47 protein-coding genes, 1 tRNA gene and 2 pseudogenes (1 of these 50 running past the window's edge) are annotated in these 57,671 nt (G+C 38.1%); 22 read left to right on the top strand and 28 right to left on the bottom strand.

Going from position 1 to position 57,671, the window contains the following annotated elements; translation table 11 throughout:
- The 4 genes and pseudogenes from AC1M84_RS12165 to AC1M84_RS12180 form a co-directional block, all read right to left on the bottom strand.
- Window positions 1-2,242, bottom strand: a 2,242-nt coding sequence (locus AC1M84_RS12165; protein ID WP_481595075.1) for an Ig-like domain-containing protein, incomplete at its 3' end; no start/stop codon positions are given.
- Between the two features lie 576 nt (window positions 2,243-2,818).
- On the bottom strand, window positions 2,819-4,318 hold the full coding sequence (locus AC1M84_RS12170; RefSeq protein ID WP_481588075.1) for a cation:proton antiporter: 1,500 nt from the start codon (window positions 4,316-4,318) through the stop codon (window positions 2,819-2,821).
- Between the two features lie 204 nt (window positions 4,319-4,522).
- Window positions 4,523-5,421 (bottom strand): annotated as a pseudogene (gene ypfJ / locus AC1M84_RS12175) (KPN_02809 family neutral zinc metallopeptidase).
- A 55-nt stretch (window positions 5,422-5,476) separates the two neighbouring features.
- On the bottom strand, window positions 5,477-6,400 hold the full coding sequence (locus AC1M84_RS12180) for a DUF808 domain-containing protein (RefSeq protein ID WP_481595076.1): 924 nt from the start codon (window positions 6,398-6,400) through the stop codon (window positions 5,477-5,479).
- Between the two features lie 202 nt (window positions 6,401-6,602).
- Between AC1M84_RS12180 and trpS the strand changes: the two genes are divergently transcribed.
- The 4 genes from trpS (at window position 6,603) to AC1M84_RS12200 (ending at window position 11,277) form a co-directional block, all read left to right on the top strand.
- Window positions 6,603-7,616, top strand: a complete 1,014-nt coding sequence (gene trpS, locus AC1M84_RS12185) for a tryptophan--tRNA ligase (RefSeq protein ID WP_092767023.1) — start codon at window positions 6,603-6,605, stop codon at window positions 7,614-7,616.
- A 387-nt stretch (window positions 7,617-8,003) separates the two neighbouring features.
- Entirely contained in the window at window positions 8,004-8,642 is a 639-nt protein-coding gene (locus AC1M84_RS12190) for a YqiJ family protein (RefSeq protein ID WP_481593582.1), read from the top strand.
- Between the two features lie 18 nt (window positions 8,643-8,660).
- A complete protein-coding gene (locus AC1M84_RS12195; protein ID WP_481590511.1) occupies window positions 8,661-10,370 on the top strand; it encodes a flotillin family protein in 1,710 nt (569 codons plus the stop codon).
- Window positions 10,371-10,539: 169 nt separating this feature from the next.
- Window positions 10,540-11,277 (top strand): sulfite exporter TauE/SafE family protein, encoded by a 738-nt coding sequence (locus AC1M84_RS12200; protein WP_481595077.1) that lies wholly within the window; start codon window positions 10,540-10,542, stop codon window positions 11,275-11,277.
- 31 nt (window positions 11,278-11,308) lie between these two features.
- On the opposite strand, the gene AC1M84_RS12205 is transcribed toward AC1M84_RS12200, so the two are convergent.
- Together AC1M84_RS12205 and AC1M84_RS12210 are read right to left on the bottom strand one after the other, a co-directional pair.
- Entirely contained in the window at window positions 11,309-11,896 is a 588-nt protein-coding gene (locus AC1M84_RS12205; RefSeq protein WP_481593585.1) for a 1-acyl-sn-glycerol-3-phosphate acyltransferase, read from the bottom strand.
- A 195-nt stretch (window positions 11,897-12,091) separates the two neighbouring features.
- Window positions 12,092-13,693: an isocitrate lyase gene (locus AC1M84_RS12210; protein ID WP_035267987.1), complete on the bottom strand. Its 1,602-nt coding sequence runs from the start codon at window positions 13,691-13,693 to the stop codon at window positions 12,092-12,094.
- A gap of 681 nt (window positions 13,694-14,374) precedes the next feature.
- Here AC1M84_RS12210 and AC1M84_RS12215 point away from each other — a divergent pair.
- From AC1M84_RS12215 to AC1M84_RS12225, 3 genes are all read left to right on the top strand, one after another.
- Window positions 14,375-15,367, top strand: coding sequence for a LysR family transcriptional regulator (locus AC1M84_RS12215; protein WP_035268043.1), 993 nt, complete (start codon window positions 14,375-14,377; stop codon window positions 15,365-15,367).
- Between the two features lie 141 nt (window positions 15,368-15,508).
- Complete coding sequence (gene paeA, locus AC1M84_RS12220; RefSeq protein ID WP_035267989.1) at window positions 15,509-16,831, top strand: polyamine export protein PaeA; 1,323 nt, start codon at window positions 15,509-15,511, stop codon at window positions 16,829-16,831.
- A gap of 337 nt (window positions 16,832-17,168) precedes the next feature.
- Window positions 17,169-18,506 (top strand): CitMHS family transporter, encoded by a 1,338-nt coding sequence (locus AC1M84_RS12225; protein ID WP_481595078.1) that lies wholly within the window; start codon window positions 17,169-17,171, stop codon window positions 18,504-18,506.
- A gap of 58 nt (window positions 18,507-18,564) precedes the next feature.
- Here the strand turns inward: AC1M84_RS12225 and AC1M84_RS12230 are convergent, their stop codons facing one another.
- The 12 genes and pseudogenes from AC1M84_RS12230 to AC1M84_RS12285 form a co-directional block, all read right to left on the bottom strand.
- Window positions 18,565-20,103: a TolC family protein gene (locus tag AC1M84_RS12230; RefSeq protein WP_481595079.1), complete on the bottom strand. Its 1,539-nt coding sequence runs from the start codon at window positions 20,101-20,103 to the stop codon at window positions 18,565-18,567.
- Complete coding sequence (locus AC1M84_RS12235) at window positions 20,100-22,232, bottom strand: peptidase domain-containing ABC transporter (protein ID WP_481589119.1); 2,133 nt, start codon at window positions 22,230-22,232, stop codon at window positions 20,100-20,102. Before AC1M84_RS12235 ends, AC1M84_RS12230 begins: the two co-directional genes overlap by 4 nt.
- Before the next feature lie 11 nt (window positions 22,233-22,243).
- Complete coding sequence (locus tag AC1M84_RS12240; protein ID WP_481593588.1) at window positions 22,244-23,512, bottom strand: HlyD family secretion protein; 1,269 nt, start codon at window positions 23,510-23,512, stop codon at window positions 22,244-22,246.
- A gap of 235 nt (window positions 23,513-23,747) precedes the next feature.
- Complete coding sequence (locus AC1M84_RS12245) at window positions 23,748-25,535, bottom strand: cholesterol oxidase substrate-binding domain-containing protein (protein WP_481595080.1); 1,788 nt, start codon at window positions 25,533-25,535, stop codon at window positions 23,748-23,750.
- Window positions 25,536-25,629: 94 nt separating this feature from the next.
- Window positions 25,630-25,968: a hypothetical protein gene (locus tag AC1M84_RS12250; protein WP_035268003.1), complete on the bottom strand. Its 339-nt coding sequence runs from the start codon at window positions 25,966-25,968 to the stop codon at window positions 25,630-25,632.
- A gap of 137 nt (window positions 25,969-26,105) precedes the next feature.
- Entirely contained in the window at window positions 26,106-26,852 is a 747-nt protein-coding gene (gene tatC / locus AC1M84_RS12255; protein ID WP_481595081.1) for a twin-arginine translocase subunit TatC, read from the bottom strand.
- On the bottom strand, window positions 26,845-27,243 hold the full coding sequence (tatB, locus tag AC1M84_RS12260) for a Sec-independent protein translocase protein TatB (protein WP_051586589.1): 399 nt from the start codon (window positions 27,241-27,243) through the stop codon (window positions 26,845-26,847). The genes tatC and tatB overlap by 8 nt, the downstream gene beginning before the upstream one ends.
- A 54-nt stretch (window positions 27,244-27,297) precedes the next feature.
- Window positions 27,298-27,447, bottom strand: a pseudogene (gene tatA / locus AC1M84_RS12265) (twin-arginine translocase TatA/TatE family subunit); the annotation flags it as partial.
- 245 nt (window positions 27,448-27,692) lie between these two features.
- Window positions 27,693-28,205: a hypothetical protein gene (locus tag AC1M84_RS12270; RefSeq protein WP_481595082.1), complete on the bottom strand. Its 513-nt coding sequence runs from the start codon at window positions 28,203-28,205 to the stop codon at window positions 27,693-27,695.
- A gap of 125 nt (window positions 28,206-28,330) precedes the next feature.
- Complete coding sequence (locus AC1M84_RS12275; protein ID WP_481593590.1) at window positions 28,331-29,239, bottom strand: AEC family transporter; 909 nt, start codon at window positions 29,237-29,239, stop codon at window positions 28,331-28,333.
- Between the two features lie 131 nt (window positions 29,240-29,370).
- Window positions 29,371-30,099: an HAD family hydrolase gene (locus AC1M84_RS12280; protein ID WP_481595095.1), complete on the bottom strand. Its 729-nt coding sequence runs from the start codon at window positions 30,097-30,099 to the stop codon at window positions 29,371-29,373.
- Window positions 30,100-30,209: 110 nt separating this feature from the next.
- The gene (locus tag AC1M84_RS12285) at window positions 30,210-31,496 is read right to left on the bottom strand and encodes an MFS transporter (protein WP_481595083.1); all 1,287 of its coding nucleotides are present in this window, start codon (window positions 31,494-31,496) and stop codon (window positions 30,210-30,212) included.
- A gap of 137 nt (window positions 31,497-31,633) precedes the next feature.
- On the opposite strand from AC1M84_RS12285, the gene AC1M84_RS12290 reads away from it, so the two are divergent.
- The 5 genes from AC1M84_RS12290 to putP all read left to right on the top strand — a co-directional run bounded on the left by AC1M84_RS12290 (window position 31,634) and on the right by putP (window position 36,352).
- Entirely contained in the window at window positions 31,634-32,251 is a 618-nt protein-coding gene (locus AC1M84_RS12290; protein WP_481595084.1) for a lysophospholipid acyltransferase family protein, read from the top strand.
- Window positions 32,252-32,325: 74 nt separating this feature from the next.
- Window positions 32,326-33,255: a patatin-like phospholipase family protein gene (locus tag AC1M84_RS12295; protein WP_481595096.1), complete on the top strand. Its 930-nt coding sequence runs from the start codon at window positions 32,326-32,328 to the stop codon at window positions 33,253-33,255.
- A gap of 86 nt (window positions 33,256-33,341) precedes the next feature.
- The gene (locus tag AC1M84_RS12300) at window positions 33,342-33,815 is read left to right on the top strand and encodes an NfeD family protein (RefSeq protein WP_481595085.1); all 474 of its coding nucleotides are present in this window, start codon (window positions 33,342-33,344) and stop codon (window positions 33,813-33,815) included.
- Between the two features lie 24 nt (window positions 33,816-33,839).
- Window positions 33,840-34,694 (top strand): SPFH domain-containing protein, encoded by an 855-nt coding sequence (locus AC1M84_RS12305; protein ID WP_035268029.1) that lies wholly within the window; start codon window positions 33,840-33,842, stop codon window positions 34,692-34,694.
- A 167-nt stretch (window positions 34,695-34,861) separates the two neighbouring features.
- Window positions 34,862-36,352: a sodium/proline symporter PutP gene (putP, locus tag AC1M84_RS12310; RefSeq protein WP_481595086.1), complete on the top strand. Its 1,491-nt coding sequence runs from the start codon at window positions 34,862-34,864 to the stop codon at window positions 36,350-36,352.
- A 34-nt stretch (window positions 36,353-36,386) separates the two neighbouring features.
- On the opposite strand, the gene AC1M84_RS12315 is transcribed toward putP, so the two are convergent.
- The 3 genes from AC1M84_RS12315 to prpF form a co-directional block, all read right to left on the bottom strand.
- The gene (locus AC1M84_RS12315) at window positions 36,387-37,298 is read right to left on the bottom strand and encodes a polyprenyl synthetase family protein (RefSeq protein ID WP_481595087.1); all 912 of its coding nucleotides are present in this window, start codon (window positions 37,296-37,298) and stop codon (window positions 36,387-36,389) included.
- Between the two features lie 136 nt (window positions 37,299-37,434).
- Window positions 37,435-38,397: a GGDEF domain-containing protein gene (locus AC1M84_RS12320; protein ID WP_481595088.1), complete on the bottom strand. Its 963-nt coding sequence runs from the start codon at window positions 38,395-38,397 to the stop codon at window positions 37,435-37,437.
- 235 nt (window positions 38,398-38,632) lie between these two features.
- On the bottom strand, window positions 38,633-39,820 hold the full coding sequence (gene prpF / locus AC1M84_RS12325) for a 2-methylaconitate cis-trans isomerase PrpF (protein WP_481595089.1): 1,188 nt from the start codon (window positions 39,818-39,820) through the stop codon (window positions 38,633-38,635).
- A 322-nt stretch (window positions 39,821-40,142) separates the two neighbouring features.
- On the opposite strand from prpF, the gene AC1M84_RS12330 reads away from it, so the two are divergent.
- The 5 genes from AC1M84_RS12330 to AC1M84_RS12350 all read left to right on the top strand — a co-directional run bounded on the left by AC1M84_RS12330 (window position 40,143) and on the right by AC1M84_RS12350 (window position 46,329).
- Complete coding sequence (locus tag AC1M84_RS12330; RefSeq protein ID WP_180028093.1) at window positions 40,143-41,492, top strand: amino acid permease; 1,350 nt, start codon at window positions 40,143-40,145, stop codon at window positions 41,490-41,492.
- 70 nt (window positions 41,493-41,562) lie between these two features.
- Window positions 41,563-41,638, top strand: a tRNA-Arg gene (locus AC1M84_RS12335).
- A 219-nt stretch (window positions 41,639-41,857) separates the two neighbouring features.
- The gene (locus AC1M84_RS12340; protein ID WP_481593596.1) at window positions 41,858-43,144 is read left to right on the top strand and encodes an OmpP1/FadL family transporter; all 1,287 of its coding nucleotides are present in this window, start codon (window positions 41,858-41,860) and stop codon (window positions 43,142-43,144) included.
- Between the two features lie 336 nt (window positions 43,145-43,480).
- Window positions 43,481-44,845, top strand: coding sequence for an OmpP1/FadL family transporter (locus tag AC1M84_RS12345; RefSeq protein WP_092767002.1), 1,365 nt, complete (start codon window positions 43,481-43,483; stop codon window positions 44,843-44,845).
- Between the two features lie 296 nt (window positions 44,846-45,141).
- On the top strand, window positions 45,142-46,329 hold the full coding sequence (locus tag AC1M84_RS12350; protein ID WP_481595090.1) for an OmpP1/FadL family transporter: 1,188 nt from the start codon (window positions 45,142-45,144) through the stop codon (window positions 46,327-46,329).
- Window positions 46,330-46,380: 51 nt separating this feature from the next.
- Here the strand turns inward: AC1M84_RS12350 and thrH are convergent, their stop codons facing one another.
- Window positions 46,381-46,998: a bifunctional phosphoserine phosphatase/homoserine phosphotransferase ThrH gene (gene thrH / locus AC1M84_RS12355; RefSeq protein ID WP_035269809.1), complete on the bottom strand. Its 618-nt coding sequence runs from the start codon at window positions 46,996-46,998 to the stop codon at window positions 46,381-46,383.
- Between the two features lie 198 nt (window positions 46,999-47,196).
- Here thrH and AC1M84_RS12360 point away from each other — a divergent pair, with 198 nt between their 5' ends.
- Window positions 47,197-47,931, top strand: a complete 735-nt coding sequence (locus AC1M84_RS12360; protein WP_035269807.1) for a phosphoadenylyl-sulfate reductase — start codon at window positions 47,197-47,199, stop codon at window positions 47,929-47,931.
- Window positions 47,932-48,097: 166 nt separating this feature from the next.
- On the top strand, window positions 48,098-49,552 hold the full coding sequence (locus AC1M84_RS12365) for a WS/DGAT/MGAT family O-acyltransferase (protein WP_481593598.1): 1,455 nt from the start codon (window positions 48,098-48,100) through the stop codon (window positions 49,550-49,552).
- Between the two features lie 52 nt (window positions 49,553-49,604).
- Here the strand turns inward: AC1M84_RS12365 and AC1M84_RS12370 are convergent, their stop codons facing one another.
- The 6 genes from AC1M84_RS12370 to AC1M84_RS12395 form a co-directional block, all read right to left on the bottom strand.
- Complete coding sequence (locus AC1M84_RS12370) at window positions 49,605-49,772, bottom strand: PA1571 family protein (RefSeq protein ID WP_171076802.1); 168 nt, start codon at window positions 49,770-49,772, stop codon at window positions 49,605-49,607.
- Window positions 49,773-49,908: 136 nt separating this feature from the next.
- Window positions 49,909-51,363 carry a ribonuclease G gene (rng, locus tag AC1M84_RS12375; RefSeq protein ID WP_035269804.1) on the bottom strand — a complete coding sequence of 485 codons (1,455 nt, stop codon included), beginning with the start codon at window positions 51,361-51,363 and terminating at the stop codon, window positions 49,909-49,911.
- A gap of 51 nt (window positions 51,364-51,414) precedes the next feature.
- A complete protein-coding gene (locus AC1M84_RS12380; protein ID WP_180028090.1) occupies window positions 51,415-51,981 on the bottom strand; it encodes a Maf family nucleotide pyrophosphatase in 567 nt (188 codons plus the stop codon).
- Window positions 51,969-52,463: a rod shape-determining protein MreD gene (gene mreD, locus AC1M84_RS12385; RefSeq protein ID WP_092766998.1), complete on the bottom strand. Its 495-nt coding sequence runs from the start codon at window positions 52,461-52,463 to the stop codon at window positions 51,969-51,971. Before mreD ends, AC1M84_RS12380 begins: the two co-directional genes overlap by 13 nt.
- Window positions 52,450-53,307: a rod shape-determining protein MreC gene (gene mreC / locus AC1M84_RS12390; RefSeq protein ID WP_481595091.1), complete on the bottom strand. Its 858-nt coding sequence runs from the start codon at window positions 53,305-53,307 to the stop codon at window positions 52,450-52,452. Before mreC ends, mreD begins: the two co-directional genes overlap by 14 nt.
- Before the next feature lie 30 nt (window positions 53,308-53,337).
- On the bottom strand, window positions 53,338-54,384 hold the full coding sequence (locus tag AC1M84_RS12395) for a rod shape-determining protein (RefSeq protein WP_035269793.1): 1,047 nt from the start codon (window positions 54,382-54,384) through the stop codon (window positions 53,338-53,340).
- A 133-nt stretch (window positions 54,385-54,517) separates the two neighbouring features.
- Here AC1M84_RS12395 and gatC point away from each other — a divergent pair, with 133 nt between their 5' ends.
- The 3 genes in view from gatC to gatB are tightly spaced (at most 45 nt apart) and all read left to right on the top strand, a layout consistent with a single transcriptional unit that may run on beyond the window.
- Window positions 54,518-54,832, top strand: a complete 315-nt coding sequence (gene gatC, locus AC1M84_RS12400) for an Asp-tRNA(Asn)/Glu-tRNA(Gln) amidotransferase subunit GatC (RefSeq protein ID WP_035269791.1) — start codon at window positions 54,518-54,520, stop codon at window positions 54,830-54,832.
- A gap of 45 nt (window positions 54,833-54,877) precedes the next feature.
- Complete coding sequence (gatA, locus tag AC1M84_RS12405) at window positions 54,878-56,356, top strand: Asp-tRNA(Asn)/Glu-tRNA(Gln) amidotransferase subunit GatA (protein ID WP_481595092.1); 1,479 nt, start codon at window positions 54,878-54,880, stop codon at window positions 56,354-56,356.
- Window positions 56,356-57,671 carry the 5' portion of an Asp-tRNA(Asn)/Glu-tRNA(Gln) amidotransferase subunit GatB gene (gene gatB / locus AC1M84_RS12410; protein WP_481595093.1) on the top strand. The gene runs 160 nt beyond the window's last position, so 1,316 of the gene's 1,476 nt are visible here — the first part of the coding sequence; the start codon lies at window positions 56,356-56,358; its stop codon lies beyond the right edge, outside the window. Before gatA ends, gatB begins: the two co-directional genes overlap by 1 nt.

The raw sequence follows: 57,671 nt of genomic DNA on the forward strand, positions 1-57,671 counted from the left end.
CTGCTTGATCTGTTGCTTTTGCAACTACGTCATATTCGCCATCTGCCAATTCAACTGATGGTGTATATGTCCACGTGTCACCTGTAACTGTCGCTGGACCTTCTGCAACAACTTTACCGTCTTTGTCTTTAACAACGACATTTACTGTTGTTCCTGGTTCAGTTGTACCTGTGATTTCTGGTGTTGTATCGTTTGTATCCGCAATTGGATCAATCGTTACATCGGTATCAGATGGTGCAGTTGTATCAACTTTAAATGAGCCATTAGATGTCGCTTCACCAACGTTACCAGCTTTATCTTTCGCTTCAGCTTTAACTGTATATTCACCTTCTGGTAGTGCTTCAGTCGGTGTGAACGTCCAGTTACCTTCAGGATCTACAGTCGCATCACCTGTTGCTACAGGGTTGCCATCTTTGTCTAAGATTTCAACTTTTACTGTTGCGCCTGGTTCAGTCTTACCATTAATTTCAGGAGTTGTATCACTAGTATCTTCTAGAGGATCGATTGTAATTTCCGGATCGATTGTATCAACTTCAACCGTAGTTTTAGCAGGTTGACTTACATTTCCTACCGCATCACGAGCTGAAGCCTCGACACTATATGTACCATCTGGTAACGCTTTAGATGGCTTATATGTCCAGCTACCATCAGCTGCAACATTCACAACTGCAGATTGAACAACCTTGCCAGCCGCATCCTTGATTTCAACACGTACTTGTGTTGCACCATCTTCAGTTTTACCTTTAAAGGTAGGCGCATCAATGTTCGTAAGTGGTAACTCTTCAATCGTTACTTTAGGTGGAGTAATATCCACAGTAAAGCTTGAAGTAGCGACTTTACTATTACCAGCCGCGTCATATGCTGTTGCTTCTAGTTTATAGTCACCTTCAGCTAATGTTACAGGTGATTTAAACTGCCATTTACCGTTGGTCACTGTAGCAGGACCTTCTGCGATAATCTTACCTGAACTATCGCGAATCACTACTTTTACGCTCTCACTATCTTTAGTGGTTCCCGTAAATGTAGGAGTTTGATTTTTAGTTGTATTCACTGGATTATTCTCCGATTCCGAAAGAGTATTTGCGATTGCAGCAATTGCAAAAGTTGATTGATTCGTTGCTGTATCCCAACCCTCAGGTTCAGGATCAGTAGGGATTGGATCGATGTCTATGTCTGGAGGAGTTAAGTCAACATTGAATTCTTGTTTTTCTTCTTCACCTTTATTTCCTGATTTATCAATAGGCGTTACGATAACTTCGTATTTACCTTCATCCAGGTTTTTCTCAGGTGTATATTCCCATTTACCATCTTTATCAACAGGAACAGTATCTTTATCAACCACGTTTCCATCTTTATCTTTAATTTCTATTTCGACATTAGATTCTGGCTCACCTTCACCTGATAATTTAGGTGTTTCTGAGTTTGTTTCACCCTTATTTCCAATTTCATCAATAGTGATGTCTGATGGTGGGACAGTATCAAGCGTGATTGTCTTAATCGGTGATTTATCACTTTCTTGACCACTTACAGTTTGTGTGACAGAAAGCTCATAGATACCATCTTTTAAATCTTGATCAGGTGTAAAACTCCAATCACCATTAGACAATGCAACAGTCTCACCAATTAGTTCATCGCCATTATAGATTTTGATGATTGCACCAGGTTGAGCTCCAGAACCTTTGATTTCTGGACGAGCATCATTTGTTACACCACCATCAGCAACTTCACCAATATGCTCTGGCACATCATCAATGACGATTGGTGCATTTAATAATGCATTTGGCTTTGGCTGAGGGTTAGGTGTAGGATTAGAGTCAGAACCATTATCTGCGACTGCTGCAATTGCACCAGCTGCACCAGCACCAATTAACCAAGGGAGAATACCACCGATAAAATCATCGGAATAAAGAAGAGGTTCGATTTCTTCGATTGGGTAATACAGAATTGTTTCTGCAATTGAGCCATCTTCATTGGTAAATTTAACCCAATAAAGTTGACCACTTTCATCTTGGAATACGAGGCTGTTATCAGCAAATGAAGGATTGAAATAGTTTTCAATCACAATCACTTCACCATTACGCAAATTGATTAGAGCATTATTATTATCACGAGTGATTGAAGCTACATCATCTTTAGATACTTGAACGACAACTACAGAGTTTTCGTTAAGCCCCACTTGACTAGAGTTGACATTCTCTAATACCTGATGACTCTCTTTAGATATTACGGAGATATTAGCCATGGTAAATTCTCACTTATAAATTTTATTTTTATCGATCTTTCTACATCTAAGATACAAAAAAGATAGACACTATTATCTATAAGTGAGATTTATATCACATTTTTAAGATTTAATGCGAATAGATTTTGCGTCTTTTATCAGCTTTTTGTAACCGCTCATCCACAATAAAAATATATACTTTATTTACAAACACTTATGACAAAAGAATTAATATTTTTCTTACTTTTAGGATATTTCAGGTCACCAAATTTCAAAGGCTTACTTATCATAATTTCTGCTATATTTAGTTTAACTACATACGGTAACTTGTCCACCTAACATTTTAATGTTAGTAAACTAGTATACTTTTCATTTTATATTGAAAATTAATACTTACTTTTTAGTAAGTTAAGAAATAAATTTTGCTTTAAATATGATGTAATTTTCACATTTTAATTTTATATTTCATCGATAAAATTCTGCGTAACTGAATAAAATATTTAAACAATATCACTGTTATCTTCTGCATTGATCATGCTTAATTCATAAAAAAAAAGAGCAAGCACTATCATGCTTGCTTCAATTAAATATAATTTTTTAGAAATTTTCTGGATTTTCTAATTTTTTCACCTCTTCAGCTTTAGCTGGATGATGGACGATTGCCACACCATCATCAGAAGTCCGATCTAATATTACTTCAGGATTATAAATCGTAATAATCTCATTACCTTTACTATCTTCACCAACAATATATTTAAATCCTTTACGATTAAGCTTATTACATAATCGCTGATATAGTCCCTTTAAGCCCTCTTTTTCCTCATTAGGATTGTAATAGAAAGCATTCATAACTGCTGGCAAACCTAAACCACATACTACGCCCGATAATAAAACAACAATAAAGGTATAACCAATCAAGATACTACTGTATTGCCTTAACTCTGGGACATTAGCAACCGCGAGAATTAGAGCCAATGAAATTCCTCCTCTTACTCCACCCCATGATAAAATTGCTAGGCTACCGTTATAGCTTTTCTTGCGAAACGATGGGAAGAATGCAAAAGCAAGAAAGTTCGCAGCAAAACGAGAAATATGTAATATTACAAATGCGATAATACCGCCAAGTATCATGCTGGCATTAAGATCAAGAATAAACAGCTCTAAACCAATTAAAGTAAATAAAAAAGAATTAATGATACCTTCAACTGTATGCCAAAAGTGATTTACTTCTTGGATTTCACGATTTTGTAAAATTTCTTTCCATTTATTACCAACAATAAGTCCACCAATCACACATGCGATTGGTGCTGATGCATGAGCAAATAAAGCAACCAAATATGAACCACAAGCCAGTAAAGCTGTCGTTAGGATTAATGATTCCATTTCATGCTTCCCGCGAAGCAATCGTAAAATCCCCCAACCAAATACCAAACCAATAATTACAGCTACCACAATTTCATAAAGGAGTGTTTGTAGTGTCAGTAACAGACTAAAATGCTCGCCTTCAAGTACATTCAACAACGTCATAAATACAGCAATACACATTGCATCATTGAAAAGTGATTCACCCTCCAATTTCACCATTAGATGATGTGGTGCACGTACAGAACTGAGTACCCCTTTGATTCCGATTGGATCTGTAGCCCCTAAAGCAGAACCGAGTAATAAAAGTACGAGTATTGGTACAGGGTTACCAATCAAATATTGAAATCCAAATAATAATCCACCAAACAATGCTGCACACAAAACCAAAGCAATAGTGGCAAGAATACTAATTGGCTTCCAATATACTTTTAAATCAGACACTTTAAATTTCAATGCCGACGATGTAAGAATGAAGCAAATAACACCATTTACGAGAAAATCATAAAAATCAATATGACGTACTGCTTCTTCAATATTCGCCAAATTAATGGTGATAAAACGATTATCCCCTAATAAATTGGCGGCCCATTGTAGAATAAAGACAAAAATTGCTGAAACAATTGGCACCCCTATCGCTTGGGGAAAACCTAGAATTCGTTTATTGAATATGGTGGTGGCAATTGAGAGGGCAAAAACCACTGTAAATACTTGGAGAAAAAAAAAGTTGCCCATTTTGCACTCTATGATATGTTTTATTTAAATGAGATCATTTAAATTTTAAATGAAAAAACTATAGCCATTTATTTATTTTATATAAAGAATGATTACTCGCAATCCCTTTTTTTTAAAGATGTGTAGCCTTCCTAATAAATTATTCCATTAGCAGGCTACATGTTTTAACTTTGCAAAAAAATCAATCGATTCTGCTTGGTAGATTTAGATTGAGGCATTGAATGTATCACATTGATTCACATCACCTGTTTTCATGCCACGCTCGAACCAATACATTCTTTGTTGGCTTGTCCCGTGGGTAAAGCTATCAGGAACCACATGTCCTCTAGCCTTTTTCTGAAGATAATCATCACCAATCTTATGCGCCGCATCCATTGCCTCTTCAACATCACCTTGTTCCAAGAATTGGGTTCGTTGATGTGTATCTTTTGCCCACACACCAGCTAGACAATCAGCTTGCAATTCCAAACGGACTGATAATTGGTTCCCTTGAGCTTCAGTAGCTCGTTGTCTAGCTTGTTGGACTTGAGTTGAAATACCTAAAAGATTTTGAATATGATGTCCGACTTCATGCGCAATCACATAAGCTTGTGCAAAGTCACCAGCAGCATTTTGTGTAGATAATTCTGATTGATTTCGTTCACCCGATATACCCATTTGCTGACGCATATCTTTAAAAAAATCAGTATCAATATAGATTTTTTGGTCTGCAGGACAATAAAATGGCCCCATCGCTGATTGGGCTGTACCACAGCCTGAATTGACTACACCACTAAACATCACTAGTTTCGGTGCTTGGTATTGCATTCCCTGTTTTTGAAAAACGGTGGTCCATGTATCTTCAGTATCAGCGAGTACCGTACCAACAAATGCCGCTGTTTCTTGTTGCTCGGGTGTTGGGTTTTCAATCCCTATCGCTTGTTGCTGATTGTTAGAAGTCACTTGTTTAGTTGCCTGATAGGCTTGTTGTGGATCAACCCCAAAAAATTTCCAAGCAACAAATGCAACAACTAAACCGAGAATACTAATTCCACCAGCTTTAGCCCCACCGCCTCCACGGCGATCTTCTAATTACTACTTACTCTCCGGCCTTTCCAACGCATAATCTCAGCCCTTTTTAATCATATAACTTCATATAATACGTTATTTCATCAAACTCTAAACTTTTCTAGCGTTCCATAGTTTTTGTATTCCTGAAACAACGACCAAAACAATAAGTCCTGCAATAAAGCCTATGACAAAGTTTAAGAGCGTCGGGGTTAAAGCACCGATGATACTGCCTACATTTGGAATATGTTCAATATAATCGACAGAATCTTCAGTAAAGTGATGAAATAATGGAATGGTATGATTAATAATACCGCCACCAACCAAGAACATCGCGATTGTTCCGACAATGGTTAGTGTCTTCATAAGTTTAGGCGCAAAAGCAAGTAAGCCCTGACCAATTCTTTGTTTCAATGCAGACGTTTGTTTGACGAGATAAAATCCCAAATCATCAATTTTAACAATCATAGCAACCAAACCATAAACACCAATCGTCATTAAAATTGCGATGACTGACAAGACTGCAACCTTAATTCCAAAAGTAGCTGCTGCAACTGTACCCAATGAAATCACGATAATTTCAGCAGATAAAATAAAGTCTGTTCGTATCGCGCCTTTGATTTTATCTTTCTCAAAAGTTGCTAGATCTACATTTAAGTTTTCAAGTTCTTTTTCGGCCTGTTCAGATGTTTTAGCTTTTTTATGGTGTAATGAGTGAATTACTTTTTCTACACCTTCATAACATAAAAATAATCCACCTAACATCAATAAAGGATTTATAAGCCAAGGTGCAATCACACTAATTAATAATGCTAATGGAACCAAAATTAATTTATTAACAAATGAGCCTTTTGCAACAGACCAAACGACAGGCAATTCACGGTCGGCTTTCACACCACTAACTTGTTGAGCATTGAGTGCCAAGTCATCACCCAATACACCGGCCGTTTTTTTTGCAGCCATTTTACTCATCAGAGCAACATCATCAAGAATGGTGGCTATATCATCTAATAGCACCAATAAACTATTTGCCATTATTGTTATCCTTCTTTGTTTTTTGGAATTTTATTCTTCTATTTCAATTTATTCTGTATCAACATTATTAATACGATCTCAAATAAGGTGTTTTTAATTCGATTCTTTCGATGCTTTATGCTGACATAAAAAAAAATAATGCCGTACAATATTACGAAATTTTAAAAATTCAGCCCTAGTGTTGATGACTTTGGTATAGAAAATGAGTAATCAAGATAATCGCCCTGTTATTTTGACAGGTGACCGTCCAACTGGACAACTTCATTTAGGCCACTTTGTCGGTTCTTTACGTTCACGAGTAGGTTTGCAAGATTCCCATCACCAACATCTATTATTGGCTGATGCACAAGCTTTTACAGACAATGCTGATAACTTCGAAAAAGTTAGACGTAATATTATTGAAGTTGCAACTGACTATCTCGCTGTTGGGATCGACCCGACAAAAACAACAATTTGCGTTCAATCAAGCTTGCCAGCTTTGAATGAGCTGACCATGCTTTATTTAAACTTTGTCACAGTTTCAAGACTAGAACGAAATCCTACGATTAAGTCTGAAATACAAATGCGTGGGTTCGAGCGTGACATCCCAGCTGGATTCTTATGCTATCCAGTTGCCCAAGCAGCTGATATCACTGCTTTTAAAGCATCGATTGTGCCCGTGGGTGAAGACCAAATTCCAATGATTGAACAAACAAATGAAATTGTTCGTCGTTTAAATCGTCAGATTGGTCAAGAGCTTTTGCCTGAATGTAAAGCTCTGCTATCGAATGTTGGTCGACTACCAGGATTTGATGGTAAAGCTAAAATGTCTAAATCATTGGGCAATACAATTGTCTTAGATGCTTCTGATAAAGACATTAAAAAAGCTGTAAATGCAATGTATACAGATCCTAATCATCTTCGTATTGAAGATCCAGGTCAGGTGGAAGGTAATGTTGTATTTACTTATTTAGATGCTTTCGATCCAAATCCAGAAGAAGTAGCAGAGCTTAAAGATCACTATCGTCGTGGTGGTTTAGGTGATGGTACAGTCAAAAAACGCCTTGAAGGTGTTCTAAAAGAGTTGATCACGCCTATTCGTGAACGTCGTATGGAGCTTGCTAAGGATCCTGATTATATTATGGATATCTTAAAAACAGGTACTGACAAATGTCGTGATATTACGCAAGCAACATTAGATGAAGTTAAAGCTGGATTAGGTGTTTTTAAATTTTAATCCCTAAAAAATAAGCACACTTAAAGCCGCATCACATTGCGGCTTTTTTTATGGCTATTTATTAGCCTATTTAAAATTAACCTTCAATCAAACTTATTAACGTAATCTTACACGTTTTAACCCGACTACCAATGAGTTGCTAAATGAAATTGAATATCATTTAATTACTGTTATGAATACCCCCAAAATTCATAACATTTCTCCTTAACCGAAACTGTGTAAGCAGATTCGTTGTTCTGCGCAGTGATCACCCCAATCACTGCGTATTTTTTTATGTTGAATCCATTAAAAATGAAATCAATATTATATAATTGATAATTACATCACTTTATTTTATTATTTTGATTAAAATTTGATAAAAATTCTAATATCTATAAGAGACTACCCATGTGGGACATGTTTATAAATCCGTCGAACCTATTCTTCAGTATTAGTATCTGCTTAATGTTTTTTATAGGCATTCTTGAAGTCTTTCTATTAATAACAGGTCTCAGTAGTCAAGGATTTTTAGAGCAATTTCTACCTAGTTCATTAGATTCTTCTCCTGAAATGATCGTTGACCATCAATCTAGTATTTGGATTCAATTTTTAGATTGGCTTTATCTTGGACGTATTCCTGTATTAATTTGGCTGATCATCTTTCTCACGACCTTTTCAATTGTTGGCTTCTTAGCCCAATCTATCATCCATCATGTATTTGGATCATTTTTAACAGTCTGGCTCATTACTCCACTGGTACTTGTGGTCTGTATGCCATTCGTACGGCTATTCTCAAGATGGATAGTAAAGATCATCCCTAAAGATGAAACCACAGCAATTCATAGCGACGATTTAATTGGACTTCGAGCAGAAATCATTTTAGGCACTGCTCGACTGCACTATCCTGCGCAAGCAAAACTCAAAGATCGCTTTGGTAAAACACATTACATTTTAGTCGAACCTGAAGCTGACGAAATATTCGTACAAGGTCAGCAAGTCTTACTTACACAACGTAGTCTCAAAGGCTTTCAAGCCATTTCACAATAAATCAACTTAGAGAAAAAAATGTTTAGTTCAAGTTTTTATCAAATTATTATAATTGCAGGACTTATTCTCATTGCACTGGTTGTCATCGGAACCATTATTGCACGACTATATAAACGCTCTAGCAAGGAAGTTTCATTTGTCAGAACTGGATTTGGTGGGGAAAAAGTTATACTAGGAGGTGGTGCAATTGTACTTCCTGTTTTACATGAAGTCATTCCTGTCAATATGAATACCCTTCGCTTAGAAGTTAAACGTGCAGCTGATCAAGCCTTGATTACGCGTGATCGAATGCGTGTAGATGTGATGGCTGAGTTCTATGTTCGTGTTAAGCCAACAGCTGAATCGATTGCTACCGCAGCACAAACTTTGGGTCAAAAAACCATGTCACCAAATGAATTAAAAGATTTGGTTGAAGGTAAATTTGTAGATTCCCTGCGTGCAGTAGCAGCAGAAATGGCTATGGAAGAGTTACATGAAAAACGTGTCGACTTCGTTCAGAAAGTTCAACAAGTAGTTTCAGAAGATCTGTTCAAAAATGGTTTAGAACTCGAAACTGTATCTTTAACAGGACTTGATCAGACCAGCTTTAAATTTTTTAACCCACAAAATGCATTTGATGCAGAAGGTTTAACAAAATTAACAGAAACTATTGAAGATCGACGAAAAAAACGTAACGATATTGAACAAGATGCTGACTTAGCCATTAAAGCGAAAAATTTAGAGGCTGAACAAGCACGCCTTCAAATCCTGCGTGAAGAAGAATACGCAAAGATGCAACAAGAGCGTGAAATTTCGATTCGAAAAGCTGAACAACTTGCTGAAATTGCAACACAAGAAGCAGCCAAAAAGCGTGAGGCAGAAGAAGCCCAAATCGCTGCAGAACGTGAAATTGAATTAAAACGTATTTCAGCTGCACGTGATGTCGAAAATCAAAATATTCAAAAAGCACAAATTATTGAACAAGCGCAAGTAGAACAAAAGAAAACCATTGAACTTGCGGAACAAGATCGCGCAATCGCGATTGCCGAGAAATCTCGTGCTGAATCTGAAGCCAAAGCACTTGCTGACCAAGCTCGTGCGCAAGCAGTGAAAGCTGAGGAAGAAGTTGTGACTGTTCGTGAAACACAGCGAGCTGAGCGTATTAAAGCGGTTGAACTTGTTGCTGCAAAACAGGCTGCAGAAACTGATGCTATTTCAATTACTGTGGCTGCCGAGGCATCAAAACAAGCTGCTGTAGATGAGGCTGAAGCTGTTCGTACTGCGGCTGAAGCAGAAGCTGAAAAAGTCCGCTTGAAAGCTAAAGGTGAAGCTGATGCTAAAATTCTTTTGGCTCAAGCTTTAGAAAAACAATACCAAGTCGATGCTGAAGGGACACGCGCAGTCAATGAAGCAAATAATATTTTGTCAAGTGAACAAGTTGAGATGCAAATTCGTTTGGCACTTTTGAAGTATTTGCCTGAAATCATCCGTGAAAGTGTTAAACCAATGGAAAATATTGATGATATCAAGATATTACAAGTGAATGGTCTTGGTGGCATTACTGGCGCCACAACTTCAGCTGATCAAGCAGATCAATCACAATCCGTTGCACTTTCAGATCAAGTGGTGAATAGCGCACTTAGATATCGTTCGCAAGCACCTCTTATTGACAGCTTAATGAGTGAACTTGGTATTCAGGGTGGGGACATCAACGGTCTAACACAAAACCTAAAACCTAACTCCAATTAATAATAAAAGCCCTGATTTTCAGGGCTTTTATTCGCTTTACTGCTAGCTATTGCTGTTCTTATTATTTTTAAGATAACAAATATTATTTTAGGATTGATCAGTTTTCCTTATCCGACGATCTCATGCATTTTTCTTTTACTCCTGCTTTAGCAATTGATGCAGTCACCTTATGACGTTATGTATCTTTATTCTAGGCGCAATTTTTGCTGGATTTATTCAAGGACTCACAGGTTTTGCCTTCGCTCTTATTGCGATGTCTTTTTGGGTATGGATTCTACCGCCTCAGATCACCGCCCCCTTGGTCGTTTGTGCATCACTATGGTGTCATATCATTTCAATGTATAAAGAACCAAGAACCTTTATAAAGCCTTCTATCGTTTGGGTCTATATTATCGCTGGCTTAATTGGAGTACCTTTGGGTACTTTTTTGCTTCATTATATCAATGCAGACACGTTCAAATTACTACTTGGGATATTTTTATTAATTTGGTGCCCACTCATGTTCTTTAATCCGCAACTACATTGTTTAAAAGATACCAGACTCAGGATGGACGGCTTGATTGGTTTTTTGGGTGGAATTTTAGGTGGGCTCGGTGGATTCTGTGGTGCAATTCCCTCGGCTTGGGTGATGCTAAAACAACTTCCTAAACATGAGCAACGCAGCATTCTTCGACATTTTAATTTTGCCATTCAACTGTTTACTTTGCTCATCTATTTATTTAACCAGACCATTAACGTAAATCACTTGTCCTATTTGTGGATTCTGATCTTCACGGTCAGCCTACCAGCGATCATTGGAGCAAAAATTTTTTATCAAATATCTGAGCAAAAATTTAAGTCGATTGTCTTAACTTTATTGTTTTTTTCAGGTTTTATTTTGACCTTAAGCGCAATTTTCTTATATTAAAAAAGGCAGATTATTCTGCCTTCTCCATATATCAATTGTTGTGCGAATATCGTTGGTCAACACTAAATTTTTCGGGGAATTTAGCTGAAATCTTTGAATAAAATTCCATAATTTCTGCCATATCCACTTCTATATCTCCAGTAGGATAAATAATTTTACCTACACCGCATTTTTTTTGACTGTAATCCATATATGCTAAAGCGATTGGGACATTCGCTGTAATTGCTACATGGTAAAAACCCGTTTTCCATTTTTCTTGTTTTGACCTTGTTCCCTCTGGCGTCACCAACATGACCAATTTTGGATGATCATTAAAAAGATCTGCCATTAATTGCACCATGCTTGGTCTTTCCTCTCCCTCTTTCTTTGGTCGGCGATTAATTCCGATCCCTCCCATAGCCCGGACAAAAGGACCAAATGGAAACTTCATATAGCTGTCTTTAATTGTAATTCTGACATTTACACCTAAAGCTTTGAGCGCTAATCGCGCGTATAAAGCATCCCAGTTACTGGTGTGTGGTGCAGCAATCATGACACATTGGTCTAAATCTAAGGGCCAATGGTTATCAATTTCCCAACCTAATGCATTTAAACTCTGTTCAGCAAATTTTTCAAACATATAAATATACAAATGTAAATTTTCGGGATTGTAACAGCTTTGGCATTACTTTTATTCAAAATATCTATTAGGTTTTACTATTACTGTTTTTCTATCTGTACATCAATTAAATTGGCTCATGTATTTAGTTAAATAATTTCATTAACAATAAAAAAAACCCTGCTTACGCAGGGTTTTTTTGAATCAGTTCAGTGCTTATGCAGAGAATTGGTTCATTGTGTTTTTCGCATCGTCACCCGCTTTAAGCGCGTTGTCACCAGCGAAGATTTCTTTGTGGTCATCACCGATGTCTGAACCAGCCATTGCTTGGTGTTTAACACAAGCGATACCGCCACGGATTTCTTTACGTTGTACGCCAGCAACATAAGCCAACATACCTTCAGAACCGAAGTAACCTTCTGCAAGTTCATGTGTAGAAAGCGCAGCAGTGTGGTAAGTCGGAAGTGTAATCAAGTGATGGAATACACCTGCTTCACGAGAAGCATCAGCTTGGAACGTACGGATCTTCGCATCAGCATCAGCAGCTAATTCAGTATTGTCATACTCAGCGCTCATTAACTTAGCACGGTCGTAAGCAGATACGTCTTTACCTTCAGCAACCCAACGGTCGTAAGCTTGTTGACGGAAGTTTAACGTCCAGTTGAATGATGGTGAGTTGTTATAAACAAGTTTTGCATTTGGCACAACTTCACGTACACGGTTCACCATGTGAGCGATTTCTTCAACGTTTGGCGTTGCAGTTTCGATCCAAAGAAGGTCAGCACCGTTCTGTAAGCTTGTTACACAGTCAAGTACAACACGGTCAATTTGAGTACCTTCACGGAATTGATATAGACCAGAAGCTAAACGCTTAGGACGGTGTAATTTACCATCACGTTTGATTAGGATTTCGTCTTCTTGCGCTTCTGAAATATCAATTTCAGTGGTGTCTAAGTAGCTGATGTATTGAGAAGCGATATCGCCTGGCTCTTTAACCACTGGGATTTTTTGAGTCAAGTCAGCGCCTTCAGAGTCAGTACGTGCAACGATGATACCGTCGTCAAGACCCATTTCTAAGAATGCATAGCGAAGTGCATGGATTTTCGCAATGAAGTCTTCGTGTGGAACAGTTACTTTACCTGCTTGGTGACCACATTGTTTCGCGTCAGAAACTTGGTTTTCGATTTGAAGTGCACATGCACCCGCTTCGATCATTTTCTTCGCAAGTAAGTAAGTTGCTTCTTCGTTACCGAAACCAGCGTCGATGTCGGCAATAATTGGCACAACGTGAGTTTGGAAGTTGTCGATTTGTGAAGTAATTTCAGCAGCTTTAGCAGTGTCACCCGCTTCTTGCGCTTTTTTAAGTGCACGGAATAAGTCGTTTAATTCTTTTGCGTCTGCTTGACGTAAGAATGTGTAGATTTCTTCGATCAATGCAGGAACTGAAGTTTTTTCGTGCATAGATTGGTCAGGAAGTGGACCAAACTCAGAACGAAGTGCAGCAACCATCCAACCAGAAAGGTAGATGTAACGGCGTTCAGTAGTACCGAAGTATTTTTTGTTCGCAATCATTTTTTGTTGTGCGATGAAACCATGCCAGCAACCCAAAGATTGAGTATATTTGCTAGAATCAGCATCATAAGCAGCCATATCACGACGCATAATCGCAGCTGTGTATTTCGCAATATCTAAACCCGTTTTGAAACGGTTTTGAAGTTGCATACGTGCAGCATCTTCAGGACTGATGTCTGCCCAAGTGTTGCCGAATTTTGCTTTTAATTCGCGGATTGCATCAATCGCTGTTTGGTATGTAGTCATGATATTTTACCCTGTATATAATTTTAGGATTTATCAATCGAAGGACTAAATCTACTCGGTATTAATTGTTCAGATTTAGAGCGCTTCGTTGCTATGGACTTAGCTTAGATTGACTCTAGAAATTAATCCAATATTTTCGTTTAATTCTCAGTATTTATTTAAAAAATATGTAGATTAAAGTCGTAATATAAATGAAATACCATTCAATAAATTATTGATTTTAATAAAATTTATAAAATAAGTATTTGTACACTTTTAACACAATTTGAGTAATTCTTATTCATTAGACTTAAGTATCAAGCTCACCATTACGTTTATTTTTTCTTCAAACATCTTTAGATTTTACCGTTCAATTGACTTTTCTGACAGAGCATTATTAATAAACTGTTAGTTTTAAATGAATATTTTTTAAACTGTGAACCATATTGATGGACTCAACAATAAAGCATTTAAATTGAGATAAACCTAAAAACAATTTAGAACATAGCATGGTAATTTCAAAAACAACTAAAGCCCTATTTTTTAAATAAATGTATAGGGTCTGTCTTATGACAAAAAAAACTTAAATTTGATGAATATATGTTAAATTATGCTGAAAAAATCAGCATAAAAACACACAAACCTAAGCGCTTATGGCATAATTCCCCACGATTTCAAAAATTTATTTTCGGTATTTTTTTTATGAATCTTGAGCGGGTTGATCTCAATCTCTTAATTTACTTAGATGTTCTTTTGCGAGAGAAGAATGTTACACGTGCAGCAGAACAATTGGGTGTTACTCAGCCTGCAATGAGTAATATTTTACGTCGTCTTCGTAACTTATTTAATGATCCGCTTTTAATTCGCTCTTCTGAAGGAATGACTCCTACAGAAAGGGCTTTAGAACTACAGCCTCGTATTCGTGATGCTCTTTCTGATCTATCTATGATCTTAGAACCACGAACAGAATTTAGACCTTATACGTCAAACCGTGTTTTCCGCATCATGACTTCAGATTATGCTGAAGCTACACTTGTGCCTCGCTTAGTTAAGGCTCTGCGTTCAGAAGCACCAAATGTTGTTTTAGATTTTCTAACACCGAGTGATGTATCCTATCGTGATATGGAACAAGGTAAAGTTGATCTTGCCATCAACCGTTTCAACGAAATACCACAAAGTTTTCATCAGGTTCTGGTGTGGCGTGACAGCTTTTCATGCTTACTGAATAATAAGCATCCTGCCGTAAATAATTTGAATCTAAAAAGTTATCTAGATGCGCAACATATCTGGGTTTCTAAAACTGGGATGGGGGTAGGATTTGGTGTTAACCCAGAAAAACAAGCTGGTTTAGGTTGGATTGATCAAGCTTTAGAACGTATTGGTCAAAAACGCAAAATTTCGGTATTTACACGTCATTATCAAATGCCAGGTTTATTAGCGTCTAATGTCGATCTCATTGCGACATTACCGACGAAAATCGCTCGCCTACAAGCTAAAAGTCAAAACTTGATGCTCAAAGACCCTCCATTTTACATTCCTGAATTTGAACTCAAAATGGCGTGGTGCCCTCTATTACATCATCATCCTGCTCATCGTTGGTTACGTCAGTTGATTTTATATGTTGCTCGTCAAATGACTGAGGAAGAAAATCGTGAATTTCTTTCAAATAACAATACCCACTTCTCACAATTTTGATTGAGTAGAGCTGATTTAAATCAATACTTTAAAAATTTTTATTCAATAACTATGATATTGAGGTAGTGTAAAAATTCACTACCTCTATGTTTTTTGTGATAAAACTTTCCTCATAAATAATTTAAAAACAAAGGTGTTCGTGTGAGCCTCTTTCAGAATTTCGTGATCATTATGATTTTGATTGCTGGAGCTGGATTCTTATCATTAAGTGAAATCGCACTTGCAGGATCACGTAAAGTGAAACTGAAAATTTTGGCTGAGTCTGGTGATGATCGTGCACAAAAAGTGCTTACGCTCCAAGAGAATTCAGCTGATTTCTTTGCTGCCTCGCAAATCGGCTTAAATGCTATTGCAATTTTGGGAGGGATTTTAGGTGAAGCTGCATTTAGACCTTATTTTGTGATTTTGGTCGATCGTTTCTATGATGGTCCTTGGTCACAATCAATTGGTTTTGCATTGTCATTTACTTTAGTGACATCACTGTTTATTTTATTTGCTGATCTTATGCCTAAACGATTGGCAATGATTGCACCTGAAAAAATCGCTGTCTCTTTAATTAATCCTATTCAGGTATTCATTACTGTTTGTCGTCCATTAGCTTGGTTTATCAATGCAATTGCCAACCTCTTATTCCGTTTATTCAAAGTAAATACTACTCGTGATGATAATATTACTTTTGATGATATTTCCGCGGTAATGGATGCAGGGGCACAAGCAGGTGTCTTACAAAAACAAGAACATCACTTTATTGAAAATGTATTTGAACTTGAAGAACGAAATGTTCCTTCGAGCATGACTACACGTGAAAACGTAGTTTTCTTTACCATCAATGAATCAGAAGAAAGTATTCGTCAAAAACTGGCTGAATTTCCCTATTCAAAATATTTAGTCTGCAATGAAAATATTGATCAAGTGATTGGCTATGTTGATGCTAAAGATATCTTGATTCGTATTTTAAATAATCAAAAATTTAATCAGTTGAATGAATCCACTATCCGTAATGTATTAACGATTCCAGATACACTTACACTGTCAGAATTACTTGATCGCTTCAGATCTAGTAAAGAAAAGTTTGCCGTTGTGATCAATGAATATGCCTTGGTGGTTGGTGTTATTACCCTATCTGATATTATGATTACCGTGATGGGTGACTGGGTTACGCCAACGGATGAAGATCTTCAAATTATCAAGCGGGATGATCATTCTTGGCTGATTGAAGGCAGTACACCTATTGAAGATGTCAAGCATGCATTAGAAATTGATGAAATGCCTGATGATGAAAACTATGAAACTTTAGCTGGGTTTATGATGTTTAAACTTCGTAAGATTCCACGTCCTGCTGATAGTGTGGTATTTAATGGTTATAAATTCGAGGTGGTCGATGTTGACCATTTTAAAATTGACCAACTACTCGTGACCAGATTACTTGATGAAAAAGCAGAATTAGAATCAACTGTTGAATAAGACACTATCCACCACTCAGGTGGATTTTTTTATTCAGTTTATCTAATTAAACTTGAGATTTTTCGCCTTCAAAAATTATTGAAATTAGAATTTATACTCAATTTTTATTACAACTATCACACTTAAAAATCATGTTTAATGTCTCCAATCACAAAATATAAATTTTAAACTTATGAATTTTAACTACTATTTTTTATAAAAATTATGGTTATTTTAATATTTTCTAAACAATATTTAGTTTAATCATAAATTTCTCTAAGATGGTCGGCGTTTTCAAAGATAACAAATACTGTAATAGAAACAATATTGATTAAAACGCTAATCTAAGGATAGATCCATGTTGACCTTGCTTGGTTTGGGCATGATTTTGTGCTTTATGTACCTCATTATGTCTAGACGTATGACTCCCCTCGTCGCACTCACGCTTATTCCCGTTCTTTTTGCGCTAATTGCATATGGATTAGGTTTTTTTGTAGATAGTTTGAACCATATTCAACTTAATGAACTTGGTGAAATGATGTTAGATGGTGTTAAAAAGTTAGCACCTAGCGGCGTCATGTTGCTATTTGCTATCTTGTATTTTGCCATCATGATTGATACAGGTTTATTCGATCCATCAGTGAAATTTATTCTCAGATTGGTAAAAGGTGATCCCCTCAAAATAGTATTAGGTACGATTACCTTAACATTGATCGTGTCTTTAGATGGTGATGGCTCTACCACTTATATGATCTGTGTTGCTGCCATGTTACCGCTTTACAAGCGATTAGGCATGAGCCCTTTAATTATGGCCTGTCTCATGATGTTAGCCAGTGGAATCATGAATTTAACGCCATGGGGTGGACCTACTGCACGTGCGGCAAGTGCACTCCATGTAGATCCTAGCGATGTGTTTGTTTCTATGATTTTACCGATGCTGTTCGCCATTGGTTGGTTGTACTTTTTAGGAACCATGTATGGCCGAATGGAGCGAAAAAGATTAGGCATCATGGAATTGGATATTAGCCATGGCGACAATATTCAAATTTCATCAAACCCAGAGGCAAATCGAGCGCATTTGAGATGGTTTAATGGATTATTAACTCTTGCACTGATGGCCAGCCTAGTCATGGGTATTTTGCCTATGCCTATTTTATTTATGATTGCATTGTGTATTGCTTTAGTCGTGAACTATCGTGATATTGATATGCAAAAAAGCTTAGTCGCTCATCATGCTGGTAGTGCTTTAAATGTCGTTGGTATTATTTTTGCCGCTGGTATTTTTACAGGTTTACTCACTGGCACGGGTATGGTCGATGCCATGTCAAAAGAGTTAGTAGCGATTATTCCAGATAGTATGGGTCCATATTTGGCACCAATCACAGCCGTTTTAAGCATGCCTTTAACGTTCTTTATGTCAAATGATGCTTTTTACTATGGTGTTCTGCCCATCTTATCTGAAGCTGCAGCACATTATGGCATCTCTCCTGTGGAAATGGCTCGTGCATCGATTGTTGGTCAACCCGTTCATCTGCTCTCACCCTTAGTTCCATCTACCTTTTTACTCTGCGGGCTTGCTGGGATTGAGTTTGGTCAACACCAAAAATTTACCATTAAATGGGCGATTATTACGTGCTTAGTGATGCTTGCAAGTGGATTAATATTTGGGATGTTCCCATTCTATTCTGCTATTTAATCGTATCTCTAGTTTCGGAGTGATTTTTTGATCACTCCAATCTCTTATTTATAAAGGCTTATTGAGCTTGAGTCTCATTCCAAATATTCAAGTTCCCCATGTTAGATAGAAGTTGATACCTCACCACTAAAAACTCTGTCAACAAGGTGGAATAATTCATTTTTGCTTCATTCAACACATTCTGAGCATTAAGCACTTCGAGTAAATTTCCTACACCCGCTTTATAACGTCCTTGGGCGACTTCATAGGCTTCTGAAGCACTTTGATTCAATATCGTTAGCGCCTTAATATTGTCATGGATTGCATTTAGCTCATTATAGCTTTTCCAGATTTCAGCATTAATTTCAAGCTTCAATCTTTCTTGCTCTAATTGCTTTAATTTTAAGTTTTCTTGAGCAACGACAATTTGATTTTTTCGATTATAACCATCAAACAATGGGAAATTGACTTGCACACCTGCTTGTAGAGATTGGCGATCACTGCCATAACTGTCACTCGTTTGTTTTTGCTGATCATAAATGCCGTTAAAACTAACAGATGGATATCTAGACCGCTGTATTGCCTTAATTTTATTTTCAGCTGCGAGTGAATCATATTGTGCAGCTTTAAACTTTGGATGCATTTTTTCAGCATCCTGAATGAGGATTTCAATCGGTTTAAGACCTAGCTCTTTTGGAATTTTTAATTGATTATTAATTTGGAAATTTTGGTATGCAGGCTCACCCATTAATGATGCTAAAAGTCCTTTTGCTATTTTTAAATCACCTGAAAATTTAGTTTGATCTGACTTTACTTTCGCCAAATTTGCGGACATTTGTAATGCATCTGATTTGATACCAACACCCGCACGATATCGAGCATTTGCAATTTCATAGTTTTTTTCTGCAAGTACAACCAACTCATTAATATTATTTAACTTTAACTCAGCCTGAATAATTTGATAATAAGTCGAAATCGTTTTGATGATCATATTTTGCAAAGCAACATCATGCTGTGCCAAAGACATCGCTAATAATTTTTCGGCTTCTTCTGCTTGATAAAATCGACTACCAAAATCATAAAGTAGCCAATTGGCTCTTATTCCAAGTCCGTAACGGCGTAAGTCAGTGTCATAACTCAAAACAGGACGATCTTTTACTTGATTATCATCACGTGACCAATCGTAATTCAAGGTGCTATTCACTTGAGGATAATAATTTGCTTTAGAGATTTTAAGCTGAGCAGCTTGAATACGCGTTTGTACCCAAGTACTTTTTGTCTCAGGATTACGACAAACTGCACGTTCAATGGCATCAATCAGTTCTATTGGCTGTTCATTCTTGAGATTATTTTGAGATAAACAATATTGAGGTTGACTTAACATTTTCTGATTTTGAAGATCAAGTGACACATTTTGATTGAGTTGTTGTTCTATTTCCTTACGTTTTGTCTCATTCTCACGGGCTTTATGCTGAACCGTGAGCTCATCAAACCATAATATCTCGCGCTGTTTTTTTAGATTTGGAGTCAGTTTTGACAACCAACTCTCTGCATAAGCCAACGAACTATGTCCGAATAGTGACCCAACAACAATGAAAGCGATGTATGTAATTTTCATTTAGATTGCAAATCCTTGGTCAACATATCACGGACAATCACGCCATCTTGTAAAGCGATAATCCGCTCAGCAGATGAAATCGTTTCTGGACGGTGTGCAATAATCAATTTGGTAATATTTAAATGCTTGAGATTTGCATTGACCTCTTGTTCTTTTAATACGTCTAAACTACTGGTCGCCTCATCCATAAATAAAATCTTTGGTTTTTTATAGATAGCACGAGCCAATAAAATTCGTTGTTTTTGTCCTCCTGACAACATATTACCAATATCACCTACTAAGGTTTGATATCCCATTGGCATACGGCTAATGTCATCATGAATTGCGGCATAGGCTGCACATTCTTGTACCCATTGCATGTCTGGATTTGAATCAAAAAAGCAAATGTTTTCTGCGATTGAACCAGCAAATAGAATGTCATCTTGTAACACTGTCGCGACTTGATCTCGCACAGCGTTTAATCCTAATTGTTCAAAGTCACGCCCCATGATTTTGACTTCACCTTCATTCTGCTTAAATACGCCTAACAGAACATGTAGCAATGTGGTCTTACCGCAACCTGTTTCCCCGACAATGGCGACAGATTGATTTTGGGGAATCTTAAAACTAATCCCCTTGAGTACATAAGGGTCATTTTCTGAATATTTAAAGTGCAGATTTTCGACTTCAATTGCATTATCAACCTGATCTACATTTGTGATTTCAGCATCACCGTATAATTTTTCTTGTTCTGTTAACACAATATCGGATAAACGCTCTACATCAATTTGAAGCATTTTAACTTCGATAAACTTATCGATTAGTCCTGCAACCCGACTATCAAATTGGCCTTTATACGCCATAAATGCCATCAGCACACCAACTGTAAAATTACCCTCCAATACCAATGTGGCACCTAACCAAATAATTAGAATGTTCTGAATCCCAAATAGCACTCCATTTGCCAATGAGAATCCCAACCCCAGCTTTTGGGTCGTTAATCCAGCATTGACTTGATTGACCATAAGATTTAACCAAGTCGAACGGCGAACATCTTGTCGTTGGAACAGTTTTATGGTTTTAGCTCCACGCACAGTTTCCATAAAATGGCTGCTTTGCTTCGCTGCATGAATAATCTGCGCTTCAGTCGCTCGTTTCAAAGGTGCATACCAAATCCATCGGATTAAGGCGTATAAGCCCATAGTAAAAATTGCAATCCAAGCTAACTTCGGACTGTATACAAACATTAAAATCAACGTAAATACAGTCATTAATCCATCAAGAATCGCAGCTAAGAACGTTGTGGTGAGCGTTGTTTGAATGTTTCCAATTGATCCAAATCGTGAAACAATGTCACCGAGTGATCGTCTTTCAAAATAAGAGACAGGAACATTAATCATGTGATTAAAGACGTTGGCTTGCCACTGCACACTTAAATGTGTGCTCATATACATCATGATCCAAGAACGAAGTAGCCCGATAAACTGCTGAAGTAACATTAACATGCCAAAGCCAATAGCCAGTATCGTTAAGAGATCCCGATCTGCAGATACGATCACATGGTCGATCACCCATTGCATAAAGAATGGGCTAATTAATGAAAAAACTTCTAAGGCTAAAGCCAAGATCAAAATTTGCCCGAGAGATTTCCATAAACCACGAACATGACCAATTAGACCTTTAAGCTGAATCTGATTTTTATCTTCTTTTTTTTCAAATTCAGTATCTGGCCAAAGCTCTAATGCAACACCCGTAAAATGTTCAGATACCTCATTGAGTGTCAGTACACGTTTACCAAATGCTGGATCTAAAATCGTGACTTTATTGGCACTGACTTCTTGCAACACCACAAAGTGGTTGAAATCCCAATGTAAAATACATGGGGTTTTAAGCTGATCTAAATCTTCTAAATCCAGCTTTAATGGGCGTGTTACCATTTTCAACTGATTACTAATTTTGATCAGCTGATTGAGATTTGAACCCTTTTGAGAAACTGAAAAACGACGTCTTAACGTTAATAAATCAGACTCATAGCCATAATAATGCGCAATCATCGCAATACAGGCTAATCCACATTCTGTCGCTTCCGTCTGTAAAATGGTTGGAATTTTCCGTCCAAATCCAAGAGAAATTTTGTCTAATATCTGCATGTTATTTCTTCTTATATCTTGCCCGTGATGCTATATAACGGTTCGAGTACCCATTCATATAGTTTTCTTTTTTCTTGCATGATATCTGCATCAAAGGCCATGCCCACTTTAAGAGGCTTACTTTCACCATAGGCTTTTACAAACTGTTGTTCTAATTTGACTTTGACTAAATACACAGGTTCACTTTGGTTAAATGTTACACCCTGACTTAACTCGCCTAAATTGGTCAGTTCTTGTGGGTTCATCGTCGTCGCTGAAATTGAATGAATCACACCTTCACCTTGACCAAATTTTTGGTAAGGATAGGCTTGAAAACGAAGTTTTACGGTTTGACCAGTCCTTATAAATCCAATTGCTGAACTGGGTACAAAAAGATGTGCTTCTAAATAAGAAGGCGTCGGAACAATATTCATAACAGGAATATTAGGAGAAATAAACTGACCAACCTCTGCATTAATCGATGCTATTTTTCCTGTCGCATTGGCTTGTAATAGCAAACTATCCCGCGCTTTATTTTCTAAAAATTCTTGCTGATTCGAAGCTAATTGACGATCGACCAAAGTCAGCTCACTTTCCAACTTCGATGCTAGTCCTTGCTGAGCCAATATTTTATTTTCTAATTCAGCTTGTTTAGTATTTTTTTCACGCTCATAACTCTGTAATGCAACTTTTAGGCTGATATAGTTATCTTGCTTCAGTTGATATTCTTCAATCGAAATATATTCTTTATCTTTTAAATCTCGATAACGATGTGCATTTTCTTGTGCAAGTGCTAGACGTTGGCGTTGCTCGGCAATTAAGCCATCTAATTTTATTAAATCTAAACGTATAGATTGAATTTCTGCATTTAATTGTTGAACATTATTTAAATGTAAGTCTTTTAGTTTATTTTTTTCAGTATCTAAACTTTGTTTTTTTAACTCAATTTGTTTTTGTACAGACTCATTATAGTTACCTGTACTATTATAACGCGTCATTTTTAATGTAATTAATGGTGTCCCTTTCTCCACTAATTGACCTTCTTTGACGAATTTTTCACTGACTGTACCCCCTTCAGCACTATAAACTCGGATTAAACCTGTATTAGGAATCAATAATCCTTTAACACTCGTCCTCTTCGTATAGCTTCCAAAAAAAATAAAACTCACTAATAAAACAGTAAAAATGGCGACAACAATCGTGAGTACCGTAAATGAAAATGGTCGAATCAAAATGACTTCACCAATCCACTTTGACTTTTGTGCATCAATCGCTTTGTCTCTAAACAGCTTATTTGTCATATATATTTGTAATTAATTTTTCAAGTACGGGTTTTTATATTGAATTTTCATCAAGTTGACTACATTTCAACAGCGTGCTTAAAAGAGACAAACACAAACCAAAAGTTTTCAATAAAATAGTCATGATCTGTGTTGTCTCCTGTTCTATCCCACACTTCGCTCAGCTAAATCTGCTTTGAATAAACTCAGTTGGATACTGATTTCAATAGATTAAAAACGAAGCGTTCATCTTGTTTTATTTCAAAACTCGATTGACTAAAGGTGCTGTGAACAAAGCATGAGGATCATATTGCTTTAAAATATGACTACTCGACTGAATGGTTAAATGATTAGATTGACCCTGAGCATGGACGCGTGGAATTTCGTAATCGATATAAGTTGAACTATCCCAAGCTTTTTGATTGGTATAGCCCCACCCTTTAGACCATTCTGGTCGCATCAAAGAATCACCTTGATAACGCTGTGACATCCACTCCTCAACTTCTGTGTAAAATTGCGCTGAGAATGGCGTACCTGGCAAGGTTAAAATATCAAACCAAACGGCACAGTCCCATTCAGGATGATCAGGACAAGGTTTAATGGCTGATAATGCTGCTGTTTGAGCGCCGTGAACAATTGAATCTTCTGGATGATCCAAGCCCGTAACTCGAATTTCAACAGGTCCATTCATTGGGAAACGACCCATTTTTTGATATTGCTTCATCTTAATGCCGTAATAATCACAAAAATCAGCAATAACCCGTTGAACGTTTGCACGACTGGTAATGACAGCATAGCCATTTGCCGTAACACGCAAAGTTGTTGGTTTGACATACAGTAAAACGTTTTTTGACGTTCCCCATAAATCATAAGTTTGAGTGGAAGCCAAACCACCAGTCAAAATCGTCGTGATTCCAGATAATGGCGTACCATTTAAACCTAGTTTAGAGATTTCATACTGAGTAAAACCGAAGGTTGGCGTGAGATAAGTACTTTTATTGACGATGATTTTATGAATCAAATCAGTAATAGGTTTGATCAAATTATCTGAGAACCAATAATTGAATGGTTTGACTGTCTGTCGAGCAGTCAAAGGACGATACGGAGTAACAGTCCAAACTTTTAACCAAGGATAATCGGTGAATGGAAACCAAATTGCTTCTGCACGACCAGATTTATCCAGAAAATGAGAGAAGGTACGTCCAGCATGCTTATCTTGAGCGAATAGCTCATTGATATGAATGTCGGTATAGCTTTCACAACGAATATATTGATTTTTTGACGTTTGTAATTGTGCAGATAAAATAAATGCACGACCTATATGAACTAAAAATGCACGAATTTCAGGATCATTTCGCAGGAACGTTTTTGCAACGTATCGACCTTCTCGTTGGTCGAAAACAGCAGCAGTGATCGATACCACTAAATTACTGATCGAACCATAAGTTTGACCTTCTTGTTTTTTTTCCCCTACGGCAGGTACACCTGTGCCATGACCATCAATGGCCAACACACCACCCAAAGTTAAATCTCCAGGTGCTGGCACTGCTACAAATCCACGATTACGGTATTCCATTGCGGTTAACAATGCTTCCATTTGAATGCCTGCCTCGGCAGTCACAATACCGTTTGCATCAATACTGACTTTGTTGATATGCGTTGGCATATCAATCAATAAAATTTTAGTAATCTTGTCTTGATCATCCAACAATAAAGGTGACCAATTATGTGACATCCCTTTGGCTCTGACTTTATAGCCATTTTGATATGCCCAGTTAATGGCTTTTAAAACTTGTTCTTGATTTCTCGGTGATGCTGTCCATGCATTTTCATAACGAGATTCCCCAGACCAATTTTCATATTTCTGTTTAAAAATTGAGATTTCAGTTGGGAAATTTACTAATCTTTCTTGTAAAGGAAAAAACCAAGCTTCTGCCTTTTGTGTTGGAAGCCATGCTGAAACAGCACCAACAGCAGCTAAGCTACCCATTGTTTTTAGAAAGTTTCTTTTATCGTGATCTATTTGTTCTGATGAATTCTGCATTGTTATAGCCACCAAAAGTTTAGCTTTATTATTTCTGTTACTGAAAGCAGACCAGTACTCATGACCAGTCTGCCTTTAACACTTTATTTAAAACTTATGAAAGCCAAGCACGAACGCCATTTAAAGTCGGAAGAAGTTTATATTGACCTTCTGCCTTTTCTTTTTCGTAATGGTTTGGAGTTTCAGCTACATCGCCACCAAGTGCACGACCAAGACCAATTAATGTTTTTGATGCCACTAAACCAGTAGTATCAGCAGCTTGGTGTACTAGCCCTAAACCTACTGCACTAAATACAACACCAACTGATGAAATCAGTTTTGAATTAAGTGTTTGATTGAATAAGTTCACACCGTGGATGATTGAGTCACCAATCAATGTTCCAGCACCAGATACTTCATTGATTTCTTCTTGCTTTAATTCTACTAAGCTCATGATTAAAACCTCGTTATAAAGAATTTATGTTAGATACACCTAACTTTTGTTAAGCACTTTTTAATATACAGAATGAATTGTGTATCAATAATGACAACTGTAGGACACTATTTAATTATTTTGTGATTTAGTTAACATTAATTGTGATAATTCGATTGACTCAATATTCTTGAAAATAACAGCCCAATTTCAAATAATAGATAGACCATTGTGCCCCCAATCGCCATTGATAATATGTCTGGCGGCGTTACAAACATGGCAATAAAAAAACAAAAGATAAAAATGTAAGGTCTATTTTTTTGGATGGTCTCAATGTCTACTAATCCAAAATACACCGTGATCATAATGACCAATGGCACTTGAAAAATCAGCCCTAAGACGAAGAAAAACTTAATACAAAACAATAAGTATTGTTGTATATCTGTCATAGGGGTCACACTATCTGGAGAAACTCCAATAAAGAATCCCAATACAGCGGGCAGAATAAAAAAGTATCCCAGTGCAATGCCCGAGTAAAACAACACAATACTTGATGGAAAAAAGAAAAAGAAAATTTTACGTTCTTTCAGATAAAGCGCATGTTTTAAAAAAACATATAATTTATAAAAAATAAAAGGAAAAAGGATGATCAACGTGACAAAAAATACCAACTTAATGGGTGCTACAAATGTACTGGTAATATCTGTCGCAATCATATGCGCATTTGCAGGTAATTTAGCTTGTAGAGGCAGTGCGATTGCGTTATAAATTTTGTTCGCGAATGGCACTAATCCAACAAAAATAACTAAAAAGCCGATAACGACATGAATTAAATTTCGCCTAAATTCTTCAAAATAATCAGAAAAATGACTCAGTGTTTTTTTGAGGTCGGAAGTTTCAGACATATCTCACTCCCATTACATGTATATCAACACACGACCAATGCGCTAAATGAGTCATTAGAAAATCTGTTTTATAAGGTGCTGGCACATAAAACTTTTGGATTGGGAAATATTGTTTTTGTTTCTGATCAATTTGATCATCTAGATGCGCGAAATATTCCTGCATTTGAGTTTCAAGCTGTTTAACATTCTGAATTTCATCTTTTAATTCTTCACGAAGTTGATGAAGCTCTAATTCAAGATCTACTTTCTGTTTAATATCGGATTTTATTTCACTTATTTTTTTCAAGCTTCGAAGCGCAAAACGAATCGCATCGGGTAAACGATCAGGACCCAAGACCACAATTACAATCAGTCCAAGAAAGAGCAGTTCTCCAAACCCAACATCAAACATAGGTTAAAACACCACAATATTGCTTTGAATATTGTTTAAAAAAGATTATTGATGAGTGTCTTTTTTATCTTCACGAACAGCATCTTTAAAATCTTTTACAGCGCCGCCGACATCTTTGCCAAAATTCTTTAATTTAGCTGTACCGAAAATGACCAAAATAATTATGGCAAATAGTGCGATATGACCAATTGAAAGACCCATCATTATAGTTATCCTTATTTTTTAATATTGCTTAATACTAACAGACCAACAATGCATAGAACTTTGGAAATGTCTAACAATCTCAGCATATATATTTGAGTCTGTTTAGATTTTTTATTCTGCTTTCAAAATATAAGCTACTGATAAAAATAATAAAACCGATTTAAGCCTTTGCTTAAATCGGTTTTCAATCACTTGGTTCGCTGAACTACGTTTTCAATTCTTTGTTTAACTTGAATAATAAAGGATTAACGGCCATAGATTTCTAAAAGTTTATCTAAGGTTGCTTGATAATGAATATCGATATCTTCAGCTAAAATAGCATACGCATTATCTAACTGAACCATTGGCCAGCCTTCTTTCCAAAATGGAAAAATATTGTGTAGATCATGCGTCACGATCGCTTCTTCACGTGTAATCGCCTGTGCAACCTGCGATAAAACCTGTGCCGTTTCAGCACCATCAATCTCAAGATAATCAATACCACGCGCTTTAAGAATACGAATTCTGTCTTTTTTATATTTAATTTTTTTTGCTTGTGCTTCATTTAAGCCTAGCGCAAGTGTCACTGCTTCAACAAACTTTTCTTCGAAAGATTGATGTAATGCAACCAAGGCTTTTTTATGTGCTTCCAGACGCCCCTCTTTACCACCACTACGAATCAGTTTATTCGCCTCAACATTAAGTTCGTCAGATTTCATTGACTGCAAAATATCTAAAATTTCGATATCACTTAAAGATTCAGCATTGTGGTGTGTCATGGGAGTACTTCAATTCAACTTAATCTTGCATTTTCTCATAATTCAACACAAATACATAATCTAATTCAAATTGAATCGATAAGCTTTCAAATGATTCTAAATATTTGGAATTATACTTCTGAGTTTTAGTGCAATATGAAAGTCAAAACGATGGGTAGTGTGATTGCAGCACCGATAATTTGCAGACTAATTACGCCAGCCATTAATTGACTGTCACCACCCAATACTTTTGTCAGAATATAAGCAGCTGAAGCCGTTGGTAATGCAAAATATAAAATAAAGATTTGCGTCTCTAAAGTATTGAAGCCCAGCATTTTACAGACCAACCAAGCCAAAATCGGCATTAAACATAAACGCGATAGCGTGTTGATCATTAGAGGAAATGATTCTTTTTTAAGAGCCACAAATTGCAATGCAGCACCGACACACATTAGTCCCATAGGTAAGCTACATATCGCAAGTTGGTAAATTAATGACTCTGCACCTTTCCATAATGGTAGCCCGGATACATTGTAGAGCACCCCAACCAGACAACCCAAAATTAAAGGATTTTTGAGTAACGATATAATCACTGCTCGAAAATTCATATTTTCATGATCGGTCAGTGCCAATACCGAGATGATATTCACAACAGGAATACTGATCGCCAACAGTAATGCAAAAATTGTCATGCCTTCTGCTGGAAAAAGCGAAGCAACAACTGCTAAACCAATATAGGTATTAAAACGTACATTACTTTGAACATAGACTCCAAATCTTCGTGTTGGGGTCTGAAAAATTCTTTTTAAAATATATAAAACTGCACAAGCAATTGGAAAGACCACGAGTAAAATGACTAAAATTTTACTTACCATCTCCATATGAATATCAGCTTGAGCCAAATTGCCAAAGAGCATGGCAGGGAAAAAAACAAAATAGTTAAGTTTTTCTGCACCCGCCCAAAACTCGTCAGTTAAATATGATTTCTGTTTAAGAAAATATCCAATTAAAATGAGCCCTATCAGCGGCACTAAGGATAAAACAATGCTGTACATAAATGATGAGCCTAATCGAGTGCAGATCGCTCAGTCCTAATACGCTCAATCAACCACAGTGGTTTATTGCATGCATTTTGAACTGATCATTTTATATTACACTGCATCAAGCTGATCGTCTCAAAAATTCATCATTTACATCGAGCATTGACTTGTTTTATATACGCTAAAATTTCAGGCAAAGTCTGGATTGTTTTATTTAACGGCGGTTGATGTTCAGCTAAGGATTGGTGAAACCCCGCCAAATATAGTCCATCTAGTCCAGCCTGAGTAGCACCCCAATAATCATTCACTGGATGATCACCAACATAAAGACAATGATCAGGCGCAATTCCTAATTGTTGACAAGTCATATGAAATATTTCTGCTTGAGGCTTTGACACACCTGCCTTCTCAGAACTCATGATTACATCAAAATAATGCGCGATTCCTAAACCTTCGATAATTTTGTGTCGAGTGAAATGTCCTCCATTCGAAATGATTGCCAACTTAAACCCTTTATTTTTAAGGCGATCAAGCATCTGAATAGCATTTGGCATCATGACTGCGTTTAGTCCAAATTGATTAAACCAATAATTACTTAATTCATCTAATTCTGGTGCTTTTTTCCATTTCAACTGCTTGAGTAATGCATGAGCGACTGAACCACCAATGGTAGGTTCAGTCATTCTTTCTCGGATGGGATAGCCACCATGATCAATATATCGAATCGTTTCGAGAATCTCAGCTTGCGCAGACGAGGCAGATTGATCGATTTGCTGTTTATAAGTATTAAATAATGCCCGACTAAAAGTTTGAACACTTAAATCTCGGTGTGTCAGTGTATTGTCCAAATCAAAAATAACAGCTTGAATTTTCATAGTGCTTAGAGGAGTGTATTCATTTACCCATGCTATCAACTCTCCGCAATCTCGATTATTCATTTTTATTTCATCCTAAGCATGAAAATGAATAAAAGATAGATTACAGACTAATTCCATTGATGTTTGTTTTGAGCTGTATACCGACTCCATACTAAAATCGGTATGAACAAAAATAATCCTAATATACAGATCAAAATGAGATATGAGGTATAACCGAGCCAATCGCCTAATATGCCACTCAAGGTATACAGTGCTCCCGCAATGGAAGCCATCAATGCGACTTGGAAAGTAAAATCTGTTCCTGCAAATTCTTTCCGACTGTATTGCATCACCAAGGTTAGAATAATCACCAATAACATCGCAGCGAACATATCTTCTAAAGCATTGATGATATAGATCCACACGACGTTCAATTCAGAAGGTCGCGCCTCATAATGCGATAACCATGCAAATCCAATGAGACTCAATAATTTAAGCAGTGAAAAAGTAATTAAAGCACTTTGACGCGAATAAAACCTAAGTAGCCAACCTGCAATACCTGCTCCGATCAAAGCAGCAAATGCTCCAAGCATGGTCACATTGACACCAATTTGCGTCTTAGATAGTCCTAAATCGACCAACAATGGTTTAAGAATAGGTCCAGACAAACCATCCGTCACTTTAATGCTACACAATACAAAAAACCAAAGTCTGAGTTCTCGATTTTGAAAAAAATAATTTAAGTAATGACTTAAAGCTTTCACGAAACTTTGAGTTTTAGATGATGAATCATCATCTCGATGATTATTGATGCTTTGTGAAGCATGTTGAGGCTCACGATACAATAATACGGGTAGCGTATTAAATGCCACCAAAACAGCCAAGCATAAAAAAGTGGTTTGCCATGTCAATGCATCTAATACCCACAATATCGCACCGCCTCCCACAATAAAGCCCAATCTTGAACCAATCACTTGGAACATATTGCCTAGATGCTGTTGTTCACCTTTTAAAATATTCACAGCTAAGCCATCAGTTGCTATATCTTGAGTCGCTCCGATACTGTTCATTATCAACAGTGCCACGAAAAATCCAAAGAGATATTGAGGTTGATTCAGTGATTGAATGGGGATAAATGATAAGATAACCAGCGTAATCATTGTGAGTAACTGAGTGGGTATAATCCAACTGCGGTAATGCCCTTGATTGAACAAATGATGGCGATCAACCAATGGAGCCCATAAAACTTTGAGTGCCCACGGAGCCATCAGCAATCCAAATCCACCAATATGCGTTAAGGAAACACCTTCAGCACGCAGAATCACGGGCAAAGCATGTGTCATAAATCCTACTGGCAATCCTTGCGTCCAATAGAGTGAAAATAAAAGCACATACATTTTGGTATTTGGTGACATGAAAGAGGTGTCCTGCAACTGATGTTTTCTTAATCAATCCGTATTGAGATGTCCTTGTCACTTGATTCTTATTCTGCCAATGTATCTCATACACAAGGTCTTTATAATAAGTTTAAAAAGCAATTATACAACGCACAATGAACACTAGATTTCCAAAATTACCATCACAAGTTCCTCAACGCGGTTCAAAGTTGAGTCGAGCAGCGTTCAAACAGCTTTATCTTCGACAAGGCTGGTCTTTTGAAGGAGAATTTCCAAATTTTCCCAAAGCTGTCGCAATTGTGTCCCCCCATACATCAAATTATGATGGACTGTATGCCTTTCTCGCGATGCTTGGCATTGGCATTGAAGTCACAATCTTTGGAAAAGATAGTCTGTTCAAATCTCCACTCAAACATTTACTCAAATGGATCGGGGTGATTCCGGTAAAACGCGATACCCCCCAAGGCTTGACTCAACAAATTGTTCAAGCTATTCATGAACGAGATAAAATTTGGGTGGCAATGGCACCTGAAGGTACACGAAAAAGTGCTAAAAACATTCGCAGCGGTTTTTATCACATTGCCTTAGGTGCAAATATACCAGTGGTAATGTTTGCATTTGATTATGATCATAAAGTCATTCGATGTTTAGGAAGCCTCGAAATGACGGGAGACTATGAATCTGATCTGCATAAAATATTAGAATATTATCGTGGAAAAATTTCTCCTAAAAATATGAGTCGTTTAGCATTACCCTTTAAAGAACTTTTGTAAAAATGCTAGAAAAATAGACAGCAATCTGTTGAGATATGCCTAAAATTTTGACACTTTTTAGCAGATTAATGTCTATGTCATTGCTCCTCAATCTTCCCAAAATCAGCTTCATTGGCCTGAGTTTATTGGCGCTATCAGGCTGTAACTCTACTGTAAAAAATCCTACACAATCCACTCAAATTCAAGCACGCGAGCCAGTGATCGCGATTGCTCTAGGCGGTGGTGGTGCAAAAGGTTTTGCGCATATTGGTGTATTAAAGGTTTTAGAATCTCATGGTATAAAACCCAAAATTGTTACGGGTACAAGTGCTGGAAGTTTTGTCGGTAGTATTTATGCTTCAGGCAAATCTCCCTATCAACTACAGCAAATTGCACTTCAACTGAAAGAGTCCGATATTCGTGATTTAACTTTAAATCGGCAGGGTGTGGTCCTCGGTCAAAAGCTCCAAGATTATGTCAATCGACAGGTTGGGAACAAACCGATTGAACTATTCCCGATTCGATTTGCTGCAGTTGCCACACGTTTAGATAATGGTAAACGCGCTGATTTCGTCAAAGGTAATACAGGTCAAGCCGTAAGAGCGTCATGTAGTATCCCTAACGTCTTTGTTCCAACAACGATTGGCAAAACCAAATATGTTGATGGTGGACTCGTGAGTCCAATTCCAGTTCAAACTGCCAAAAATATGGGTGCAGATATTGTGATAGCAGTTGATATTTCTGCACGCCCTGCAGGCAATAAGCCGATGAGCATGTGGGGACTGTTGGATCAAACGATTAATATTATGGGTCAACAAAGTATCAATACTGAACTCAATGCAGCTACAGTCGTGATTCAGCCAAAAGTTGGCCATTTAGGAACTTTGGATTTGAAAGCCAGCAATGAGGCAATACTTGAAGGTGAGAAAGCAGCGCAACTGAAAATTAAATCAATAGATACCGCAATTGCCAATTTCAAAAAATCTCCTGCTGCTTTCAAACCTGCACCAACAGCTCGCTTTTAAGCATTTTTTATAGGCTTCTCTACCCTAGTCTGTTATCTTGATATAGATATTTTCGTCTATAACAAGATAACGATTAGAGTAGATGTATGGACTTATTGATTGAACCTTGGCATTGGTTTGTATTAGGTATTTTGCTCATCCTGTCTGAGCTCATTTTACCGGCCTTTGCTGCACTGTGGTTTGGTATAGCTGCAGTCATTATTAGCATACTGGTGTGGCTATTTCCTTCTATGGAGCTTCCAGCTCAAATTATTTTATGGGTTGTATTGTCGATTTCATGTACGGTGATTTGGTTTAAATTTATTAAACCACTTTCCGTTGATAAGACTAAAGCGGGGCTCTCACGTGAAGCGACAATCGGACAAGTTGGGATGGTCATTCAAATTGGTCATGAACCTGAATTGGTCAAAGTTCGGTTTCAGCTTCCAGTTCTCGGCTCTGACGAATGGAATTGCAGAACACTGAGCCCTGTTCAGGTCGGTGATCGTGTCAGAGTTACAGATATTTTAGGTAATGAGCTGGTTGTTCAAGCGCACAATAACCTCAATTCACCGTTATAAACAATAATTCTTAAAGGAGTAGAAATGTCTGGTTCAATTATTGCCATCGCATTTTTGGCATTCGTCGGGATCACTATTTTTAAAGGGGTTCGTATCGTTCCTCAAGGCTATAAATGGATCGTACAACGTCTGGGTAAATACCATACGACCTTAAGTCCAGGTCTAAACTTTGTGATTCCTTATGTTGATGAAGTCGCATATAAAGTCACGACAAAAGATATTGTTCTCGATATTCCATCTCAGGAAGTAATTACAAGAGATAACGCAGTTCTTTTAATGAATGCTGTTGCCTATATCAACATTACTACACCAGAAAAAGCAGTCTACGGTATCGAAAACTATACGTGGGCGATCCAAAACCTTGTCCAAACTTCTTTACGTTCAATCGTAGGTGAAATGGACTTGGATGATGCTTTATCTTCACGTGATCATATTAAAGCGAAGCTAAAAGCAGCAATTTCTGATGATATTTCAGATTGGGGAATTACGCTTAAAACGGTTGAAATCCAAGATATTCAACCATCAGGTACAATGCAATCCGCAATGGAAGCCCAAGCCGCAGCTGAACGTCAGCGTCGTGCGACAGTGACACGTGCTGATGGTGAAAAACAAGCTGCGATTCTTGAAGCTGAAGGTCGTCTTGAAGCATCACGTCGCGATGCTGAGGCTCAAGTTGTACTAGCTGAAGCTTCAGAAAAAGCCATTAATATGGTTACCAATGCTGTAGGCGACAAAGAGATCCCTGTCGCTTATCTACTTGGTGAACAATATGTAAAAGCAATGCAGGATATGGCTAAATCTAATAATGCTAAAACTGTGGTATTGCCTGCTGACATCATGAATACGATTCGTGGGGTAATGGGTCGTAATAATCCTTAAATCGCTCAGACACTCTTCAAAATTTATAAGGCAGCTTCGGCTGCCTTTGTTATTGATATGACTCGAGATTCAATTCTTCAGCATTTATTTTAAATTTATGGTTAAATTTCGCATCCTGAAAGATTGCATGAAAACAATCTATCGTCTAACTGCATCATGGAAATTGTATGAGCACCTTTGATCCCACCTTAATCACTTTCTTGTTCTATATTGTCGCCATGGTCGTGATTGGTTTAATCGCGTATCGAGCGACCACGAACTTTTCAGATTATATTTTGGGTGGACGACGCTTGGGAAGTTTTGTAACAGCCCTTTCAGCTGGTGCTTCTGACATGAGTGGCTGGTTACTTATGGGTTTGCCAGGTGCTATTTATCTTTCTGGTCTATCAGAAATGTGGATTGCAATTGGTTTAATTATTGGTGCATGGCTCAACTGGCTTTTAGTGGCAGGACGTCTCAGAGTTCATACTGAAGTTCAACACAATGCCCTTACACTCCCAGATTACTTTTCCAATCGTTTTAATGATCAGAAAAAAATTCTACGAATCGTTTCTGCATTTGTCATTTTAATCTTCTTTGCCATTTATTGTGCTTCAGGCATGGTGGCAGGCGCTCGATTATTTGAAAGTATGTTTGATCTGCCTTATAGCACTGCCCTTTGGATTAGTGCAATTGCAACGATCAGTTATGTGTTTATTGGTGGGTTCTTGGCTGTTTCTTGGACAGACACCATCCAAGCGGGATTAATGATTTTTGCCTTATTGCTTACCCCCATCGTAGCTTTACTGACTTTTTCCGATTTATCTCAAGTGAATCTAGCACTTGAAGCAGCGCGACCAGAAGCAAGCAATTTAATGGGTAACTTAAGTACCGTCGCAATTATTTCATTACTGGCTTGGGGTTTAGGCTATTTCGGACAACCTCATATTCTCGTACGTTTTATGGCTGCTGATTCAGTTAAATCGATTCCTAATGCTCGTCGTATTGGTATGACTTGGATGATTCTGTGCCTTGGTGGTGCAGTGGCTGCTGGATATGTCGGTATTGCTTATTTTCAGCAAAATCCACAGTTCGCTAATATTGTGAATGCTAACCCTGAAACTGTATTTATGGAGTTAACGAAAGTTCTATTTAACCCATGGATCGCCGGCATTGTATTAGCTGCAATTTTGGCTGCGGTAATGAGTACATTGAGTTGTCAACTTCTTGTATGTTCAAGCACTTTAACCGAAGATTTTTATAAATCTTTCATCCGTAAAACTGCTTCTCAAAAAGAACTGGTTTGGGTGGGTCGTTTGATGGTGCTACTGATTGCTTTACTTGCGATTGTTTTAGCGTCAAACCCTGAATCTAAAGTACTTGGTCTAGTTGCCTACGCTTGGGCAGGCTTTGGGGCAGCATTTGGCCCGCTCATTATTCTGTCTTTATTCTGGAAACGCATGACTTTAAATGGCGCTTTGGCGGGGATGATCATTGGTGCAGTGACCGTTATTGTATGGAAAAATATTTGGGCTGATACTGGAATCTATGAAATCATTCCTGGCTTTATTTGCTCTCTCATCGCAATCATTGTTGTGAGTTTATTAGGTAAGCAACCGAACTCAGATGTTACTGACCGATTTGACGAAGCAGACCGATTATATAAAGCGACAAAATAACAAATAAAAAAGAGGACTTTCAGTCCTCTTTTTTTTAACTCTTTCGAGCAAGCAAAAAAGCTGAAATCTGCTTAAGTTCAGATGCCGAATCACCAAAATAATCTAAAGCACTAATCGCTTGCTGATGAAGCTTATTTGCATATTCTTTTGCAGCATCTAAACCCAATAAAGCTGGATATGTCGATTTTTCTACAAGTTCATCTTTTCCAGCGGTCTTTCCAAGCGTTTCAGTATCCGAAACTATATCTAAAATATCATCTTGTACTTGAAATGCTAAACCTAATGCTTGACCAAATTCACGCAATTTCGGTATTCCTGCATCTACACCGTCCATCACTGTCACTACTGACATCATGATTGCCGCCTGAATCAGTGCTCCAGTTTTATTACGATGAATATTTTCCAATGCTTCCTGATCAATTTTCTTGCCTTCTGCTTGCAAATCTAGGACTTGACCACAAACCATCTTAGAAGATGATGTCGCCAATATCTGCATTTGCTTCAACACAATAGAAGGATCTACAGTGACTTGTGTATCAAAAAGGCGACTTCCTAAAACCTCAAATGCCATCGACTGTAAGATATCTCCCGCAAGTAGTGCTGTATCTTCACCATATGCAACATGGCAAGTTGGTTGACCACGACGCAACAAATCATTATCCATACATGGTAAGTCGTCATGAGCAAGTGAATAGCAATGAATTAATTCGACTGCAACTGCTGCACGTCGCACAGCAGCAAAATTTTTATGATCTTCACTTAATTCTGCTGTTGCATACGCTAAAGCTGGACGAACCCGTTTTCCACCTAACATGACTGCATGATTTACAGCACTTTTCAAAGGCTCTGGAATGAAAAATGCATCTAGGGCAATTTTCAGATCCTGTTGGATTTGCTGTTGAGCACGTTGTAATACTTCACTATTCACAGAGATATGTACTGTCACTGCCGTCTTTGAACCTCAAGTTATACCGTTTCAAGTCGGTATATATAAAATTGTCCTTATTCTACAACCAATTGTGATTGCTACAAAACACAATGCTGATTTGTTTTATTTAGTGATAGGTTTAAATGAAGAGTGACTATTCATCTAACACATGAATCGAGTTTCGACCCAATACATGTGCAATGTCAACCGCACGATCTAAGGTTTCTAATATTTGCTTTTCTGAGTACATTTTCTGGCAATTAGGATGAAAAATCCCAATCGCACACGTGAGTACCTCATCCTCTTGAGGATCGAAATAATTTTTTTCACGGACCAATGTTTGTTTTAGGCGTTCAGCAATGGTGAGAATTTTCCAAGGAGTCGATTCTTGAATCACCAAGATAAAACTTGCAGAATTCAAACGATAGACTTCTGCTAAATCTTGATTCAACTCCTCTTTAATCAGAGATCCAATACGACTCAAAATTTCATCACCAATGGTATAACTATTGAGCTGATTAAACTTTTTAAAATTTTCGACTTCAAACTTGATAAAAGAATAATTTTTCCGCTCTTGAATAAGGAAGCGATCTTTTAAAAACTGTTCAAATGCCAGCTTATTGTTCATCCCAGTCACAGGGTCCAAATATAGCTCTTCAAACAACCTTTTATTATTTTGGATCAAGACACGTTCACGTCTTTTCAATTTTGTTATATCTGCACATACGATCAACACGCAATCCAAAGAGGATGATTTATCTCTTAAAGCACTAAAATAAATTTGAAAAAAATGCCCTTTTGAATAGAACTCATTTTCAATTTTGTATAAACGTGAATCATTTCGAAACAATTGCAGCGCATCTTGAAATAATTGGTAAACCGTCGTTGATACGAAACCTAATTTCTTTCCGAGTAAATAGAGTGCATCACTCTCATAGATATCAGCAAATAATTGATTTGCACTAATAAATACACCATCATGCTGAACTAGCGCCACAGGCACAGGGATTTTGGCAATCACAGATACCAAATCTAATTTATTTGTAGCATGAATTTGGTTTAGAAACTCTTGATCAATCTTGGGCGTATCCTGCTCAAAATTATTATCCTTCTTCATTGGTCTTTCTCATTTTAATTATTCGTGGAGCGAAGGCTATTCAGCAACTTAATTTTATGAATTCGGTGAATATAATCACGTTGACTTATTTCCTTAATATAACATGTCAAAATTGTCATAGTCTCAATTATTTATGAGTGAATCGTACTGTTAGTAATGCTTTCAGGCTAATTTAGTATACTTATCACATATTTTAAGCGCGTAAAAAAAACCACTCGAAAGTGGTTTTTTTATTTTAAAACGTATCGCCAGGAATTCGCACCCATCCTTCCATGAGTACTCGAGCACTGCGACTCATAATGGCCTTTTTTACAGTCCATTGCTCATTAATTTTCTCCGCTTCAGCGCCCACTCTGAGTGTTCCAGAAGGATGCCCAAATCTGACTGATTTTTTTTCACCACCACCTGAGGCTAAATTGACTAATGTTCCAGGAATTGCAGCAGCGGTTCCAATCGCTACAGCTGCGGTTCCCATCATGGCATGGTGTAGTTTACCCATAGATAAAGCACGAACCGTCAAGTCGATCTCATCAGCGTGTACTGCTTTTCCGCTAGATGAGATGTAATTTTTAGGCGCAGATACAAATGCAATTTTAGGTGTATGCTGACGTTGAACCGCTTCATCAATATGCTGAATAATACCCATCTTTACAGCACCATAAGCACGAATTTTTTCAAACTTGGCCAAGGCCTCGACATCATTATTGATATGATCCTGAAGTTCAGTTCCTTCATACCCTAAGTCTGAAGCACACATAAAAATAGTTGGAATACCCGCATTAATCAGCGTCACCTGAAAGCGACCAATATCTGGGACTTCCAGCTCATCAACCACATTTCCTGTGGGAAACATGGTAGCCCCATCCTCTCCATCATCTGCGGGATCTAAAAATTCTATTTGCACCTCTGCAGCTGGAAATGTTACCCCATCAAGCTCGAAATCACCTGTTTCCTGAACATGACCATTTGTAATTGGGACATGCGCGATAATCGTTTTCTGGATATTGACCTGCCAAATCTTTACCGTACAAATCCCATTCTCTGGAATCTTTTCTGCACTCACGAGACCATTTGAAATCGCAAATGAGCCTACTGCTGCCGTAAGATTGCCACAGTTGCCACTCCAATCGACAAATGGTCGATCAATCGCAACCTGTCCAAAAAGATAATCTACATCATGATCAGATTGAGCGCTTTTAGAGAGAATTACTGTCTTACTGGTACTAGATGAAGCACCACCCATTCCATCGATTTGTTTGCTATAAGGATCAGGGCTTCCTATCACACGTAATAAGATCTGATCTCTTGCTTTACCTGGAACTTGAGCTTCTTTAGGTAAATCATTTAAGTTAAAGAAAACACCTTTACTCGTTCCTCCACGCATATAAGTGGCTGGAATTTTAATTTGTGGTGTTGAACTCATAGCTCATTCCTTCTCTTTTAATATTTGTTATCAATCGTGATTTTTAGTTCAACACAGTATAAATGATTTTTTATGTGAACATGAGCACTTAACACTATGGTATGAATTTCCATCAATTACGATAGATTAAATTTAATTCACTCTCACAAAAACAAATTCTAATAAAATTAAATGATTGATTAAAAAATAATTAAATCATTTTTCTATAATAATTTTATTTTATTTAAATCATAAAAAATATTCATGAACGCTGACGTACTAGGCTAATGCAATTTGATCTATTACAATCTTGTAACTTATTTCAATCGTCGGGCTGAATACTTTGAATAACAAGTCTTCACAACTTCAGCGTGGCTTAAAGAATCGTCATATCCAATTAATCGCTATGGGTGGTGCAATTGGTACAGGCTTATTTTTAGGTTCCGCACACGTGATCCAATCTGCCGGCCCATCTATTATTTTGGGTTATGCAATTGGTGGTTTAATCGCTTTTTTAATTATGCGCCAATTAGGCGAAATGATTGTTCATGAACCTGTTGCAGGATCATTTAGTCATTTTGCAAATAAATATTGGGGTAAGTTTCCTGGATTCCTAGCAGGTTGGAACTATTGGATTCTTTATATTTTGGTCGCGATGACCGAATTAACAGCTGTTGCAAAATATATTAACTATTGGTGGCCTCACATTCCTGCTTGGTCATCAGTTCTTTTCTTCTTTATTATCATTACCTTAGTTAACCTCTGTAATGTTAAATTTTATGGAGAATCAGAGTTTTGGCTGTCTATTATTAAAGTAGCAGCTGTCGTGTCGATGATTATCTTCGGTCTATTCTTGTTGTTTACAGCAGGATCTGACTCTACTGCATCATTCAGTAATCTTTGGACTCACGGTGGTTTCTTCCCTCATGGATTCGAAGGTTTATTCTTCATGCTGGCATTCCTGATGTTCGCCTTTGGTGGTATTGAACTGATTGGTATGGCGGCAGCTGAGGCTGAAAATCCAGAGAAAACGATTCCTAAGGCAATTAATCAAGTTGTTTTCCGTATTCTGATTTTCTATGTTGGATCGCTTACAATTCTTCTTTCTTTAGTTCCATGGAATCAACTGCAACTTGGTGGTCTAGATAAAAGTCCATTCGTAATGATCTTCAGTCAACTGGGTATTGATTGGGCTGCTCACCTGCTCAACTTTATTATTTTGACTGCTGCGCTATCGGTATATAACAGTGGAATGTACGCAAATAGCCGTATGCTTTTTGGTTTAGCAAAACAAGGGAATGCCCCTAAAATTTTTGAAAAAACCAATAAACAAGGTGTACCTGTTCCTGCGGTATTGTTGTCAGCAGTGTTAATTTTCGGGTGTGTTTTATTAAACTATTTCGCACCTGAAGATGCTTTAAGTAATTTAATTTATATTGTCGTTGGTGCTCTAGTACTTAACTGGGCGATGATTGCTTTGACTCACTTGAAATTTAAGCAAGCGATGAAACAGTCGAATACCACTTCTAAATTTCCTGCTTTATGGTCACCAGCGAGTAACTATTTAGTTCTTGGGTTTATTCTTGTCGTGCTTTACATCATGTGGACTCAGGGCTTAAGCGGTGCTGTGATCATGATTCCGATCTGGATTATCCTGATGTTGGTATTGTTTAAATTACTTTACCGAAAATAGTAAGACACATTAAAAAAGTTATTGCTAAGCAATAACTTTTTTTCAAAAATTTATTTGATCAGATTTGTATGCGTCCTTAGCTTAACTGGATAGAGCAGTTGCCTCCTAAGTGACCGGCGTGGGTTCGAGTCCCGCAGGGCGCACCATTTTCTAAGATTAATACACTTATCAACAAATTGACCCAAAATAAAAAAAATAATGTCATTTCAGTCAAATTTTTGTTGCATCTCATTACCTTTATGATATGTTGTTTGTAGAGTAAAAAATAAACATTTTAGCATAAATCGTTTATTTATCAGCTCTTAAGGAAATAACTAAAAAAATTCTATTAAATTAAAAATTCAAATTATCTAAGGATAGATAACATGAAATTAAAAACCATCAGTGCATCTGTATTATTTGCTTTATTACCGATTTCTGGGGCTCATGCAGCCGCTATGGATCGCTCAGGTCAATCGATAGGAGCATTTTTACAACCAAATAATTACTTTGAAGCTGGTATCTCCATTATTGACCCTGATGTATCTGGAAAAAATCAATTGGGTCCAATTAGTGATATGGGTGATGATTATTATTTTCCAAGCGCAGCTTTGAAATTACAACTTAACGAAAATTTCTCTTTCGGTATTCTATATGATCAGCCATTTGGGGCATCTGCAACTTATACAGATGGTATGATTCCTGATGATGGAGCCTTAGGTAATCGGCCACTTGCAGGCACTAATGTAAAAGTTAATTCAAATAATATTACTGCTCTTTTCGGCTTTCAACCTAATGAACAATGGAACTTTTATGCAGGCGGTGTATATCAAGATGTGAGAGGCAACTTAACACTGTCTAGTATTGGTTATAATTCAACTTTTAAACGTGATGAAGGCTACGGTTGGTTAGCAGGAGCAGCTTTTCAAATACCAGAAATTGCATTAAAAGTGTCTTTGACTTATAGATCTGAAATTGATCATGAGCTTGACACTACTGAAAATTCAAATTTAGTCGTTGGTGTAATTAACAATCAAGTTGCAACAATTGATGGACTAGTAGCATTAGCAAACGGCACAGTAACATTTGAGCAAGTGGTAAGTTCTCTGCCTATTTCTGCAGAAGATAAAGCTCAAGCATTAGCAGCAAATAGTTTACGAAACAAACTACTTAATTCTGATTCAGAAAAAACTAAAATCTCCACACCTCAATCCGTTAATTTAGATTTCCAAACTGGCATTATGGCCAATACAGTTGCTTTTGCAAATGTACGATGGGTCGAATGGGGTGGCTATGGTATAGATATTGATAAATTTGGAAGTATTACCCAATTATTATCAGGCCAACGACAAAATATTATCGATTATGATAAAGATCAATGGTCTGCCACAGTTGGTGTTGGGCGAAAAATTAATGAAAAATGGGGTGGTGCTATTTCTGCCGGTTGGGATTCAGGTGCTGGTAATCCTGTAACTGCACTTGGTCCAACTGAAGGTTATTGGAATGTCGGATTAAGTGCACAGTTTAGTCCTACTCCAGCAACTTTTATCGGTGGAGGCGTCAAATATTTTTGGTTAGGAGATGCTGAAGCTCGTTCTGTTGGCAAATATGTCGGTAATTTTGAAGATAATAATGCTTGGGCATATGGTTTAAAAATGGGTTATCGTTTCTAAATGCCATTTATTTTTCAAAAGAGCACTTTAGTGCTCTTTTTTATTTAATCATGAATACCGTTGACTGACTGTATAGTTCATTTATAAATTAACGATAAGATAGTATGACTCAAAATTAAATAATTCATAAATTCAATAATTTATATAAAAATAAAATTCCTATTATTTTTATCAGAATTAAAATTCAATTATAAATTTATTTCCTTAGAGTATTTACTCTGATTCTTAATGTGTTATTTTGTGAATATATGATTTAGGATCAGTTTAAGATAACTAATCCTCAATTCAATTGGAAAATACAAAATAATTCATTGAAGAAGATCAGGGAAAATTCAAGTGAAATTAACAAAATTATCAGCTGCTGTATTATTCGGTTTAGCATCATCAGGCACTTTTGCTGCTGCATTAGATCGTTCTGGACAATCTATTTCATCATTCCTTCAACCAGGAAATTACTTTGAAGCAGGTATCTCAATTTTAGATCCATCTGTCTCTGGTAAAGATTTATCGGGTAATCATACTGGAGATATGGCTGGTGATTACTACTTCCCTACCGCAGCATTAAAAATACAAGCGACTGATAATATTTCAGTGGGTCTTTTATATGATCAACCTTTTGGTGCAGATGCTGAATACACAGGAACAAATAATTTTGTCGCTAGCCCAGCCGATGGTGTATTACCTGGAACTGCTTTGACAAATGGATTACCAGTAGTGACTGCTAATCCAACAGGAAGCTTTAACGGTATACCTGTAATCACAGATCCGTCTACTGGATTACCAGTTGCAATCGGTTTAGGAACTCAAATAACTGGAAACACATCTGTCGAAGTTGATACTCAAAACTTATCACTGATTTTAGGCTACCAACCTACAGAAAATTTTAACTTTTATGGTGGTGCAGTCTATCAAACAGTTAAAGGTAACGTAAAACTTCGTGGTTCAGCATATAGCTTATTTAATGGTTATGATGCTGATATTCCTGAAGACAATGCCTTTGGATGGTTAGCTGGCGCAGCATATCAAATTCCTGAGATTGCGCTTAAAGCATCGATTACTTATCGTTCCGAAATTGATCATAAAGTCAATGTTAATGAAAGTATTCCTCTCATTGCGCCTCTAGGTTCTTTACTAGTGGCTTCTGGAGCATTACCAGGTTCAGCTTTGGCAGGTCTTAATTCATCTGGTGAAACTAAAATCACTACACCACAATCTGTAAATTTAGATTTACAATCTGGCATTATGGCTAACACCGTAGCATTTGCAAACATACGTTGGGTAGACTGGTCAAGTTTCTCTATACGCCCTCATAAATTTGGTCAATTATCAGAGCTTGCTGGTGGACTATTACCATCTTTAGGCAAACCTAATGGATTTAACCTAGTTGATTATTCTAAAGATCAATGGTCTGTAACAACAGGTGTAGGTCGTAAATTTAACGAGCAATGGGCTGGTAATGTTTCAGTTGGATGGGACTCAGGTGCAGGCAATCCTGTAACGACACTTGGACCAACAGAAGGTTATTGGAACGTAGGTTTAGGTCTTCAATATAGCCCTACTCCAGCTACGTTTATTGCAGGTGGTGTTAAATACTTCTGGTTAGGTGATGCTGATGCTCAGACAGGTGCACATAGCGCAGCAGGAAAGTTTGAAGACAATGACGCTTTAGCTTATGGTCTTAAAATCGGCTATAAATTCTAATCATTCATCAATAAAAAAAGACCACATGATTGTGGTCTTTTTTTATTTTTATACAAGTATAAATTAATTGCCTGTTATATCATCATTTAAAATAAGAAAACGACTCAAACTACAATTCCTTTTTTGCTCAATAATATTTTTTAAAAACATGGACATAATTATTTAATCTCATAACTTGATATTGAAGCTACATAAATTTGATTATATTTCAAACATTTCCGAGTATTTACTCTTTTTTTATTTATGTTATTTTTCATGCAATTTTTTTCGCCATATGGCATTCATGGATGAACATCATGAAATTTAAAGTACTTTCATACTCTGTCTTATTATCTACGCTCCCATTAACTTCAATTTACGCCGCAGGATTAGATCGTTCAGGTCAGTCAATTTCAGCATTTCTCCAATCAGGTAATTATGCAGAAGCTGGTATTTCTGTTTTAGATCCCACCGTTAAAGGTTCTTCCACCGTGATTAATAAAATCACTGGTCAGGATTTAACAGGCGAAAAAATTACCGATATGGGCAGTGATTATTATTTTGTAAACACTGCTCTTAAACTACAGATTACTGACCAAGTTTCTTTAGGATTAATTTACGATCAGCCTTTTGGTGCAGATGCATTATACGATGCTAAAAATCAATCATTTGGGAATAGTTTAAGTGGTACATCAGTTGAAGTTAAAACACAAAATTTAACTGCACTTATTGGCTATCAACCCACTGAAAATTGGAATTTTTACGCTGGTCCAGTATGGCAAACAGTTGAAGCTGATATCAATTTAAAAGGTAGTGCATACCAAGTCTTAAATGGCTATAACATCCATGTAGACCAAAAAGAAGCTTATGGCTGGATTGCAGGTACTGCATACCAAATTCCAAAAACTGCATTAAAAGCATCTATCACTTATCGCTCTGAGATTAAACACAAAGCTCAGTCGAATGAAACCTCGCTCCTTCCACTTTACGCAGATGCATTAAAAATGCCTGAGTTTAATAGATTAGATAAGATCTCTGAAGTAACTGAAGCAGTTACTCCACAATCTGTAAATATTGATTTACAGTCTGGAATTGCAACAAACACTTTGGCGTTTGCTAACCTGCGTTGGGTTCATTGGGATCAATTTACGGTTACACCTAAATTACTTGGATTAGTTGGACAGGACCTCATTTCGTATTCCGATGATCAGTACTCTGCAACCTTAGGTGTTGCACATAAATTTAATGATCAATGGGCAGCAACCACAACTGTAGGCTATGACTCTGGAGCTGGAAACCCTGTAACCACTTTAGGTCCAACTGAAGGTTATTGGAGTGTAGGCTTAGGTGGTCAATTCAACCCATCACAGCAAAGCTTTATTCAAGCTGGTGTTAAATATTTCTGGTTAGGCGATGCAACTGCTCAAACGGGTGGAATAAATGTTGGAGAATTCAGCAACAATTATGCATTAGGTTATGGCATGAAAATCGGGTATCGATTCTAACAATTGTTATAAAAAAAGGACGCTAAAGCGTCCTTTTTTCAAAGTAATAACTTAGGCTGGAATATCACGTACAGAAGCATTGCGGATCGCTTCTTTCAATGCAGCATAACCATTAATCGCAGGAAATTGTGGGAATTCTGCAATTACATTATCCGGCGCATCAAATAAGAAACCTTGATCTGCTTCACCGAGCATCGTAGTATCGTTATACGAGTCGCCTGCAGCAATTACACGGAAATTTAAACCGTGTAAAGCTTGCACTGCTTTACGTTTTTGATCAGGTTGACGTAGTTTATAATTTGTAATCATACCATTTTCGTCAGTTTCTAATTTGTGACAGAAAATCGTAGGCCAACCTAACTGCTTCATCAATGGATGAGCAAATTCATAGAATGTGTCTGATAAAATGATGAGTTGGAAATGAGTACGTACCCACTCGACAAACTCCTTAGCACCTTCAAACGGTCCCATATCTGCAATAACAGCTTGAATGTCATTTAAACCTAAACCATGCTGTTTAAGAATATTTAAACGCTGAGTCATGAGCACATCGTAGTCTGGAATATCTCGAGTTGTTGCTTCAAGCTCTTTAATTCCTGTTTTTTTTGCAAAATTAATCCAAATTTCAGGAACCAAAACGCCTTCAAGATCTAGACAAACGATTTCCATGATACTGCCCTCAGCATTAATAAAATTTGCAATATCATAGCCGAAGATTGTTGAATATCGATGTAATTTTTTAAATCTATTTTATTCATAAGTATTTATTTTTATTTCATAAGATAAATCTCTGAATTCAACTAAAATATACATCAAATATTTTAATATAGGACTTGTTGTTTCCAAGCCTATATCGCCAGGATTCTCATGACTACCATTCCAAGCATAGATTTAATTGATGCACTTGCATCAGAGTATGAAGATAAATCCCCTTCGGAAATTATAGCCTTAGCTTTAAATCAAACAGGTGAAATTGCCATTTCATTTTCAGGTGCTGAAGATGTTGTATTGATTGATATGGCTGCAAATTTAGGTAAACCTTTTCGCGTGTTTAGTCTAGATACAGGTCGCTTGCATTCAGAAACTTATCAATTTATTGAGACTGTTCGTAAGCACTATAATATCAACATTGAAATATGTTTCCCGGAAGCTGAAGCTGTTCAGAATCTGGTCAACGAAAAAGGACTGTTTAGCTTTTATCAAGATGATCACAAAGAGTGTTGTGGTATCCGTAAGGTTCAACCTCTTCGTAAAAAGTTAGCAACACTTGATGGTTGGATCACGGGTCAACGTAAAGATCAAAGTCCGGGTACACGTACTGAAATTCCAGTGATTCAAGCTGATCTAGGTTTTTCAGGTGAAGGTAAACAACTCATTAAATACAACCCTTTGGCGAATTGGACGAGTGCTGACGTTTGGAATTATATTCGCATGATGGAAATTCCATATAATCCATTGCATGAAAAAGGTTTTATTTCAATTGGATGTGAACCATGCACGCGTCCAGTACTTCCAAATCAGCACGAGCGTGAAGGTCGTTGGTGGTGGGAAGAAGCAACGCATAAAGAATGTGGTTTACATTCAGGTAATTTAAAAAAGTAAAAACTGTCTCACAAAGTTTTAAGCCACTGATTTAAAGTGGCTTTTTTGTACTGACCATTCATTAAAAAAATTTATGCCCCCTTCAACAAATACGTCTATACTGATCTCTTGGATTGATAATTCTAAAAAACAATTTTAGAAATTTGCAGTGAGGCAAACCTAGACTATGCGCCCATTACACCCGCTTGATTTTATTTTCTTATCTTTGGAAAAAAGACAACAGCCCATGCATGTTGGCGGATTATTTTTATTTGAAATTCCAGAAGATGCGCCACCAACCTTTATTCAAGATTTAGTGGCAGATATTCGCAACTCAAAATCTATTCCAATTCCACCGTTTAATAATAAATTAAACGGACTGTTTTGGGACACAGACACTGAATTCGATCTTGATCATCACTTCAGACATATTGCTCTACCACATCCTGGTCGTATTCGTGAGCTACTCACCTACATTTCCCAAGAGCACAGTTCATTAATTGATCGAGCTAAGCCATTATGGATGTGTCATATCATTGAGGGCATTGAAGGCAATCGTTTCGCCATGTATTTCAAAATACATCATGGGATGGTCGATGGTATTGCAGGCATGCGTTTAATTGAAAAATCACTCTCTCATGATCCAAATGCAAGAAGTATCGTTCCGCCATGGTGTCTCGAAGGTCCGCGTGCTAAGCGACTTAAAACACCTAAAGTAAGCCGTGCAAAACAAATATTGTCTAATTTGAAAGGTCAAGTGCAGTCTACACCGGGTGTATTCAAAGTGCTGTCTGAAACTGTCTTTAAGGATATGGGACGTAATCCGGACTATGTATCTAGTTTCCAAGCCCCAAGTAGTATTCTGAATCAAAAAGTCAGCTCATCGCGTCGTTTCGCTGCTCAGTCATATGAGTTTAAGCGCCTCAACCATATTTCAAAATCACTGGGTGTGACCATTAACGATATTGTTCTCGCGATTTGCTCTGGTGCTTTGCGTGAATACTTAATCAGTCAAAGTGCTTTACCTGAGAAACCATTAATCGCTATGGTTCCTGTCTCCGTTCGTACTGATGATTCAGATATGTCAAATCGTATAACGATGATTCTGGCCAACTTAGCGACACATAAAGCCGATCCATTAGAACGACTCGATCTTATTCGTCGTAGCGTAATGAATGCGAAACAAAAATTCAAACGCATGACTTCAGATCAGATTCTCAACTATAGTGCCTTCGTATATGGTCCTGCAGGTTTAAATATCATCTCTGGTTTAGCACCTAAACGTCAGGCATTTAACCTCGTTATTTCTAACGTACCAGGGCCTAAAGAGCCGCTATATTGGAATGGTGCACGTTTGGACGCACTCTACCCTGCTTCTATCGTACTTGATGGTCAAGCATTGAATATTACAATGACCAGTTATATGGATAAATTAGAAGTCGGTTTAACCGCATGTCGAAATGCTTTGCCTAAGATGCAAAATTTATTGACCCATTTAGAAGATGAGATTCAACGATTTGAAAAAATTGTGGGTTTACCTGAAGATGAAAAACCGCAGATTATGAAAAAGACCACTAAGCGTAGTGCAGTGAAGAAACAAGTAGTAACGGATATAGAAGTTGCAAATGAAAAACCAGCTTAAGGCTGTATATTTCGATATTCACAAAAAAATTAAGGGGCTTTAAAAAGGCCCCTTAATTTTTAATATTACGACACTGCTTGATTAATTGCTGACAGAGCGAAACGACCATCGCTTGTGTAACTCGAACTTCTTGACCTTGATCGTTGAGCATCAAGCAAGCGCTTTTGTTTGAATCCACAATTTGACGATGGCTACCCGCTAATTGTTCCGTTAAATTCATACCCACTTTGACCTCACTTTGCTAAGACAACATCGCTGTCTTTGGCTATTCGATTTGATTTCTTAAGTATTGAGAAATCGGGATCGAATGTAAAATCTCAGTTGTAACAAGTGTTTAACGATATTCTGTTACAATTTCAATTCAAAATGATATCGTATTGCTCTTGCGTGTATAAATTTTCGACTTGGAACTTAATGACACGTTTCACAAAATGCTCTAAATCAGAGACGGCCGCAGCTTCTACGGTTAATAATCGATCCACAACCGATGGATGCGCAACGACAGTAAAGTCAGTCTGAGACTCAAAATCTCGAGCATATCTTAATATCTCTCGAAAGATTTCGTAACAAACAGTCTCGGCACTTTTCACATAACCACGTCCCTGACACGTTGGACAAGACTCACATAACAAATGTTCAAGTGATTCACGCGTCCGTTTACGCGTCATTTCTACCAAGCCAAGCTCAGACACTTGAGTGATTTTAGTTTTTGCATGGTCACGTTCTAAGACTTTTTCAAATTGCTTAAGCACTTCATCACGGTGTGAGGCCTCTTGCATATCAATAAAGTCAATAATGATAATTCCACCTAAGTTGCGCAGTCTGAGTTGACGCACAATGACTTGTGTAGCTTCCATGTTGGTCTTAAAGACGGTGTCCTCAAGAGAGCGTCCACCTACATATGAGCCTGTATTGACGTCAATAGTGGTCATGGCCTCCGTCTGATCAATCATGAGATAACCACCAGACTTTAAAGCAACACGTGTTTGCAATGCTTTTTGAATATCTGTTTCAACATTGTATAAGTCGAATATCGGACACTCACCAGGATAATGTTTCAGACGATCAACCATATTTGGTACAAACTCAGCCACGAACTCTTGTAGCTTGCCAAACACTTCTCTTGAATCGACTTGAATTTTTACCGTATCTTCATTTGCCAGATCACGGATGATACGTTGAGGAAGTGGTAGCTCTTCAAAGATAAGTGATGGCACCACGACACTTTTTTGTTTGCGCTGAATAAATTCCCAAAGTTTTGCCAAATACGCCATATCTTGCGCAATAGCGGCCTCTTCGATCCCCTCTGCTGCAGTTCGTACAATGACAGAACCGGGTAACTTATGTTCAGCTTGAATACGCTCAATGATCGAACGTAAACGATCACGCTCTTCTTCTGATTCGATTCGCTGAGACACGCCAGTATGATGTCCATAAGGCATCATCACCAAATAGCGAGAAGGAATGGAAAGATCAGTACTTAAACGCGCACCTTTCGTGCCTAACATATCTTTCATGACCTGCACTGTCAGAATCTGACCTGGTTGCAGAAGATCAAAGACATTTGGCGTCGGTTGATTACGAGGCCAAATCATGTCATTGATATGTAAAAAAGCAGTACGAGATAAGCCAATGTCTACAAATGCCGCTTGCATACCAGGCAATACACGTACAACTTTGGCTTTATAAATATTCCCGACTAAACCACGTTTAGCGTTGCGTTCAACAAATAGTTCGTTGACCGTCCCATTTTCAACTAACGCCACCCGACACTCCATTGGGGTGACGTTAATCAACAACTCGTCAGACATAAAAAACACTCAAAACATTATAAAAATTTTTTAAAAGGTTAATTTAGTGCCTTAACCATTTTTCAATATTTGATTCAGTAACTGTGATGTTTCATGTAAAGGCAAACCCACCACATTTGTGTAGCTACCTTCAATACGAGGAACGAACTTTGCGGCGATTCCTTGTATTGCGTAAGCCCCTGCTTTTCCTACAGGTTCCCCAGTTGACCAATATTCTTCCATATCATGATGACTGAGTGATTGAAAATCAACCTTTGTGCTCACTACCGTACTTATTGTTTTATGTTGTGAAGCCACACAAAGGCCACTGAGAACTTCATGCTGACGCCCTGACAAGGATTGCCAAATTTCAAACGCATGTTGCTTCGAGTCAGGTTTGCCAATAATTTGCCCATCTAAACTGAGGCTTGTATCTGCGGCAATGACCACCGCATCTGGAAATTGTGCTAAAACAACCTGAGCTTTTTGTTCTGCCAAACGTCGAACATAATCATGTGCTTGCTCACCATCATGTACAGACTCATCGATTTCTGGACTAAAAATATCAAATTTAAGTCCAAGCTGTGCAAGCAGTTCTTTACGCCGAGGCGAGCTCGACGCCAGGATTAAATTCGCCATTTTCTAAGCAAATAATACAAGATGGGCCAAGTTAAAATACTGCTCATTAGTGGCTGCCAATGACGAGTAATCGAAAATTGCATATCGGAAATAATTTGTGCAAACAGGACATAAATCAGATGTGCCAATATAGCAACACTAGCGATTGCCCAAGTATTTCCAAACGTCATTAAACGGCGTTCACGCACAAACCAACGGATGGTAAATGTTAGTAAAACGAAGCTTAAGGCATGTAATCCAAGGGGTGCATCAAGCAGTAAATCGGTAAATAATCCGACTGCAAAAGCAAACCAAACGCCACACCATGTCGGTTGAAGCAAGATCCAATACACCGTAATCATCAACATGATCAGCGGTCGCCATCCTGCCAATGTATAAGACAGAGGATACACCACCAACACCGAACCAATAATGATTGAAAGCACGATGATCCATAGAGGATCACGTGTTTTAACTGATGATATTTTTTTAGCGCTGAGCATGAGGTTGCTCCATAGCTAATGAGTCTGAGAACAGTACCACCACATGGTGTCCACCTGCCAACTGAGCTGCAGGTTTCACGTCTATCTGCGCAAACTCACCGGTATTTTCACGCTTAACTTTGGACACTGTTCCGACCAAATAACCCGCAGGAAAATGTTGTCCTAAACCTGAACTATAGACCTTGTCCCCAACTTTGACGTTAGCGCTGGTCGGTACATATTCCATTTTCAGACGACCTAAATCACCAGTGCCTGACACAATGGCACGCATTCCAGAGTTTTCAAAACGTACAGATAGGGAGTGTTCTTTATCAGACAATAACATGACACGGCTACTGTGCGGATAAACATTGATGATCTGCCCCATGATACCGTTATCATCCAACACCGTTTGCCCGACCCGCAGTTGGCTCGCAGCACCTCGGTTAATGATAATGATATGACGTAACGGATCAGCATCTGTGCCAATCACCTCAGAGATTTCCATACGACCGTCAATGATCAAAGGCGTATCCAATAATCCACGTAAGCGCGTATTTTCAGCGGAGAGTTCTGAGAGTTTTTGAAGGCGAACCTGAGCCTGAAGCAGCTCTGCCTGCATCGCAGTATTCTCACGACGCAGTTGCGCTTCAGACTTGGTTTGTTGACTGAGCCATTCTTTCGATAAAACGGGATAGCTTGCAATGGCATAAATGGGATTATATGCCGCGTACAAGACATCTCTTGCTGGTTGAATCAAGTGTGGAGCGCGCCAATTAAACATTAACACGAACAAACACACGATGACTGCAATGATGAAAGAGCGAAAAGATGGCGGTTGTCTTGAAAACAGATTCGGTTGCACCGCCTCGTCCTTAAATTAAATTACAGAAAATTAACCAACAAACAGCATGTCATGGTTCGGGTTGTCAAAGAGTTCTAAGACTTTGCCACCACCACGTGTTACACAAGAAAGCGGATCTTCAGCAACTACTACTGGCAAACCTGTTTCTTGCGATAATAACTTGTCTAAGTTACGTAATAACGCACCACCACCAGTCAATACAATACCGCGCTCCGCGATATCTGATGACAACTCAGGAGGTGTTTGTTCAAGCGCAGATTTCACTGCAGACACAATGCTTTGCAATGGATCAGTGATTGCTTGAGTAATTTCATCAGAAGTCACCGTAATTGCGCGCGGAACACCTTCCGCCAAGTTACGACCGCGAACTTCGATTTCTAACACTTTGCCATCTTCATCAGGAAGCGCCATACCCACTTCTTTCTTAATGGTTTCAGCCGTTGTTTCACCAATGACGCAACCGTGTGCTTTACGAACATAATGAATAATTTGTTCGTCAAAAACATCACCACCAATGCGCAATGAATCTGCATAGACACAACCTTGCAATGAAATGATTGCAATTTCAGTTGTACCACCACCTACGTCTACGACCATCGAACCACATGCTTGCTCAACTGGCATGCCTGCACCAATCGCTGCTGCCATTGGCTCTTCGATTAAACGTACATCACGTGCGCCTGCATTGAATACAGCCTCACGAATCGCACGACGTTCAACCAAAGTTGATTTACATGGCACACACACCACAACACGTGGTGCTGGTGGGAAAAGACGCTTTTCATGCACTTTACCAATAAATTGGTTTAACATGGTCTCAGTGACTTCGAAATCCGCAATCACGCCATCTTTCATTGGACGAATTGCAGAAATATTCGCAGGGGTACGACCAAGCATTTGCTTAGCATCCAAGCCAACAGCGGCAACTATTTTTTGTGAACCACTGTGACGAATTGCCACAACAGTCGGTTCATTTAATATAATGCCCCGTCCTGGCGCATAAATTAGTGTATTAGCGGTGCCTAAATCTATGGCTAGATCTGGCGAAAACAAGCCAATTAGTCGTTTTAGAATCACGGGTCGTTCTCAGTTCAACGTTATATAGACGTAAGATGGCAACTTTAACTAAATGTGATGCTTTGGACAAGTCAATCGCTTATTATAACGCATGATATTTTGAATATTTTTATTACTGATTAGGTGAGACAGCATGTCAGCATCAGATGCTCAGCAATCTGCAGATTTAAATGCACAAACCGTTTCAAGCATTGCACACTTAGCACGCTTGTCTTTGGATGACACTCAATCTGCTGAATATGCTCAAAGTTTGAATAAAATTTTAGGAATGATGGAAACCTTGAAAGGCATTGATACCGAAGGTGTTGAGCCATTAAAGAGCCCATTTGACCATCCGCAGCCATTACGTGAAGACGCTGTGTCTGAACAAAACCATCGTGATGACTATCAAGCCGTTGCACCAGCTGTGCAAGACGGTTTGTATCTTGTTCCACGTGTAATTGAATAATTGTTCAGTTTTGCCCTATTTAAATTTTAGTTAAGAATTTTTCTCATGACAGATTTACATCGCTTATCGGTTCGTGAACTTATCGATGGTTTAGCAAACGCTAAATTCTCTTCACGTGAATTGACGCAACATTATTTAAACCGTATTGAAAAAATTGATGCGCAAGTCAAATCTTATGTCACTGTGACTGCTGAACAAGCATTGGCTCAAGCTGATGCAGCTGATGCAGCGATCAAAGCAGGTACAGCGACCACTTTGACTGGTTTACCTATTGCACATAAAGATATTTTCTGTACGCAAGGCATTAAAACCACGGCTGGTTCTAAAATGCTAGACAACTTTATCTCTCCGTACGACGCAACCGTTGTAGCGAAAGGTAAAGCTGCGGGTCTATTGACTTTAGGTAAAGTGAACATGGACGAATTTGCCATGGGCTCTACATCAGAGTCATCTTACTTTGGTGCAACGGCGAACCCTTGGGCGCTTGACCGTGTTCCGGGTGGTTCTTCAGGCGGTTCTGCTGCGGCAGTTGCAGCTGACCTTGCACCGTTTGCGACTGGTACAGATACAGGTGGTTCAATTCGTCAACCTGCATCGTTCTGTGGCCTTACAGGCTTAAAACCAACCTATGGTCGTGTATCACGTTTCGGTATGATTGCCTATGCATCATCACTTGACCAAGGCGGTCCAATGGCGCGTTCAGCAGAAGACTGTGCTTACCTTATGAACGTGATGGCAGGTCATGACGCAAAAGATTCAACATCTGTACAAAAAGATGCTGATGACTACGTGGCTAACCTCAATGGCACATCGGTAAAAGGTTTACGTATTGGTATTCCAAAACAGTACTTTAATGTTGAAGGTTTAGCTGCTGACGTTAAAGCTCGTGTTGAAGAATCTCTAAAAAAATTGGAAGAGATGGGCGCAACGCTTGTTGAAATTGACCTCAACATGACTGAGGCATATGTTCCAACCTATTACCTGATTGCCCCTGCTGAAGCATCGTCTAACTTGTCACGTTTTGACGGCGTACGTTATGGCTACCGCTGTGAAGATCCAAAAGACATCATGGACTTGTACAAACGTTCTCGTTCTGAAGGTTTTGGTGCTGAAGTTCAACGCCGTATCTTGATTGGTACTTATGCGCTGTCTGCAGGTTATTACGATGCCTACTATGTCAAAGCACAAAAAGTACGTCGTTTAATCCAACAAGATTTCTTAAAAGCATTCGAGTCTGTTGACGTGATTGCTGCGCCATCTGCACCAACAACGGCCTATAAGATTGGTGCAAACCTTTCTCCAGTTGAAATGTACTTGGGCGATATCTATACCATCGCGGTCAACCTTGCAGGTCTTCCTGCGATTAACGCGCCTGTTGGTTTTGATCAAAATAATTTACCTGTTGGCTTACAGTTGATTGGTAACTACTGGTCAGAATCTCAATTGTTGTCTGTGGTGCACCAATACCAACAAGCAACTGATTGGCACACCAAACGCGCTGTAATTGCTGAGGAGAATGCATAATGGCGAAGAATAATGCAAAACCTAAGTCAAATTTGATTGATGGTTGGGAAGTCGTTATTGGTATTGAGATTCACACTCAACTTGCGACTAAATCTAAAATCTTCTCAGGTTCTTCAACTGAATTTGGTCAAGACCCAAATACACAAGCGAGCCTTGTTGATTTGGCAATGCCGGGCGTACTGCCTGTATTGAACAAAGAAGTGGTTGATCTTGCCATTCGCTTTGGTTTGGGTATTGATGCGTATATCGACCAAGCGTCTGTATTTGCACGTAAAAACTATTTCTACCCTGACTCTCCAAAAGGCTACCAAATCAGCCAAATGGACAACCCGATTGTGGGCTTGGGTCATATCGACATCCAACTTGAAGATGGCACAGTAAAACGCATTGGCGTGACACGTGCGCACCTTGAGGAAGATGCAGGTAAATCGATCCATGACCAATTTGAAGGGATGTCAGGCATCGACTTAAACCGTGCAGGGACACCACTTCTTGAGATTGTATCTGAACCCGATATGCGTTCGGTTGAAGAAGCAGTTGCTTACATTAAAGCGATTCACACACTTGTGCGTTGGTTAGGTATTTCTGATGGTAACATGGCGGAAGGTTCATTCCGTGCCGACTGTAACGTGTCTTTACGTCGTCCGGGTCAGCCGTTTGGTACACGTTGTGAGCTTAAAAACCTCAACTCATTCCGTTTCATTGAACAAGCGATCAATGTTGAAATTGAACGTCAAATGGAAATCTTGGAATGGGATGGCACCATCGACCAAGAAACACGTTTGTTCGACCCTGTGAAGATGGAAACGCGTTCTATGCGTTCGAAAGAAGAAGCGAACGATTACCGCTACTTCCCAGATCCAGACTTGTTGCCTGTGATCATTGCAGATGAGCAAATCGAAGCGATTAAAGCGACTATGCCTGAGCTTCCTGCTGCACGTCGTGCGCGTTTTGTAGCGGACTTTGGTGTGACTGAGTACGATGCTCACGTTCTGACATTGACTCGTGAAATGTCAGAGTTTTATGAAGAAGTTGTTAAGGCTGCGGGCGGTGCTGCACAAGGTAAGATTGCTGCAAACTGGGTGATGGGTGAATTCTCAGGGGCGCTGAACAAAGCAGGCTTAGAATTGGCTGATTCTCCTGTATCTGCTGAGAAATTGGGTGGCATGATTGCACGTATTGTGGACAACACGATTAACGGTAAGATTGCGAAACAAGTGTTCGGCTTTATGTGGGAAGAAGGCAAAACTGCGGACGAGATTATTGCTGAAAAAGGCTTGAAACAGGAAACTGATACAGGCGCAATTGAAGCGAT

This window comes from Acinetobacter sp. 24-47-66, assembly GCF_056779755.1.

Excerpts from the sequence above, each read along its gene's own strand:
- AC1M84_RS12170 (WP_481588075.1), bottom strand. The coding sequence starts at position 4,318 with ATGGGCAACTTTTTTTTTCTCCAAGTATTTACAGTGGTTTTTGCCCTC.
- AC1M84_RS12180 (WP_481595076.1), bottom strand. The coding sequence starts at position 6,400 with ATGGCAAATAGTTTATTGGTGCTATTAGATGATATAGCCACCATTCTT.
- trpS (WP_092767023.1), top strand. The coding sequence starts at position 6,603 with ATGAGTAATCAAGATAATCGCCCTGTTATTTTGACAGGTGACCGTCCA.
- AC1M84_RS12190 (WP_481593582.1), top strand. The coding sequence starts at position 8,004 with ATGTGGGACATGTTTATAAATCCGTCGAACCTATTCTTCAGTATTAGT.
- AC1M84_RS12195 (WP_481590511.1), top strand. The coding sequence starts at position 8,661 with ATGTTTAGTTCAAGTTTTTATCAAATTATTATAATTGCAGGACTTATT.
- AC1M84_RS12200 (WP_481595077.1), top strand. The coding sequence starts at position 10,540 with ATGACGTTATGTATCTTTATTCTAGGCGCAATTTTTGCTGGATTTATT.
- AC1M84_RS12205 (WP_481593585.1), bottom strand. The coding sequence starts at position 11,896 with ATGTTTGAAAAATTTGCTGAACAGAGTTTAAATGCATTAGGTTGGGAA.
- AC1M84_RS12210 (WP_035267987.1), bottom strand. The coding sequence starts at position 13,693 with ATGACTACATACCAAACAGCGATTGATGCAATCCGCGAATTAAAAGCA.
- AC1M84_RS12215 (WP_035268043.1), top strand. The coding sequence starts at position 14,375 with ATGAATCTTGAGCGGGTTGATCTCAATCTCTTAATTTACTTAGATGTT.
- AC1M84_RS12225 (WP_481595078.1), top strand. The coding sequence starts at position 17,169 with ATGTTGACCTTGCTTGGTTTGGGCATGATTTTGTGCTTTATGTACCTC.
- AC1M84_RS12230 (WP_481595079.1), bottom strand. The coding sequence starts at position 20,103 with ATGAAAATTACATACATCGCTTTCATTGTTGTTGGGTCACTATTCGGA.
- AC1M84_RS12235 (WP_481589119.1), bottom strand. The coding sequence starts at position 22,232 with ATGCAGATATTAGACAAAATTTCTCTTGGATTTGGACGGAAAATTCCA.
- AC1M84_RS12240 (WP_481593588.1), bottom strand. The coding sequence starts at position 23,512 with ATGACAAATAAGCTGTTTAGAGACAAAGCGATTGATGCACAAAAGTCA.
- AC1M84_RS12245 (WP_481595080.1), bottom strand. The coding sequence starts at position 25,535 with ATGCAGAATTCATCAGAACAAATAGATCACGATAAAAGAAACTTTCTA.
- AC1M84_RS12250 (WP_035268003.1), bottom strand. The coding sequence starts at position 25,968 with ATGAGCTTAGTAGAATTAAAGCAAGAAGAAATCAATGAAGTATCTGGT.
- tatC (WP_481595081.1), bottom strand. The coding sequence starts at position 26,852 with ATGTCTGAAACTTCCGACCTCAAAAAAACACTGAGTCATTTTTCTGAT.
- tatB (WP_051586589.1), bottom strand. The coding sequence starts at position 27,243 with ATGTTTGATGTTGGGTTTGGAGAACTGCTCTTTCTTGGACTGATTGTA.
- AC1M84_RS12270 (WP_481595082.1), bottom strand. The coding sequence starts at position 28,205 with ATGACACACCACAATGCTGAATCTTTAAGTGATATCGAAATTTTAGAT.
- AC1M84_RS12275 (WP_481593590.1), bottom strand. The coding sequence starts at position 29,239 with ATGTACAGCATTGTTTTATCCTTAGTGCCGCTGATAGGGCTCATTTTA.
- AC1M84_RS12280 (WP_481595095.1), bottom strand. The coding sequence starts at position 30,099 with ATGAAAATTCAAGCTGTTATTTTTGATTTGGACAATACACTGACACAC.
- AC1M84_RS12285 (WP_481595083.1), bottom strand. The coding sequence starts at position 31,496 with ATGTCACCAAATACCAAAATGTATGTGCTTTTATTTTCACTCTATTGG.
- AC1M84_RS12290 (WP_481595084.1), top strand. The coding sequence starts at position 31,634 with ATGAACACTAGATTTCCAAAATTACCATCACAAGTTCCTCAACGCGGT.
- AC1M84_RS12295 (WP_481595096.1), top strand. The coding sequence starts at position 32,326 with ATGTCATTGCTCCTCAATCTTCCCAAAATCAGCTTCATTGGCCTGAGT.
- AC1M84_RS12300 (WP_481595085.1), top strand. The coding sequence starts at position 33,342 with ATGGACTTATTGATTGAACCTTGGCATTGGTTTGTATTAGGTATTTTG.
- AC1M84_RS12305 (WP_035268029.1), top strand. The coding sequence starts at position 33,840 with ATGTCTGGTTCAATTATTGCCATCGCATTTTTGGCATTCGTCGGGATC.
- putP (WP_481595086.1), top strand. The coding sequence starts at position 34,862 with ATGAGCACCTTTGATCCCACCTTAATCACTTTCTTGTTCTATATTGTC.
- AC1M84_RS12320 (WP_481595088.1), bottom strand. The coding sequence starts at position 38,397 with ATGAAGAAGGATAATAATTTTGAGCAGGATACGCCCAAGATTGATCAA.
- prpF (WP_481595089.1), bottom strand. The coding sequence starts at position 39,820 with ATGAGTTCAACACCACAAATTAAAATTCCAGCCACTTATATGCGTGGA.
- AC1M84_RS12340 (WP_481593596.1), top strand. The coding sequence starts at position 41,858 with ATGAAATTAAAAACCATCAGTGCATCTGTATTATTTGCTTTATTACCG.
- AC1M84_RS12350 (WP_481595090.1), top strand. The coding sequence starts at position 45,142 with ATGAAATTTAAAGTACTTTCATACTCTGTCTTATTATCTACGCTCCCA.
- thrH (WP_035269809.1), bottom strand. The coding sequence starts at position 46,998 with ATGGAAATCGTTTGTCTAGATCTTGAAGGCGTTTTGGTTCCTGAAATT.
- AC1M84_RS12360 (WP_035269807.1), top strand. The coding sequence starts at position 47,197 with ATGACTACCATTCCAAGCATAGATTTAATTGATGCACTTGCATCAGAG.
- AC1M84_RS12365 (WP_481593598.1), top strand. The coding sequence starts at position 48,098 with ATGCGCCCATTACACCCGCTTGATTTTATTTTCTTATCTTTGGAAAAA.
- AC1M84_RS12370 (WP_171076802.1), bottom strand. The coding sequence starts at position 49,772 with ATGAATTTAACGGAACAATTAGCGGGTAGCCATCGTCAAATTGTGGAT.
- rng (WP_035269804.1), bottom strand. The coding sequence starts at position 51,363 with ATGTCTGACGAGTTGTTGATTAACGTCACCCCAATGGAGTGTCGGGTG.
- AC1M84_RS12380 (WP_180028090.1), bottom strand. The coding sequence starts at position 51,981 with ATGGCGAATTTAATCCTGGCGTCGAGCTCGCCTCGGCGTAAAGAACTG.
- mreD (WP_092766998.1), bottom strand. The coding sequence starts at position 52,463 with ATGCTCAGCGCTAAAAAAATATCATCAGTTAAAACACGTGATCCTCTA.
- gatC (WP_035269791.1), top strand. The coding sequence starts at position 54,518 with ATGTCAGCATCAGATGCTCAGCAATCTGCAGATTTAAATGCACAAACC.
- gatA (WP_481595092.1), top strand. The coding sequence starts at position 54,878 with ATGACAGATTTACATCGCTTATCGGTTCGTGAACTTATCGATGGTTTA.